Source organism: Amycolatopsis sp. NPDC047767, assembly GCF_040704195.1.
Classification (GTDB): Bacteria; Actinomycetota; Actinomycetes; order Mycobacteriales; family Pseudonocardiaceae; genus Amycolatopsis.
Map to the genome: position 1 here is coordinate 1 of NZ_JBEYSJ010000034.1, position 57,671 is coordinate 57,671.

General features: G+C 71.7%; 47 protein-coding genes (1 of these 47 running past the window's edge). 9 read left to right on the plus strand and 38 right to left on the minus strand.

Going from position 1 to position 57,671, the window contains the following annotated elements:
* Positions 1-114 precede the first annotated feature (114 nt).
* Together AB0878_RS39545 and AB0878_RS39550 are read right to left on the minus strand one after the other, a co-directional pair.
* Positions 115-1,593 (minus strand): aldehyde dehydrogenase family protein, encoded by a 1,479-nt coding sequence (locus tag AB0878_RS39545; protein WP_366586305.1) that lies wholly within the window; start codon positions 1,591-1,593, stop codon positions 115-117.
* A gap of 135 nt (positions 1,594-1,728) precedes the next feature.
* Positions 1,729-2,703, minus strand: coding sequence for an AraC family transcriptional regulator (locus AB0878_RS39550; RefSeq protein ID WP_366586307.1), 975 nt, complete (start codon positions 2,701-2,703; stop codon positions 1,729-1,731).
* 99 nt (positions 2,704-2,802) lie between these two features.
* On the opposite strand from AB0878_RS39550, the gene AB0878_RS39555 reads away from it, so the two are divergent.
* Complete coding sequence (locus AB0878_RS39555; RefSeq protein WP_366586310.1) at positions 2,803-4,437, plus strand: AMP-binding protein; 1,635 nt, start codon at positions 2,803-2,805, stop codon at positions 4,435-4,437.
* A gap of 4 nt (positions 4,438-4,441) precedes the next feature.
* On the opposite strand, the gene AB0878_RS39560 is transcribed toward AB0878_RS39555, so the two are convergent.
* The 10 genes from AB0878_RS39560 to AB0878_RS39605 form a co-directional block, all read right to left on the minus strand.
* Complete coding sequence (locus tag AB0878_RS39560) at positions 4,442-4,894, minus strand: ATP-binding protein (protein WP_366586312.1); 453 nt, start codon at positions 4,892-4,894, stop codon at positions 4,442-4,444.
* 2 nt (positions 4,895-4,896) lie between these two features.
* Positions 4,897-5,271: an STAS domain-containing protein gene (locus AB0878_RS39565; RefSeq protein WP_366586314.1), complete on the minus strand. Its 375-nt coding sequence runs from the start codon at positions 5,269-5,271 to the stop codon at positions 4,897-4,899.
* Positions 5,272-5,318: 47 nt separating this feature from the next.
* On the minus strand, positions 5,319-5,756 hold the full coding sequence (locus tag AB0878_RS39570) for a response regulator (protein WP_285968600.1): 438 nt from the start codon (positions 5,754-5,756) through the stop codon (positions 5,319-5,321).
* The gene (locus AB0878_RS39575; RefSeq protein WP_366586317.1) at positions 5,753-7,348 is read right to left on the minus strand and encodes an ATP-binding protein; all 1,596 of its coding nucleotides are present in this window, start codon (positions 7,346-7,348) and stop codon (positions 5,753-5,755) included. Before AB0878_RS39575 ends, AB0878_RS39570 begins: the two co-directional genes overlap by 4 nt.
* Positions 7,345-8,565, minus strand: coding sequence for a SpoIIE family protein phosphatase (locus AB0878_RS39580; RefSeq protein ID WP_366586319.1), 1,221 nt, complete (start codon positions 8,563-8,565; stop codon positions 7,345-7,347). The genes AB0878_RS39575 and AB0878_RS39580 overlap by 4 nt, the downstream gene beginning before the upstream one ends.
* A 197-nt stretch (positions 8,566-8,762) precedes the next feature.
* Positions 8,763-10,325, minus strand: a complete 1,563-nt coding sequence (locus tag AB0878_RS39585; RefSeq protein ID WP_366586322.1) for an FMN-binding glutamate synthase family protein — start codon at positions 10,323-10,325, stop codon at positions 8,763-8,765.
* Between the two features lie 185 nt (positions 10,326-10,510).
* Complete coding sequence (metH, locus tag AB0878_RS39590) at positions 10,511-14,110, minus strand: methionine synthase (protein WP_366586325.1); 3,600 nt, start codon at positions 14,108-14,110, stop codon at positions 10,511-10,513.
* 158 nt (positions 14,111-14,268) lie between these two features.
* Complete coding sequence (locus tag AB0878_RS39595; protein ID WP_366586327.1) at positions 14,269-14,853, minus strand: hypothetical protein; 585 nt, start codon at positions 14,851-14,853, stop codon at positions 14,269-14,271.
* A 14-nt stretch (positions 14,854-14,867) separates the two neighbouring features.
* Entirely contained in the window at positions 14,868-15,431 is a 564-nt protein-coding gene (locus AB0878_RS39600; protein WP_366586329.1) for a sigma factor-like helix-turn-helix DNA-binding protein, read from the minus strand.
* Between the two features lie 117 nt (positions 15,432-15,548).
* On the minus strand, positions 15,549-17,072 hold the full coding sequence (locus tag AB0878_RS39605) for a carboxylesterase family protein (protein ID WP_366586331.1): 1,524 nt from the start codon (positions 17,070-17,072) through the stop codon (positions 15,549-15,551).
* Between the two features lie 178 nt (positions 17,073-17,250).
* Here AB0878_RS39605 and AB0878_RS39610 point away from each other — a divergent pair, with 178 nt between their 5' ends.
* Together AB0878_RS39610 and AB0878_RS39615 are read left to right on the plus strand one after the other, a co-directional pair.
* Complete coding sequence (locus AB0878_RS39610; RefSeq protein WP_366586334.1) at positions 17,251-17,748, plus strand: MarR family transcriptional regulator; 498 nt, start codon at positions 17,251-17,253, stop codon at positions 17,746-17,748.
* A gap of 15 nt (positions 17,749-17,763) precedes the next feature.
* Positions 17,764-18,204, plus strand: a complete 441-nt coding sequence (locus tag AB0878_RS39615) for a hypothetical protein (RefSeq protein ID WP_366586337.1) — start codon at positions 17,764-17,766, stop codon at positions 18,202-18,204.
* 3 nt (positions 18,205-18,207) lie between these two features.
* On the opposite strand, the gene AB0878_RS39620 is transcribed toward AB0878_RS39615, so the two are convergent.
* Positions 18,208-18,687, minus strand: coding sequence for a DinB family protein (locus AB0878_RS39620; protein ID WP_366586508.1), 480 nt, complete (start codon positions 18,685-18,687; stop codon positions 18,208-18,210).
* Between the two features lie 148 nt (positions 18,688-18,835).
* Between AB0878_RS39620 and AB0878_RS39625 the strand changes: the two genes are divergently transcribed.
* Together AB0878_RS39625 and AB0878_RS39630 are read left to right on the plus strand one after the other, a co-directional pair.
* Positions 18,836-19,789, plus strand: a complete 954-nt coding sequence (locus AB0878_RS39625; protein WP_366586340.1) for a YafY family protein — start codon at positions 18,836-18,838, stop codon at positions 19,787-19,789.
* A gap of 27 nt (positions 19,790-19,816) precedes the next feature.
* Positions 19,817-20,221 carry a VOC family protein gene (locus AB0878_RS39630; RefSeq protein WP_366586343.1) on the plus strand — a complete coding sequence of 135 codons (405 nt, stop codon included), beginning with the start codon at positions 19,817-19,819 and terminating at the stop codon, positions 20,219-20,221.
* Between the two features lie 6 nt (positions 20,222-20,227).
* Here AB0878_RS39630 and AB0878_RS39635 read toward each other — a convergent pair whose 3' ends face one another.
* The 6 genes from AB0878_RS39635 to AB0878_RS39660 are packed head-to-tail and all read right to left on the minus strand — an operon-like array spanning position 20,228 to position 27,059.
* On the minus strand, positions 20,228-21,418 hold the full coding sequence (locus AB0878_RS39635) for an amidohydrolase family protein (RefSeq protein WP_366586345.1): 1,191 nt from the start codon (positions 21,416-21,418) through the stop codon (positions 20,228-20,230).
* On the minus strand, positions 21,415-23,544 hold the full coding sequence (locus tag AB0878_RS39640; RefSeq protein ID WP_366586348.1) for an acetate--CoA ligase family protein: 2,130 nt from the start codon (positions 23,542-23,544) through the stop codon (positions 21,415-21,417). The genes AB0878_RS39635 and AB0878_RS39640 overlap by 4 nt, the downstream gene beginning before the upstream one ends.
* Positions 23,541-24,362 carry an enoyl-CoA hydratase-related protein gene (locus tag AB0878_RS39645; RefSeq protein WP_366586350.1) on the minus strand — a complete coding sequence of 274 codons (822 nt, stop codon included), beginning with the start codon at positions 24,360-24,362 and terminating at the stop codon, positions 23,541-23,543. The genes AB0878_RS39640 and AB0878_RS39645 overlap by 4 nt, the downstream gene beginning before the upstream one ends.
* Positions 24,363-24,386: 24 nt before the next feature.
* Positions 24,387-25,193, minus strand: a complete 807-nt coding sequence (locus tag AB0878_RS39650) for an amino acid ABC transporter ATP-binding protein (RefSeq protein WP_366586353.1) — start codon at positions 25,191-25,193, stop codon at positions 24,387-24,389.
* Positions 25,177-26,109: an amino acid ABC transporter permease gene (locus AB0878_RS39655; RefSeq protein ID WP_366586356.1), complete on the minus strand. Its 933-nt coding sequence runs from the start codon at positions 26,107-26,109 to the stop codon at positions 25,177-25,179. Before AB0878_RS39655 ends, AB0878_RS39650 begins: the two co-directional genes overlap by 17 nt.
* Positions 26,106-27,059: a transporter substrate-binding domain-containing protein gene (locus tag AB0878_RS39660; protein WP_366586359.1), complete on the minus strand. Its 954-nt coding sequence runs from the start codon at positions 27,057-27,059 to the stop codon at positions 26,106-26,108. The genes AB0878_RS39655 and AB0878_RS39660 overlap by 4 nt, the downstream gene beginning before the upstream one ends.
* A 309-nt stretch (positions 27,060-27,368) precedes the next feature.
* On the opposite strand from AB0878_RS39660, the gene AB0878_RS39665 reads away from it, so the two are divergent.
* Positions 27,369-28,010, plus strand: coding sequence for a GntR family transcriptional regulator (locus tag AB0878_RS39665; protein ID WP_366586362.1), 642 nt, complete (start codon positions 27,369-27,371; stop codon positions 28,008-28,010).
* Between the two features lie 371 nt (positions 28,011-28,381).
* Here AB0878_RS39665 and AB0878_RS39670 read toward each other — a convergent pair whose 3' ends face one another.
* The 9 genes from AB0878_RS39670 to AB0878_RS39710 all read right to left on the minus strand — a co-directional run bounded on the left by AB0878_RS39670 (position 28,382) and on the right by AB0878_RS39710 (position 37,568).
* On the minus strand, positions 28,382-29,209 hold the full coding sequence (locus tag AB0878_RS39670; RefSeq protein WP_366586365.1) for a TIM barrel protein: 828 nt from the start codon (positions 29,207-29,209) through the stop codon (positions 28,382-28,384).
* Entirely contained in the window at positions 29,206-30,087 is an 882-nt protein-coding gene (locus AB0878_RS39675; protein ID WP_366586367.1) for an NAD(P)-dependent oxidoreductase, read from the minus strand. Before AB0878_RS39675 ends, AB0878_RS39670 begins: the two co-directional genes overlap by 4 nt.
* A 165-nt stretch (positions 30,088-30,252) precedes the next feature.
* The gene (locus tag AB0878_RS39680) at positions 30,253-31,290 is read right to left on the minus strand and encodes a lysylphosphatidylglycerol synthase transmembrane domain-containing protein (protein ID WP_366586370.1); all 1,038 of its coding nucleotides are present in this window, start codon (positions 31,288-31,290) and stop codon (positions 30,253-30,255) included.
* A complete protein-coding gene (locus AB0878_RS39685) occupies positions 31,290-32,399 on the minus strand; it encodes a glycosyltransferase family 4 protein (protein WP_366586372.1) in 1,110 nt (369 codons plus the stop codon). Before AB0878_RS39685 ends, AB0878_RS39680 begins: the two co-directional genes overlap by 1 nt.
* 329 nt (positions 32,400-32,728) lie before the next feature.
* Positions 32,729-34,243 (minus strand): CYTH and CHAD domain-containing protein, encoded by a 1,515-nt coding sequence (locus AB0878_RS39690; protein ID WP_366586375.1) that lies wholly within the window; start codon positions 34,241-34,243, stop codon positions 32,729-32,731.
* Positions 34,244-34,292: 49 nt separating this feature from the next.
* Positions 34,293-34,748, minus strand: a complete 456-nt coding sequence (locus tag AB0878_RS39695; RefSeq protein ID WP_366586378.1) for a hypothetical protein — start codon at positions 34,746-34,748, stop codon at positions 34,293-34,295.
* Between the two features lie 74 nt (positions 34,749-34,822).
* Positions 34,823-35,662 (minus strand): aldo/keto reductase, encoded by an 840-nt coding sequence (locus tag AB0878_RS39700; RefSeq protein WP_366586380.1) that lies wholly within the window; start codon positions 35,660-35,662, stop codon positions 34,823-34,825.
* 39 nt (positions 35,663-35,701) lie between these two features.
* The gene (locus AB0878_RS39705; protein WP_366586382.1) at positions 35,702-36,070 is read right to left on the minus strand and encodes an STAS domain-containing protein; all 369 of its coding nucleotides are present in this window, start codon (positions 36,068-36,070) and stop codon (positions 35,702-35,704) included.
* Between the two features lie 97 nt (positions 36,071-36,167).
* On the minus strand, positions 36,168-37,568 hold the full coding sequence (locus AB0878_RS39710) for a PLP-dependent aminotransferase family protein (RefSeq protein WP_366586385.1): 1,401 nt from the start codon (positions 37,566-37,568) through the stop codon (positions 36,168-36,170).
* 82 nt (positions 37,569-37,650) lie between these two features.
* Here AB0878_RS39710 and AB0878_RS39715 point away from each other — a divergent pair, with 82 nt between their 5' ends.
* Positions 37,651-38,862, plus strand: coding sequence for an MFS transporter (locus AB0878_RS39715; RefSeq protein WP_366586387.1), 1,212 nt, complete (start codon positions 37,651-37,653; stop codon positions 38,860-38,862).
* 431 nt (positions 38,863-39,293) lie between these two features.
* Here AB0878_RS39715 and AB0878_RS39720 read toward each other — a convergent pair whose 3' ends face one another.
* The 6 genes from AB0878_RS39720 to AB0878_RS39745 all read right to left on the minus strand — a co-directional run bounded on the left by AB0878_RS39720 (position 39,294) and on the right by AB0878_RS39745 (position 46,053).
* Positions 39,294-39,707 (minus strand): SsgA family sporulation/cell division regulator, encoded by a 414-nt coding sequence (locus tag AB0878_RS39720; protein ID WP_220238926.1) that lies wholly within the window; start codon positions 39,705-39,707, stop codon positions 39,294-39,296.
* 560 nt (positions 39,708-40,267) lie between these two features.
* Positions 40,268-41,674, minus strand: a complete 1,407-nt coding sequence (locus tag AB0878_RS39725) for an L-fucose/L-arabinose isomerase family protein (RefSeq protein ID WP_366586389.1) — start codon at positions 41,672-41,674, stop codon at positions 40,268-40,270.
* Positions 41,671-42,684, minus strand: coding sequence for a substrate-binding domain-containing protein (locus AB0878_RS39730; protein WP_366586391.1), 1,014 nt, complete (start codon positions 42,682-42,684; stop codon positions 41,671-41,673). The genes AB0878_RS39725 and AB0878_RS39730 overlap by 4 nt, the downstream gene beginning before the upstream one ends.
* 28 nt (positions 42,685-42,712) lie before the next feature.
* A complete protein-coding gene (locus AB0878_RS39735; protein WP_366586393.1) occupies positions 42,713-43,714 on the minus strand; it encodes an ABC transporter permease in 1,002 nt (333 codons plus the stop codon).
* On the minus strand, positions 43,711-45,237 hold the full coding sequence (locus AB0878_RS39740; RefSeq protein ID WP_366586395.1) for a sugar ABC transporter ATP-binding protein: 1,527 nt from the start codon (positions 45,235-45,237) through the stop codon (positions 43,711-43,713). Before AB0878_RS39740 ends, AB0878_RS39735 begins: the two co-directional genes overlap by 4 nt.
* 291 nt (positions 45,238-45,528) lie before the next feature.
* A complete protein-coding gene (locus AB0878_RS39745) occupies positions 45,529-46,053 on the minus strand; it encodes a cupin domain-containing protein (protein WP_366586398.1) in 525 nt (174 codons plus the stop codon).
* A 385-nt stretch (positions 46,054-46,438) separates the two neighbouring features.
* On the opposite strand from AB0878_RS39745, the gene AB0878_RS39750 reads away from it, so the two are divergent.
* A complete protein-coding gene (locus AB0878_RS39750; protein WP_366586401.1) occupies positions 46,439-51,910 on the plus strand; it encodes a biotin carboxylase N-terminal domain-containing protein in 5,472 nt (1,823 codons plus the stop codon).
* Positions 51,911-52,283: 373 nt separating this feature from the next.
* Here AB0878_RS39750 and AB0878_RS39755 read toward each other — a convergent pair whose 3' ends face one another.
* The 3 genes from AB0878_RS39755 to AB0878_RS39765 are packed head-to-tail and all read right to left on the minus strand — an operon-like array spanning position 52,284 to position 56,013.
* The gene (locus tag AB0878_RS39755; protein WP_366586403.1) at positions 52,284-53,378 is read right to left on the minus strand and encodes an iron-containing alcohol dehydrogenase; all 1,095 of its coding nucleotides are present in this window, start codon (positions 53,376-53,378) and stop codon (positions 52,284-52,286) included.
* Positions 53,379-53,416: 38 nt separating this feature from the next.
* The gene (locus AB0878_RS39760) at positions 53,417-54,916 is read right to left on the minus strand and encodes an aldehyde dehydrogenase (RefSeq protein WP_366586406.1); all 1,500 of its coding nucleotides are present in this window, start codon (positions 54,914-54,916) and stop codon (positions 53,417-53,419) included.
* Complete coding sequence (locus tag AB0878_RS39765; RefSeq protein ID WP_366586408.1) at positions 54,904-56,013, minus strand: mandelate racemase/muconate lactonizing enzyme family protein; 1,110 nt, start codon at positions 56,011-56,013, stop codon at positions 54,904-54,906. The genes AB0878_RS39760 and AB0878_RS39765 overlap by 13 nt, the downstream gene beginning before the upstream one ends.
* Positions 56,014-56,111: 98 nt before the next feature.
* On the opposite strand from AB0878_RS39765, the gene AB0878_RS39770 reads away from it, so the two are divergent.
* Positions 56,112-56,870, plus strand: coding sequence for an IclR family transcriptional regulator (locus tag AB0878_RS39770; protein WP_366586411.1), 759 nt, complete (start codon positions 56,112-56,114; stop codon positions 56,868-56,870).
* A gap of 244 nt (positions 56,871-57,114) precedes the next feature.
* Here the strand turns inward: AB0878_RS39770 and AB0878_RS39775 are convergent, their stop codons facing one another.
* Positions 57,115-57,671: the 3' portion of a PadR family transcriptional regulator gene (locus tag AB0878_RS39775; protein ID WP_366586413.1), read on the minus strand. Its footprint extends 286 nt past the window's final position; the window shows 557 of its 843 coding nt (coding positions 287-843); the start codon falls outside the window, past its right edge; the stop codon is at positions 57,115-57,117.

The window sequence follows — 57,671 nt, forward strand, 5'->3', positions numbered from 1 at the left end:
AGTAGATCTACGCGTCCGTGACCTGCGGCGTTGAACCCGGCGTGATCACTGTCGTACGGTGACCATGCGGTGATTGAACGCACCGAACGCCGCATCGGGTGCGGTGGACGGGAGTCAGCCGAAGAGCGGCGGCGGCAGTTCCTCCGCCAGCACGATCGACTTCAGCTGCGTGTACATGTCCAGCGTTTCCTTGCAGTACTCCCGGCCGAGGCCGCTGCCCTTGTAGCCGCCGAAGGGCGAGCCGTCGACGAGGTTGAAATACTGGTTGACCCACACCGAGCCGGCGTGGAGGCGGTCGGCCGTGCGCATCGCGTTCTTCAGGTTGGTCGTGTAGACGCCGGCGGCGAGGCCGTACTCGACGTCGTTGGCCTGGTCGATGAGCGCGTCGTAGTCCTTCCAGCGGATGACCGACAGCACCGGGCCGAAGATCTCCTCCTGCGCGATGCGGCTGGAGTTCTCCGTCTCGAACACGGTCGGCTCGATGAACCAGCCGTGCTCGCTGCCGGACACCGTCGCGCGGCCGCCGCCGGTGACGAGCGACGAGTCGGAGCGGCCGGAGTCGATGTAGTCCAGCACGCGCCGGCCCTGTTTCTCCGACACGAGACAGCCCAGCCGCGTGGCCGGGTCGAGCGGGGAGCCGAGGCGGACGCCCTGGAAGCTCGCGGAGAGCTTGCCCAGGAAGTCGTCGTACAGGTCGTCGTGCACGAACAGGCGGGTGCCGGCGAGGCAGGACTGGCCGTTGCAGTAGGTGGCGGCGAACGTCGCGTTGTCGATCACGCGGTCGAGGTCCTCGATGTCGGGGAACACGATGTTCGGGCTCTTGCCGCCCAGCTCCAGCGACACCGGCACGAGCCGCTCGGCGCCGGCGTGGGCGACGAGCCGGCCGACCTCCGCGGAGCCGGTGAAAGCGAGCTTGTCCACGTCCGGGTGCGCCGTGAGCGCCGCGCCGGCCTCGTCGCCGAAGCCCGGCACGACGTTCACCACGCCGGGCGGGAAGAGCTCGGCGAGCTTCGTGCACAGTTCCAAAGTGGACAGTGAAGCGTTCTCGTCCGGCTTGAGCACCACCGTGTTGCCCGCCGCGAGCGCCGGGGCGAGCTTGAACGCCGTCATGATCGCGGGCACGTTCCACGGGATGATCTGCCCGACGACGCCGATCGGCTCGCGCTTCGCGATGGCCCAGCCGCCGGCGACGGGGTGGTTCCAGCCGTCGTGCGTGACGGCGGCCGAGGCGAAGAACCGGTACTGCCCCACAGCGATCCGGTGGTCCAGCGGCGTTTCGAAGATCGTGCGGCCGATGTCCATCGTGTCGATGGCGGCCAGGCGCTCGGCGTTGGCCTCGATCCAGTCGGCGAGGCGGTGCAGCAGCAGCGACCGCTCCTCGGGCCGTGTGGCGGCCCACTTCGGGAACGCGGCGCGGGCGGCGGCCACGGCGGCGTCGACGTCGGCCGCGCCGCCTCGGGTGATCGTCGCGAGCTGTGCGCCGGTCGCGGCGTCCACCGCCGGGAACGTCTCGGTGGAGATCGAGCGGAACTCACCGTTGATCAACGGTTCGTAGTGGGAAGCGAGCGCCGGTTCGAGCTGGTCGACGGTCACGGGGGTCCTCCTCCGGCAGTGACGTGGCTTACATCTCCTGCGGAGTATTCGGGAACGCGACGGGCAGTCAACGCGCCGTGCGTTCTCCGGCCCCCGCCGTGCGCGAACCGGCTTTTCCCGGACAGCGCGGCGCGGTTATCCGTTGCCGCGCAAGGTGTCCGACGGCCCACAGCCGTAGAGGCGCCGGTGCTCGGCACTGAACCGCCCCGCGTTGCCGAAGCCCCATCGCGCCGCGACGGACGCCACCGTCGTCTCCTCCGGCGACCGCTCGCGCAGCTCGGCGTGCGCCCGGCGCAGCCGCGTCTCCCGCAGGTACGCCACGGGCGACGGCCGGCCCGCGCGGCTGAACGCGGCCTGCAACCCGCGCACGCTCAGCCGCGCGGCGGCCGCGATCTCGAGCAACCCGATGTCCTCGCCGGCATTCAGCTCGATGAACGCCTCGGCCCGCCGCACGGCCGCCGGCGCCACCGGGCCGACCGGCTCGGCCTGCGGTTCGCCGAACGTGCTCGGGTACGCCTCCAGCAGCGCGGTCGCCGCGAGCCGGAACAGCTGCGCGGCGAGCAGCGGGCTGTTCGCCATCCCGTCGTCCGACCGCGTTTCCTCCAGCAGCAGCCGGGTCACGGTGTCCCAGCGGCGCGCGGCGGCGGCCGACGCGGGCGCGCCGAGCGCGAACCGGACCGGCCGCGGTTCGTCCCACCCGCGCAGCTCGGCCGCGATCCGTTCGAGCCCGTCGCGGTCCAGCACGGTGTTGAGCACCTCGGCGCTGTCGTACCACCGCAGCTGGTACGAGCCGTACGCGTCCATCACGAGCGCGCCCGGCCCGGCGCCGACCAGCCCCTCCGCGGTCGAGCGGACGGCGAAGCGGCCTTTGAGCGGACGCGTGACGAGCACGAAGTCGTCGAAGGGCACCGGGTCCACGCGCACCTCGGGCCCGCCGTACACGAGGTCGAACAGCCGCACCTTGGCGAACCCGCGCGAGCTCTGCCGGCAGACGAACCCGCGTGCGCCGCCGACGAGGTCGAGCCGGTGCGGGCAGTAGACGTCGCTGAGCCGCGACCGAGCCTCGTCCGGATCGCGCGTGTCGACCTCGGGTTTCACGACCGCACCCATGGCCCGGCCCCCTTCGGCCGCTCTAGCGTCTTCCTGACGATCGTAAATTGTATTACAGTGGCGTTCTCTTGACGGCCGCCACGGGAAATGAGGTCAGCCGTGCAGCTCACGCCCAGTGCCCACTCGGATACGTTCTGCCGGGACAACTTGCCTCCCTTCGACCAGTGGCCGCACCTGCTCTTCGAGCTTCCCGAACTGCACTACCCCGATCGGCTCAACGCCGCAACCCGCCTGCTCGACGGAGCGGTCGCGCAGTGGGGCCCCGACCGGCCCGCGGTGCTCTCGCCGACGAGCAGCTGGACCTACGGCGAACTCCTCGCGCGCGCCAACCAGATCGCGGGCACCCTGGTGAGCCTCGGCGTGGTGCCGGGCAACCGCGTGCTGCTGCGCGGACCGAACACACCGTGGCTCGCCGCATGCTGGCTCGGCGTGCTCAAGGCCGGCGCGGTCGCCGTGACCACGATGCCGATGCTGCGCACGCACGAGCTGACCAAGATCGTCGACGCGTCCTCCCCTGCGCTCGCGCTGGCCGACCACCGCTACACCGAGGACCTGCTGCCGTTCGCCCTGCCGCTGCTCGCCTTCGGCGGCGACTCCCCCGACGACCTGGCGGCCCGCTGCGCGACGCGGCCCCCGACGTTCGCCGACGTCGAGACGGCCGCCGACGACGTCGCGATCCTGGCCTTCACCTCCGGCACCACCGGGCGGCCCAAGGCCACCATGCACTTCCACCGCGACCTCATCGCCATCGCGGACACGTTCTCGCGCCACCTCGTGAAGCCCGAGCCGACCGACCTGTTCACGGGCACGCCGCCGCTCGCGTTCACGTTCGGCCTCGGCGGGCTGCTCGTTTTCCCGCTGCACGCGGGCGCGGCCACGCTGCTGGTCGAACGCGCGACCCCGGCGGAGCTGGCCGGCCTCGCGACGGCCCACGGCGTCACGGTGCTGTTCACCGCGCCCACGGCCTACCGCGCGATCCTCGCCTCCGACCGAAGAGCCTCGCTGTCGGCGCTGCGCCGCGCGGTCTCGGCGGGCGAGGCGCTGCCGGAGAGCGTGGCCGTCGACTTCCACGAGGCCACCGGCCGCTGGCTCATCGACGGCATCGGCAGCACGGAGATGCTGCACGTGTTCATCTCCGCCGCCGACGAGGAAACCCGCCCGGGCTCCACCGGCCGGGTCGTGCCGGGGTTCCGCGCGCGCATCGTGGACGGCGAGGGCCGCCCGGTGCCCGACGGCACGCCCGGCCGGCTCGCCGTGCAGGGCCCCACGGGCTGCCGCTACCTCGCCGACGACCGCCAGACCGTGTTCGTGGAGGACGGCTGGAACCTCACCGGCGACACGTATGTGCGCGACGCCGACGGCTACTTCCACTACCGCGCCCGCAGCGACGACATGATCGTGTCGTCGGGGTACAACATCGCGGGCCCCGAGGTCGAGGAAGTCCTCATGGCCCACCCCGACGTGCTGGAGTGCGCCGTGGTCGCCGCGCCGGACGAGGCGCGCGGGTCGATCGTGGCGGCGTACGTGGTGTTGCGCGAAGGCGCGGACAGCGGCGCCGCGATGGTCAAGCAGCTGCAGGACTTCGCGAAATCCGTTGCGGCGCCGTACAAGTACCCGCGCCGGGTGGAGTTCGTGAGCGAACTGCCGCGCAACCCCAGCGGCAAGGTGCAACGGTTCCTCCTGCGCCGGCGGGCGGCCGGGCAGCCCGCCGAACCGCAGCCGGTCAACCCCTGAGCCGTCAGGCCGACCGAGCCGGGGCGAGGTTCCACGCGAGGGTGACCACGGTGCCGTCGACACCGGGCGTGATGTCGGCGTGGTCGGCGCTCGCGCGCAGCAGCAGAAGCCCGCGGCCGCGCAGCGACACGGGATTCGGGTCGTCGACCGGCGCGCGCCAGTGCCCGTGGTCGGTGATCACGACCTCGACCCGGTCCGCCCGCACCACGGCTTCGAGGTCGAGCAGCCCCCGCCCGTCGCCGCCGTACGCGTGGTCGGCGACGTTGGCCAGCGCTTCGTAACTGGCGAGCACGATGTCCTGCGCCCGTTCCTCGGGCACGCCCGCCGCACGCACCCACGCCGTGAGCCGGTGGCGCAGCGCGCGCAGCGCACCCGGCTCGGCCATGACGTCGCGGCAGCTGAGCGGGGTCTGACCCGGCCGCGTGTCCACGGGCGGGCTGTCTTCGGGCAGGGCCACGCTCACGCCTCCGTTCCCGAAGCGAGCGCCTCGTCGACGGTGGTGAACAGGCCGATCCACGTGTCGAGCCCGGTGCTGGTGAGCGGCCGCGTCGTGACGTGCGACGTCGAGACCACGCGCAGCCCCCGCTCCTCCAGCCGCTGGTGCGCCGCGGCCAGCACCTGCAGGCCGGCCGAGCTGAGGAAGGTGACCTGGCGCAGGTCGACCACGAGCGCCTCGGGACGCTCGTCGACCACCCCGGTCACGATCTCGTCGAGCTCGGGCGCGGTGACGAGGTCGATCTCGCCCGCGACGGTCACCACGGCGGCCCGCCCGTGCCACCGCACCGTGACCAGCAGGTCGCCGGATTCGGGCACATCCCGGGGAGAAGACGTCACGAGATCCCATCGTGCAGGATCGCCGCCGAGCGCGCCACTGCCGGTGCTCAGCGCGGCAGCTTCACGACGGTGACGAAGAAATCGTCGATCTGGCGCACGACCTCCACGAACCGGTCGAAGTCCACGGGCTTGGTCACGTACGCGTTGGCGTGCAGGTCGTAGCTGCGCAGGATGTCCTCCTCCGCCTCCGATGTCGTCAGCACCACGACCGGGATGCTGCGCAGCTCCGGCGTCGCCTTCACCTCGGCGAGCACCTCGCGCCCGTCTTTCCGGGGCAGGTTGAGGTCCAGCAGGATCAGGCCCGGGCGCGGCGCGTCGGCGTACTGGTCCTCGCGGCGCAGGAACTGCAGCGCCTCGACCCCGTCGGCCACCACGTAGAGCGCGTTGCGGATCTTGTGGTGCTCGAACGCCTCCTGCGTCATCAGCACGTCGCCGGGGTCGTCCTCGACGAGCAGGATGTCGATGGGGGCCATGGTTTCGGTCATGCGTCCTCGTTCCCGGTCCGGGTCTCGATCAGGGGCTCGGTGTGCCCGGTGTCCGCCGCGGGCTGGGGCGCGGCTTCGAGCACGGGCAGGGTGAAGCGGAAGCGGCTGCCTTCGGTCACGTCGGTGTCGAGCCAGATGCGCCCGCCGTGGAACTCCACGATCTTGCGGCACATCGCGAGCCCGATCCCGGTCCCACCGTAGGCCGACTTGCTGTGCAGCCGCTGGAAGATCACGAAGATCCGCTCGGCGTACTGCGCCTCGATGCCGATCCCGTTGTCCGACACGGAGAACAGCCACTCCTCGCCCTCGCGTTCCGCGCTCACGCGGACGACGGGCGGGGCTTCGCCGTGGAACTTCAGCGCGTTGTTGACCAGGTTCTGCAGCACAGCGGTGAGCAACGGCCCCTCGCCCCGCACCTCGGGCAGCTCGCCGCGCTCGATCCGCGCGCCGGTCTCCTCGATCACGGGCTCGAGGTTGCCGAGCGCGTCGTCGAGCAGCTTCCCGGTGTCCACCACGGTCATCTCCCCCGCGCGGCGGCCCACGCGGGAGAAGGACAGCAGGTCGTTGATGAGGTTCTGCATGCGCTTCGCGCCGTCGACGGCGAAGGCGATGTACTGCTCGCCGCGTTCGTCGAGCTGGCCCTTGTAGCGGCGTTCGAGCAGCTGGCAGAAGCTCGCCACCTTGCGCAGCGGCTCCTGCAGGTCGTGCGAGGCGACGTAGGCGAACTGCTCGAGGTCCGAATTGGACCGTTCGAGCTCCTGCGTGCGGGTGTCGAGCAGCTCGTGCGCGTGCTCCAGCTCGCTGACCTCGCCGACGATCCGCAGGCGCATCGCGTCGACGTCGGCGCCGAGCTCCACGAGCTCCCGCGGGCCGCTGCCGCGCACGGGCCGGTGGATGTCGTCGGCGTCGGACACCGCGCGGACCTCGGCGGCCAGCCGCATGATCGGCACCGTGATCACCCGGCGCAGCCAGATCCACAGCAGCACGAACAGGATCACCACGAGCCCGGCGATCACGAGCAGCAGCACGGTGAGCTGCGTGGCGGCACCGTTGAGGTCGGCCCGGCCGACGTCGCGCGCGGCGGACACGTGCGCGGAGAGCGTGTCGAGGGTGGCCCGGACCCGGTCGAACAACGCCTTGCCGGTGTCGGCCGCGCCGACACCGGGCGGCGGCGCGCCGGGAGCCGTCGGTGTGGTGACCGCCGCCTGCCACGCGCGAGCGGCACGCAGCACGGATTCGAGGTCGTCGCCGACCTGGGTACCGGGCAGGGCGCCGAGGCGGCGCAGCTCGCTCACGGCGGCGTCCTGCTGCGAGCGGCCGGCCAGGTAGGGGTCGAGGAACGAGCGCTGGCCGGTGAGCAGGAACCCGCGGACGCCGGTCTCCTGGTTGAGCAGTGCCTGCGAAAGCGCGTTGGCCTGCAGCAGCTGCGGGCCGCTCTGGTCGAGCAGGCGGCTGCGCGCGTCGTTGAGGTTGCCCACCGCGAGGACTCCGCCCGCGACGGCCGCCAGCAGGAGCACCGCCTCGACGACCCCGACCACCGAGACCCACCGGCGGATCGGCCAGTGCGGTTGCGCCCGCCCGGAGCCGCTCATCGCTGCTCCTCGGCCAGGTGCGTGAGCATGGTGAGGGCGACGTCGTCGTCGAGCGGTCCGGCGTTGAGCTCCTCGACGCGGGTGATGAGCCGGTCGAGCACCACGCCGTGATCGGTGTCCGGGCCGGCCTCGCGCAGGAGCGCGACGAGCAGGCGCGCCATCTCCTCGTGGCCGAGGCGCTCCGCGCCACCGCCGACGCGGCCTTCGAAGATGCCGTCGGTGTAGAGCACGAGCGACCAGCCGGGCTCGAGGGCGACGTCCAGCGGGTCCCAGCGCGCGTCCGGGACGACGCCGAGCGGCACGCCCAGCTTGTCGCCGGGCAGCAGGCGGCCGGTGCCGTCGCGGCTGATCAGCAGCGGGGGCGGGTGGCCGGCGAGGCTCATCCGCGCCGACCGGCGGTCGGGGGCGACGACGACCGTGCACAGCGTCGCGAACAGCGGGCGGATCCGCTCGTGCACGAGGACGCGCTCGACCGTCGCGAGCACGTCGGCCATCGGCATGCCGGCGAGCACCAGGGCGCGCCACGCGATGCGCAGCGCGACGCCGAGGGCGGCCTCGTCCGGGCCGTGGCCGCAGACGTCGCCGATCACCAGGTGCACCGTGCCGTCGGTGAGCTCCACGGCGTCGTAGAAGTCGCCGCCCAGCAGGGAGCCGTTGCGGCCCGGGCGGTACTTCGACGCCAGCTCCAGGTGCGGGTCGGCGAGCAGCGGGGTGGGCAGCAGGCCGCGTTCCAGGCGCGAGTTCTCGCTGGCCAGCAGCTGTTGCTGCAGCAGCTGCTGCTCCACCTGCTCGGTGCGCTTGCGTTCCCACGCGTAGCGCAGCGCCTTGCCCAGCAGCGGGCCGTCGACCTGGTTCTTGCCGAGGTAGTCCTGGGCGCCCGCCGCGACGGCGGCGACCCCGGTGGTCTCGTCGTTCTGCCCGGTCAGCACCACCACGGCGGTGCCGGGCGCGTGCTGGCGCAGCCGCGTGAGCCCGGTGAGGCCCATGGCGTCGGGGAGCTGGAGGTCGAGCAGGATGCAGTCGGCCACGACCGGGCCCTTGAGCGCCTCGGCGAGCGTGCGCGCCCGGGCGAGGGTGGCCGGCACCGACGCGTCGGCCAGCATCTCCTCGACGATCAGGGCGTCGCCGTCGTCGTCTTCGATCAGGAGCACACGCAACCGCGAACCCGGCGCGGCCGGATCGGCTCTGGGGACGACCGGCGAGGCGTCCCGCTCCACTGTGTCAGACAGAACACTCAGCCTTTCGGGAAACGCGCCGACTCCGACCCCGCCCCGCCCACGGGGTCACGGCGACACGAAGGAGAGCCCTGGCGCGGACGAATCCACACCGGGGCTCGAAGGCTGTCTTTTCAACCTCCGCCCACCCTAGCCCGGCGGCATCGTGCGGCCTATGCCGGACATGCCGGAGTGTCCCGCTACACGGTGAACCGGTCGGGGTCCGCGGCCTTCCAGTCGACGGCCCACTCCTCGGGCGGCTCGGCGAGCAGCTGCCCCGGCTCCAGCCACTCGTACAGCTCGGCGTAGGAGCGCACCACGTGCGGGTCGAGGCGGCGGCGCAGCTGGTGCGGCGCGAGGTCGGCCGGGTCGGACACGCCCATCGCGGCCATGATCTGCAGCGCCCCGGCGACGGTCGAGTGCTGGTAGCGCTGCACCCGCTGCGACTTGTCCCCGACGTCGAGCGCGCGCCCGCGCCGCGGGTCCTGCGTGGCGACGCCGACCGGGCACTTGTTGGTGTGGCAGCGCTGCGACTGGATGCACCCGACGGCGAACATCATCGCCCGCGCGGCGTTGGTGTAGTCGGCGCCTTGGATCAACCGCTTCACGAGGTCGGCGCCCGTGGCGACCTTTCCGCTGGCGCCCAAGCGGATGCGGTCGCGCAGGCCGGCACCGACGAGTGCGTTGTGGACGGTGATGAGGCCTTCGGTCAGCGGCGTGCCGAGGTGGTCGGCGAACTCCAGCGGCGCGGCGCCGGTGCCACCTTCGGAACCGTCGACGACGATGAAGTCGGGCGTGACGTTCTCGTCCGCCATCGCCTTGCACAGCGCCAGCACCTGCCGCCGCGAGCCCACGCACAGCTTGAAACCGGTGGGCTTGCCGCCCGAGAGCTCACGCATGCGCGCGACGAAGTGCACCAGCTCGCGCGGCGTGGAGAAAACGCGGTGGTACGGCGGGGAAATCACGGTCTGCCCGATCGGCACCTCACGCACCCGGGCGATCTCGGCGTTGACCTTCGACCCCGGCAGCACGCCGCCGATCCCGGGCTTCGCACCCTGGGAAAGCTTGAGCGACACGCACTTCACGTTGTCGTGCTGCGCTTTGTCGGCGAACACGGCCGGGTCGAAGTCGCCGTCGGAGGTGCGGCAGCCGAAGTAGCCGGTGCCGACCTCCCAGATCAGGTCTCCCCCGCCGCGCAGGTGGTACTCCGACAGGCCGCCCTCGCCCGTGTCGTGCGCGAACCCGCCGAGCGCGGCGCCCTTGCTGAGCGCGAGGATCGCGTTGGCGGAAAGGCTGCCGAAACTCATCGCCGACACGTTCAGCAACGCCATGTCGTACGGCTTCGTGCAGTCCGGCCCGCCGATCCGCACGCGCGGCGGCGTCTCCACCTGCTTGACCGGCGCCATGGAGGGCACGAGGAACTCGTAGCCGTCGGCGTACACGTCGCGCTCGGTGCCGAACGGTTCCTCCGCGACGGTGCCCTTCGCCCGCTGGTAGACGATGTTGCGCACGTCGCGGTCGTACGGGCGCCCGTCGAAGTTGCGCTCGATGAAGTACTGCTGCAGCTCCGGACGGATCGCCTCCAGCAGGAACCGCGCGTGGCCGAGCACGGGGTAGTTGCGCAGCACCGAATGCTTGCGCTGCACCAAGTCGTACACCCCGACCACCGCCGGCACCAGCAGCGGCCCGGCGAGGAACCACCACCACGCGTTGCCGGCCGCCGACACCACCGCGCCCGCCGCGACCACCACGAGGAGCGCCACCGCCCCGAACCTCACCGCACTCAATCCACGCACGGGGAAAAGGTAACCGCAGCACCGCCTTTGCGCAGGTCCGGGCTGCCTTTCCGGGCGCTGCGCCAGGTTGTTTCGTCCCGTTCGCGCCCGTTCGGACTACCGGAACCGGACACGGCCGACGCGGGGCACCCCGCGCCGGCCGTGGTTCCGGGTCAGTACGCGAGGTTCGGCCGCAGCCACCGCTCGACCTCGTCGAGGTCCAGGCCGCGCCGGCGCGCGTAGTCCTCGACCTGGTCGCGGCCGAGGCGCCCGACGGTGAAGTAGCGGGACTCGGGGTGCGCGAAGATCAGGCCGCTGACGGCGGCGGCCGGGGTCATCGCGTAGGACTCGGTGAGGCCGATGCCGAGCTCGCGGGCGCCGAGCAGGTCGAAGAGGTCCTTCTTCTCGCTGTGGTCGGGGCTCGCGGGGTAGCCCAGGGCCGGGCGGATGCCGCGGAAGCGTTCGGCGTGCAGGTCTTCCAGCTTCGGCTGCGCGTCGGGCTCGAACCAGCGGCGGCGGGCCTCCAGGTGGATGTACTCGGCGAACGCCTCGGCCAGGCGATCGGCCAGGGCCTTGACCATGATGGCGCGGTAATCGTCGTGCTCGGCTTCGTAGTGGTGGGCCAGCTCCTCGGCGCCGTGGATGGCCACGGCGAAGCCGCCGAGGTGGTCGCCGGAAGGCGCGAGGTAGTCGGCCAGGCAGCGGTTGGCGCGGCCTTCGGGCTTCTTCGTCTGCTGGCGCAGCATGGGGAAACCGCGGCCGGCGTACTCGCCGTCCAGCAGGATGTCGTCGCCCTCGGCGTGGGCGGGCCAGTAGCCGTACGCGCCGCGGGCGGTGAAAGAGCCGTTGGCGATGATCTCGTCGAGCAGCGCGGTCGCGTCGTCGAAGAGCTCGCGCGCGACGGGCTGCTCCAGGATCGCCGGGTACTTGCCCTTGAGCTCCCAGGCCAGGAACAGGAACTGCCAGTCGACCATCTCGCGCAGCTCGGCGATCGTCGGCTCGACCACGCGCACGCCGGTGAACTCCGGCACGGGCACGTCGTCGAACGACACCTCCTCGCGGTTCGCGCGGGCCTGCTCGACGGTGAGCAACGGCGTCGCGTGGCGGTTCTCGTGCTGCTCGCGCAGGCGCTGCTGCTCGGCGCGGTTGGCGGCGTCGAGCACGTCGGAACGGTCGGTGTCGAGCAGGTCGGACACCACGCCCACCACGCGCGACGCGTCGAGCACGTGCACGGTGGTGTGGTCGTAGACCGGCGCGATCTTCACCGCCGTGTGCTGCTTCGAGGTGGTGGCGCCGCCGATGAGCAGCGGCAGCTTCAGCCCGCGGCGCTGCATCTCCGTGGCCACGCTGACCATCTCGTCGAGCGAGGGCGTGATCAGCCCGGAAAGCCCGATCACGTCGGCGCTCTCGGCCACCGCCGTGTCCAGGATCTGCGCGGCCGGGACCATCACGCCGAGGTCGATCACCTCGTAGTTGTTGCAGCCCAGCACCACGCCGACGATGTTCTTGCCGATGTCGTGCACGTCGCCCTTCACCGTGGCGAGCACGACCTTACCCTGGCCGCGGGAGGTGTCGATGCGGCCTTCGAGGCGCATCTTCTCCTTCTCCGCCTCCATGTACGGCTCGAGGTAGGCCACGGACCGCTTCATCACGCGGGCGCTCTTCACGACCTGCGGCAGGAACATCTTGCCGGAGCCGAACAGGTCGCCGACGATCTTCATGCCGTCCATCAGCGGGCCCTCGATCACCTCGAGCGGCCGGTCGAACTGCTGACGCGCCTCTTCGGTGTCGGCCTCGATGAAGTCGACGATGCCGTGCACGAGCGCGTGCGAGAGCCGTTCGGTGACCGGGCCTTCGCGCCACGACAGGTCCACGACACGCTTGGTGCCGCTGCCCTTCACCGTGTCGGCGAACTCGACGAGCCGGTCGGTCGCGTCCTCGCGCCGGTCGAAGAGCACGTCCTCGACGAGCTCCAGCAGGTCCTTCGGGATGTCCTCGTAGACGGCGAGCTGGCCTGCGTTGACGATGCCCATGTCGAGCCCCGCGCGCACGGCGTGGAACAGGAACGCCGAGTGCATCGCCTCACGCACCACGTCGTTGCCGCGGAAGGAGAACGACAGGTTCGAGATGCCGCCGGACGTGTGCGCGCCGGGGCAGCGTTCCTTGATCTGCGGCAGGGCCTCGATGAAGGCCTTGGCGTAGCCGTTGTGCTCACTGATGCCGGTGGCGACGGCCAGCACGTTGGGGTCGAAGATGATGTCCTCGCCCGCGAATCCGGCCTGCTGCGTGAGCAGGTCGTAGGCGCGGGCGCAGATGTCCACCTTGCGCTGCGCGGTGTCGGCCTGGCCCTTCTCGTCGAAGGCCATCACCACGACCCCGGCGCCGTAGTCGCGGATGCGGCGGGCCTGCTCCAGGAACGGGCCCTCGCCCTCCTTGAGGCTGATGGAGTTGACCACGCCCTTGCCCTGCACGCACCGCAGGCCGGCTTCGAGCACGCTCCAGCGCGAGCTGTCGATCATCACCGGGATGCGCGCGACCTCGGGCTCGGTGGCGATGAGGTTGAGGAACGTGGTCATCGCCTGCTCGGACTCGAGCAGGTCGGCGTCCATGTTCACGTCGAGCAGGTTGGCGCCGCCGCGCACCTGCTCCAGCGCGACGTCGACCGCGGCCTGGTGGTTGTCGCCCTCGATGAGGCGGCGGAACTTCGCGGACCCGGTGACGTTGGTGCGCTCGCCGATCATCACGAAACCGGTGTCCTCGCCGATCGTGAACGGCTCCAGCCCGCTGAAGCGCGAGCGGTGCGCCGGCTCGGGCACCTCGCGCGGTGCCAGGCCCTGCACGGCTTCGGCGATCTTCGCGATGTGCGCGGGCGTGGTGCCGCAGCAGCCGCCGACGATGTTGACCATGCCCTCGCCCGCGAACTCGCCGAGCATGCCGCCGGTCTCGTCGGGCGTCTGGTCGTAGCCGCCGAACGCGTTGGGCAGGCCGGCGTTGGGGTGGCACGCGGTGTAGGTGCCCGCGATCTTCGCCAGCTCTTCGACGTGCGGGCGCATCTCGGCGGCACCGAGCGAACAGTTCACGCCGACGACCAGCGGTTCCGCGTGGGCGATGGAGCTCCAGAACGCCTCGACGGTCTGGCCCGAGAGCGTGCGGCCCGACAGGTCCACGATCGTCACGGAGATCCACAGCGGCAGGTGCGGCGCGACCTCGCGCGCGGCCGTGATGGCGGCCTTGGCGTTGAGGGTGTCGAAGATCGTCTCGATGAGCAGCAGGTCGACGCCGCCGTCGGCGAGCGCCTGGATCTGCTCGGCGTAGGAGGCCTTGACCTCCTCGAACGTCACCGCGCGGAACGCCGGGTCCTCGACGCGCGGCGAGAGGGACAGCGTGACGTTGAGCGGGCCGATCGAGCCGGCCACGAAGCGGCCGCCGAACTCGTCGGCCGCCTGGCGCGCCAGGGCGGCCGCGCGCAGGTTCATCTCGCGGACGTGGTCCTGGAGGCCGTAGTCGGCCTGGCCGATGCTGGTGGCCGTGAAGGTGTTGGTGGTCGTGATGTCCGCGCCCGCGGCCAGGTACTGGCGGTGGACGTCGAGGATTACGTCGGGCCGGGTGAGGTTCAGCAGGTCCGGGTCGCCGGTGACGTCCTTGGGGTGTCCCTCGAGCCACTCGTCGCGGTAGTCCTCGGGCGTCAGACCGGCGCCCTGCAGCATCGTGCCCCATGCGCCGTCCAGCACGGCAATGCGCTGGTCGAGCAAGTCTCGCAGCTGCTGGGTCATGCCACCTCCGTCGTAGTCACGGAGGCGCCCTTCGGTTCACGGTGGAGCCGGCCGAGCGTGGCGGACTCACGTGGTCCGTTGCAGCGCCTCTCGACCTCGGTACTCGAGACTACCGGATCCCCTTGTTACAGGCAGCCACCGTTCACACTCCGGGACGGTCATTCCCCCGGCGGCGCACCCCGCCACTTCCACTCCGCCCGCCGTGACCTGCCCGGCAAGGCGATGCGGCCCGCGCACCACCGGAGACCGTCCCACGGATCGGACGCCGGCGCCTCGCCGGGGAACAGCCGCGCGACGACGTTCGCGCAGACCTCACGCGGCGGGTCGAGCCGGGTGCCCAGGCCGGTCGCCAGGTCCTCGCCGTGCAGCAGCAGCTCGGCGCAGCCCATGGCGGCGAAGCCGGCGGGATCGGCGTTCCCGGTCGGGTGGTAGGCGCGGGCGTCCTCCTTGCTCGCGCTCACGGCCGCTTGGAGCAGGCGGCCGCCGGTGAGGGCGAACTCCAGGAGTTCTTGTGGCGTGGCCCCTTTGTCGGCCTTGGCGAGGAACCGCACGTAGTGGTCCTGCGGCAGGCTGACCACCTGGGCCGCGTAGGACATCAGGACGTCCCCAACGTGCTCCGCGGTCTGGCGGCAGTCCCAGTCGAGCTCACCGGCTCTGGCGGTCCAGTCCCGGGTGACGGTGGGCCGGAGGGTGCTCTCGACGCTTTCCAGCGCCCGGCCGAGCTCGGCGGCGGTGACGGTCATGGGGCCATGGTGCCTCAGCCGGCGTTGAGCGCCTTGCGCAACCGGCCGAGCGCCCGGTGCTGCTGCACCCGGACCGCGCCGGCGGTGAGGCCCAGCGCCTCGGCGGTCTCTTCGGCGGACAGCCCGATGATGACGCGAAGGACGAGGATCTCACGCTGCCGGTCGGGCAGGACCCGCATGGGGTCGAGCGCCTCCTGCCGGGTTTCGCGCCCGACGTGGTCGACTTCTCCCCGCGCGAGGGCACACACCAAACCGAGCAACGAGCGCTCGGCACCGATCTGCGACGGCAACGCCCGCAGCACCGCCGCGCAGACTTCGTTCGCGGCACTGTCGGCGGTCGCGAAGGTGCCGTCCTGCCGCCCGATCCGCGCCCGGCAATACCGCACCGCGACGTGTCGTGCGGCCGACAGAACTTGTCGAACCGCCTCCCGGTCCCCCTTCGCCGCCGCCGCGACGATGTCCGCGCTCCCCGCGCGGAGGATGTTCGCCGACGTGGGGCCGGCCGGCTGCCGCAGTGCATCGCCGAACTCGCCGCCGGTGGCCCCGAGCCGGTCCGGCACGGGCGTCTGCTCCGTCATCCTGCTGTCGCTCCCCCTCCCCTGCGCAAGCCGTTCGACAGTAGGAGCGCGGCAGGGGGCCGAACGTGCAACGACACCGAAAACACCCGCGCGTCGCAGAGCAGATGCGTCAGGGAGTCACGGGGTGTTCGCGTGCCAGAACGGGCAGTGGTGGTCGGTGGCGAAGGCGGGATCGGGGTGGAGGCCGTCGGCGGCGAGGGTGACGACCGAGCCGGCCGGCCACGTCGGCAGGGGGCTGCCGTGGACGAAGGCCGCCCAGGCGTCGACCATCTGGTCGGACAGGGACTTCTGCGCGGGGGTGAGGGCGGCGGGGTGGCCGTCGAGGTCGAAGAGGTACGGGAGTTCGAACGTGTGGGCCGCGCCGAGGGGGAAGGGGGCCGGGACGCCGGTGGCGGCCGGGGACGTGGCGTCGGTGAAGTCGTAGCGCCAGACCGACGGCAGGGAGTGCGACAGCTGGTCGGCGACGCAGGCGAAGGACGAGTCCGTGACGGCCGCCGCGTAGGCGCGGGAGGCGTTGCCGCCGAAGGAGGACGGTGGGTATTCGGCCGCGACGGCCGTCGCGTCGGGGAAGTAGCGGGCCAGGGCGGCGGGGTAGCCGGCCGGCGTGATGGGCGGGGCGCCGGCCGCGAGCTGCTGGGCGAGGAAGTAGGTGAACTCGTCGTGGGTGGTGCCCATGAGCACCGGGACGGGAGCGGCGGAGCCGTGCTGGACGGCCGTGACCGGGTCGGCCGGCAGGACCGTGCCACCGGTGGCCGGGCCGGGGATCCCGATGCCGGCCAGCGAGTAGTAGACGGGGGCGGTGGCCAGCTTCGCCACCGGAAGCGCACGCAGGCAGGCGGCGGCCGTCGCGCGGTCGGCGCAACCGCGGGCCGTCGAATAGTCCACACTGGACTTTTCCGCCGCGGCAAGGCCGGCCTGGGCCTGGCACGGAGCACTTTGGACGATCGCCGCGCGGAAGAGACCGCGGGAACCCGGGGCCACGAGGTGGTCGCACACCGACATGCCACCCGCGGACTCGCCGGCGATGGTCACGGCGTCGGGGTCGCCGCCGAAGGCCGCGATGTTGTCGTGGACCCAGTGCAGGGCCTGTTGCTGGTCGAGGAAACCGTAGTTGCCCGGCTGCGCGCCCAGGGCCGGGTCGGCGAGGAAACCCAGCGCTCCCAGGCGGTAGTTGATCGTCACGACGACCACCCCGCCGCGCACGGCCAGCCGGGTGGCGTCGTAGCGGTCGCCGCCGCCGTCGAGGAAGGCGCCGCCGTGGATCCAGACGAGCACCGGGCGTTTCACCGTGGAAACCGGCGGCGTCCAGACGTTGAGGTACAGGCAGTCTTCACTCGTGCCGGCCGTGGTGCCCTGAGGACAACGCGGGCCGGGGGCCGTGGCGTCGCGCTCGGCGGTCCACGACGCGGGCGGGGCCGGCGGCTGCCAGCGGCGCTCGCCGACCGGCGGCGCCGCGTACGGAATCCCTTGGAACACGCGGTGATCCGGTGTCACCGTGCCGCGGACCGGGCCCGACGCCGTGCGCACGACCTCGCCCAGCCGCCCGATCGCCGCGTCCGAAGCCGCGCACGCCGTCGCGGCCACCGCGAGCACGAGCAGCACCACCGCCAGCCCGCGCCGCCGCGCCCCTGCCTCCGCCACCGCGCGGACGATACCGGCCACCAAGATTTTTTCACGGCCCGGGATCCCCGCGGCAGAGCCGCGAACCGTGTCGGTGCTGGTCCGGGAGTCGGCCACCTGGCCAAAGTAGCTCACCACTAAACAACTTCGACGGATCGCTGACGTACCTCACGGCTAAGCCACCCATTAGGCTGACGGCATGGCCGACCACGTGGATTCCGTGCTCGCGCAGTGGGCTGCGCAGCGCCCGGACCTCGACGTGTCCCCGATGGCCGTGATCGGCCGGCTGAAGCGGGTGTCGCGCCTGATCGACACCGAGCTGGCCCGCACGTTCGCCAAGCACGGCCTCGACGCGGCGTCGTTCGACGTGCTCGCCACGCTGCGCCGCAGCGACCCGCCCCACCGCCTCACTCCGACCGAGCTGATGCGCACGGCCATGGTCACCTCCGGCGCCGTGACGCAACGGCTCGACCGCCTCGAGGACCGCGGCCTGATCGCCCGCAGCCGCAGCGAAACCGACGGCCGCGGCATCGTCGTCGCCCTCACCGTCGAAGGCCGGGCGCTGATCGACCGCGCGCTGCCCGACCACCTCGACACGGAGCACCGGGTGCTCGACGCCCTCGACCCGCACGCGCAGGCCGCCCTCGCCGACGCCCTGCGCGTGCTCCTGGAATCCTTCGGTGACCGCACCGGCTGACCCTGGAGGCACCGCGTGAGCATCGACGACCTGGCCCCGTTCCTCGGCGAGTGGACAGTCGGCGTCCTGTTCCCGCACGCACCCGCCGACCAGCCCCCGCCCGTCGCCCGGTGCGTCTTCGAGCCGATCCTGGACGGCCGCTACCTCACGCAGCGCACCGAAGTCCCGGTGCCCGAGGCCCCGGACAGCTTCTCCGTCATCGCCGCCCACGACGACGGCACGTTCACCCAGCACTACCACGACGCCCGCGGCGTGAGCCGCCTCTACGCGATGACCTTCCGCGACGGCGTCTGGACACTGCTGCGCGAAACCGCCGACTTCTCACCCCTGAACTTCCGCCAGCGCTTCACCGGCACCTTCAGCGCAGACCGCACCCGCATCGACGGCGCGTGGGAAATGGCGATGCCGGGCGAAGACTGGAAGCACGACTTCGAAATGCGCTACCGGCGCGCCTGAGGTTCAGCCCATGCTCTTCGCGCCGTCCAGGGACTCGCGGATGATGTCGGCGTGGCCGGAGTGCTGGGCGGTCTCGGCGATGATGTGCATGAACACCCGCCGCGCCGACCAGCTCGCGTTCGCCTCGAACCAGGGGGCCTTCGGCAGCGGCTGGGTCGCGCCCAGGTCGGGCAGCGTGGCGACGAGCTCGTCGGTCTTGGCGGCTACATCGGCGTAGGCGGCCAGCACGCCGGCCAGCGTCTCGCCCGGCAGCAGGGTGAAGTCGTTGGCGCGCTCGGCGAAGTCGGCTTCGGTCATCTCCGAGAAGTCCGGCATGGCCGACGGGCCCTGCACGATGAACTCCGCCCAGCCGCGTTCCACCGAGGCCACGTGCTTGATGAGGCCGCCGAGGGTGAGCTCGCTGGCCGTGGTCCGCCGGCGGGCCTGGTCGTCGGTGAGGTCGCGCGTGGTGAACCGCAGGAAGTGGCGGTGCTTGCCCAGCATCGCCAGCAGGTCGGCGCGCTCGCCCGTGGTCACGGCGGTCGTCAGGGTCTCGTTCACGGCTTCGTCCTCTCATCGGTGTCTGTGGCCAAACCTAAGGTAAAACCCATTCCGGCCACTTTGTGACCTCAATAGGAGAGAATCTGGATTCATGGCCAACACGAGCTCGCGAACCCTGCGGTTGCTGTCGTTGCTGCAGACGCACCGGTACTGGCCCGGCCACGAGCTGGCCGGTCGCCTGGAGGTGTCGATCCGCACGCTGCGCCGTGACGTCGACCGGCTGCGTGAGCTGGGGTATCCCGTCGAGGCGCAGCGCGGCGTCGACGGCGGCTACCAGCTCGCGCCGGGCGCGACGCTGCCGCCGCTGGTCGTCGACGACGAGGAGGCCGTGGCGCTCGCGGTGGGCCTGCAGGCGGCCGCGCAGGGTTCGGTCGAGGGCATCGCGGAGTCGTCGCTGCGCGTGCTGGCGAAGGTGGTGCAGGTGATGCCGGCCCGCCTGCGCCGGCGCGTCGACGCGTTGCGCGCGATGACCGTGCCGCTCGGCTGGAACGGCACGCCCGGCCCCAGCGTCGACCCCGGTGTGCTCACGGCCATCGCCCTGGCGTGCCGCGACAACGAACGGCTGCGGTTCGCCTACACCGCTGCGGGTGGCCGGCAGACCGACCGGCACGTCGAGCCGCTTCGCCTCGTCCCGGTGGGCCGCCGCTGGTACCTCGTCGCCTACGACCTCACCCGCCACGACTGGCGCAGCTTCCGGGTCGACCGCCTCAGCGACCCCCGCGGCACCGGCGCCCCGTTCCGCCCGCGCGAGCTGCCCGCGGCCGACGCCGCCGAGTTCGTCCGCGCCGGCCTCGACAACGTCGCGCGGCCGTACCGGGTGGAGGTCGTCGTGGCCGCGCCGGCCACCACCGTGCGCGAACGCATCGGCCAGTGGACCACGGTCGAGGAGCTGGACGGTGGGCAATGCCGGGTCCTGATGACCGCCGACTCCCTGGACTGGCCCATGCTCGCCCTCGGCGTCACCGGCGCCGACTTCCGCGTGGTGACACCACCGGAACTGCAGGAACGCGTACACGAATGGGGCGCGCGCTTCAGCCGGGCGTAGGTATCGTGAGTCCTTCGGGAGGCTGCCATGGGCACAGTCAGCGTCCGCTACTTCGTGGACGACGTCGACGCCGCGATCGGGTTCTACCGCGACCACCTCGGGTTCACCGAGGTGATGCACCCCGCTCCGGCCTTCGCGATGCTCGACCGCGGTGAGCTGCGGCTGCTGCTCAGCGCGCCGGGAGGCGGGCCCGGCGGCGGCCAGGCCCTGCCGGACGGGCGGGTGCCCGAGCCGGGCGGCTGGAACCGGTTCGCGCTGCAGGTCGAGGACCTCGACGCCGAGGTCGCACGGCTGCGCGCGGCCGGGGTGGCGTTCCGCGGCCCGGTCGTCGACGGGGTCGGCGGACGGCAGGTGCTGATCGAGGATCCGTCCGCCAACCCGGTCGAGCTCTTCCAGCCCACCCGCGCCGAAGCGCGCCTCCACGCGGGCTGAGCCGGGTCAGCGCACCTTCGCCGGCTCCGTCGGCGTCGGCGCCCAGCCCCACGCGTGCGGCGCCTCCCCCGGCTCCACCACCTCGCCGCCGCGCACGGTCAGCACGGGCACGAACGCGCGGTCCAGCCGCAGCGAAGCGCCCACCGAGTCGGAGACCGACCAGTCGCCGGAGACGAGGTCGAGCACCGACAGGTCGGCCGGGCGCCCGACCTCGAGACGGCCCGCGCGGTCGGCGATGCCGGCGGCCGCGGCCGGGCCCGCCGTGGCCAGGGCGAGCACCTCGGGCACGCTGAAGCCCAGCGCGAGGTAGCGGCTGAGCACCTCGGTGAGGCTGAAGACGATCTCGCCGTGGCCGGTGAGCGTCATGTCCGTGCTCACCGCGTGCAGCGGAATCCCCTGGTCGAGCACCCGGCGGGCGACGTCGAACGACAGGTTCTTGCAGCCGTGCGCCGAGTCGAACAGCACCCCACGCGAAGCGGCGGCCAGCGCTTCGGGCAGCACGACGCCCTCGGCGTCCAGCACCCCGCCGGGGTTGGCGGTGTAGACGTGCGTGACGATGTCGCCGGCGTCGAGCAGGTCGAGCGTCTCCGGGCCGACGCGCGGGCCGGCAAGGCCGCCGATGTCGCCCACGTGCACCATCAGCGGCACCCCCGCCTCCCGCGCCACCGCGCGGGCGGTCCGGAGCATGTCCAGGCCCGGCCCCTGCAACGCGGGCGACACCATGCGCACCTTGATCCCCCGCACCAGGCCGGGGTTCTCGGCCAGCACGCGGCGCACGCCGTCGGGGTCGAGGTCCGCGGCGGTGGTCACGTCGGGTTTCACCGCGAGCCCGCGTCGTCCGATGTGGACGAACGGCACCACTCGCGTGCGGCACGACGGCAGCAGCGCCTTGAACTCCGCGAAGTTCTCCGCGCCGGAGCTGCCCGCGTCGATGACCGTCGTGACACCCGAGAGCACGCCGGCGACGTCCGGGTCCACGCTGAGCGCCGAGCCGGGCGCGAACACGTGCGTGTGCAGGTCGACGAGCCCCGCCGTGACGAGGCTCCCGGTCACGTCCACCACGCGCGCGGCGCCGGAGCGATCGAGGTCGGGCCCGATCGCCGTGATGACCGAGCCGGTCACGGCCACGTCGAGCCGTCCGGAAAGCCCGGCCCCGGCGTCGACCACTTCACCACCGGCCAGCAGCAGATCCGTCACTGTCCCGCCTCGCTCACGACCAGCAGCCCGTCGAGCGCCACCGCGCGGTCGGCGGTCACCGACACCGGGTTCAGCTCCAGCACGAAACCCGGCCACGGCAGGGTTTCGACGAACCGGGAGAACCGCACGAGGAACGCCACCGCCCGCGCGCCCGCGTCCTGCAGGGAAAGCCCTTTCGACTTCCCCGTGGTCCGCAGCCGCCGCAGCAACGCCAGCGCCGCGGCTTCGTCCAACGGCGCCAGGGCGAAGCTGACGTCGTCGATCAGCTCAGTCGCCACTCCCCCGGCGCCGCACGACACGACCGGCCCGAACACCGGGTCTCGGAATCCCGACACGAGCAGCTCCGTGCCGCCGACGGCGGACTGCTGCACGAGCACACCCAGCAGATCCGCGCCCAACGCCTCCGTGCGCGCCGCAAGCTCGCGGTACGTCTGTTCCGCCGTGGCCCGATCGCCGACACTCAGGCGCACCAGGCCGACCGCCGCACGATGCGTGATCTGCGGAGAGAGCGCTTTCAGTACCACGGGGAAGCCGAGTTTCTCCGCCAGCGCCCCGGCTTCCTCGGCCGAGTGGGCGGTTTCACCGCGCAGCACGTCGAAGCCCGCCTCCGCCAGCAGCCGGTGCACCTCGTGCTCCGCCACCACGTCGCCACTCGACACGGCGGGCAGCGTCGCGTCGACGACCGGCGTCACCAGCCCCGGCGCGGCGGCCAGGATCGTCCGCGAAACCTCGTCGTCCGTCCGAATCGGACCCGTGAGCAGGCCCAGCGTCTCGACCGCCACGCGCTGGTCGTCGAACACGTGCAGCCCCGCGTCCGTGTACAGCTTCACGGCCTCGGCCGTCGCGCCGCGCGAGTAGACGGCGACCGCCAGCTCGCCCTTGCGGTGCAGGTCGATCACCGGCCCGGCGATGTCCTCGGGGTACACGATCTCGCCCACACTGAACTGCGTCAGCAGCACATCGGCTTCCCCGGAAGCGGCCACCGCGGCCAACGTGGACGACAGCTGCGAGCGCCACTTCTCCTGCACGTACGCCTCGGGCGTGAGGTCGACCGGGTTCTTCGTCGACGCGATCTCCGGCATCGTCGGCGCCAAGGCGGCCCGCGTTTCCGCCGACAGCGCGGGAACTTCCAGCCCGGCCAACGCGCACTGGTCGGACGCCAGCACCCCGGCACCCCCGCCATGGCCCATGATCACGACCCGGCGGCCCCGCAGCGGCGGCAGCCCCGCGCGGCCGTGGAGGTACCCGGCGGTCTCGAGCAGCTGCTCCACGGAATGCACCTGCACGGCACCTTCCGCCTCCAGCAACGCGTCCCACACCCGCGTCTCGCCGGCCAACGCTCCGGTGTGCGCGGCGATGGCCGCCGCGCTCGCGGCCGAGTGGCCCACCTTCAGCACCAGCACCGGCTTGCCGAGCTCGCGCGCCCGGCGCAGCATCTTCGCGAACCGCCGGCCGTCGCGCACGCCTTCCAGGTACGCCAGCACGATCTCGGTGCCCGGGTCCTCGACCACGGTCTCGAGCAGGTCGACGACCCCGAGGTCGACTTCGTTGCCCGTGCTGATCATGTACCGGAAACCGATGCCGGACTCCTGCGACCACGCGTGCGCGTTGGCCGCGAGCCCGCCGCTCTGGCTGACCATGGCGATGCCGCTGGTCAGCAGCTTGTCGGCGCCACGCAGCCAGGTCGCGAACGTGCCCGTGAACCCGATCGCCGTGTTGACCACGCCGAGGCAGTTGGGCCCGATCAGCCGCACACCGGTCTCCCGGACCGTGGCGGCCAGCTCGGCCTGCAGCCGCTCGCCCTCGGGACCGTTCTCGCTGAACCCGCCGGCCCACGCGATCGCACCGGGGATCCCGGCCTCGTGCAGCTCGCGCACGACCCCGGACACGTTGGCGGCGCCGAGGCCGATGATCGCCACGTCGACGCCGGACGGCAGCTCGCCGATCGAGCGGACGGCCGGGTAGCCGGCGACGGTCTCCGCGGCGGGGTGCACCGGGTACACGTCGCCGGCGAAGCCGAACTTCCGCATGAGGGCCGCCGCCGTGCCACCGCGGTTGCCCTGCCGGTCGCTCGCCCCGACCACCGCGACCGAACGCGGGGCCAGGATGCGTTGCAGCGGCGTCACTTGTTCTGCCAGACGGGGGCGCGGCGCTCGACGAACGCGCGGCTGCCTTCCTTCGAGTCGTCGGTGGCGGCGACGTCGCGGTCGAGCTGGCGGGTGTACTCGTCGAGCGCCGGGTTGAGCGACGAGATCCGGTACACGCGGGTGGCGGCCTGCACGGCGTGCGGCGAACCCGCCACCACCATGGCCGCGAGCTCCTCGGCTTTCGCCATGATCTCGCTCTGCGGGGCGACCTTGTTGACGATGCCCTGGCTGTAGCAGTCCTGCGCGGTCAGCCGGCCGTTGCACAGCGTCAGGAACGCCGCGGTGGCGCGGGGCAGCGCGAGGAACTTCGCCTGCGGCGAGCCGAGGCGCCCGACGTTGGTGTGCTGGTCGCCGAGCCACGCGTCGTCGGCCATCACGCGCAGCTGGCACTGCATCACGAGCGTCAGACCGACGCCGACGGCGAACCCGTTGATCGCGGCGATGAGCGGCTTGTCGAGGTTCGCGTCGTACGGCATCCCGCCGCCGCCCCAGTAGTACGCGGGGTTCGCCGGGTCCTCGTGCGGCGTCTGCTCGCCGCGCGCCTGGTACTCGGCGAGGAACTTGATGTCGCGCCCGGCGCAGAACGCCTTGCCCTCGCCGGTCAGGATGCCGACCCGCACCTCGGGGTCGCGCTGCATGTCGAGCCACACGCGGCGCAGCTCGCGATAGGTGTAGGTGTGCAGCGCGTTGCGCACCTCGGGCCGGTTGATCGTGATGTACGCGACGTGGCCCTTCTTCTCGTACTTCACGAACTCCAGGTCGTTCGGCATGGTCGACGGGTCGTAGGTGCCGGGCATCGGCGTGGCTCCTCTTCTTCGGGACTACAGCTGGCTCAGGAAGGCACGGGCTCGGTCCGTGCGGGGGTTGTCGAAGAACTCGGCGGGCGGCCCGGCCTCGACGACCTTGCCGTCGGCCAGGAACACCACCTGATCGCCCACTTCACGGGCGAAGCGCATTTCGTGCGTGACCACGACCATCGTCATGCCGTCGGCGGCCAGCTCGCGCATCACGCGCAGCACCTCGCCGACGAGCTCGGGGTCGAGCGCCGACGTCGGCTCGTCGAACAGCATCACGTCCGGCCGCTGCATCAGCGCCCGCGCGATCGCCACGCGCTGCTGCTGCCCGCCGGACAGCTGCACCGGGTGGGCGTGGGCGCGGTGCTTGAGGCCGACGCGGTCGAGGATCGCCAGCGCGCGTTCCTCGGCTTCCTCGCGTTCGAGCTCGCCGTGCAGCAGCGGCGCGAGCGTGAGGTTGCCGAGCGCGGTGAGGTGCGGGAACAGCTCGAAGTGCTGGAACACCACGCCGAAGCGGCGGCGCTGTTCGAGCAGCTTCTTGCGCGGCATGTCGTGCAGCTTCCCGCCGCGCACCACGCGCCCGATGATCTCGCCGTCGAGCAGCACGTGGCCTTCGTCGGGGGTGAGCAACCCGTTGACACACCGCAAAAGCGTGCTCTTGCCGGAGCCGGACGGGCCGATCAGGCACGCGACCTGGCCCTCGCCGAGCGTCACGTCGACGCCGTCGAGGATCTTCGCCTCGCCGTAGCTCTTGCCGACGCCGACGATCTCCAGCAGGTCCGCGCGGGTCTGCTTCGCGTTCTCCTGCGCTTTGTTCTCATGCGCTGCGAGCACCGGCGTCTCCTTCCGTGGCGATGACCGCGTCGGGCGTGCGGACGCGCCGTCGGTAGGCGCCGGCCCGGCGCTCGAGGTAGCGCTGGCCGACGCTGGCAAGGCTCGTCAGCACGAGGTACCAGATCGAGGCGACGAACAGCATTTCCATCGTCGCGAGGTTCTGCGACGCGATCTGCTCGGCGACGCCCAGCACCTCCGTGCCGGCGATCGCGTAGACCAGCGACGTCGACTTCAGCAGCATCACGAACGTGCTCCCGGCGGGCGGGATCATCACCGGGATCGCCTGCGGCAGCACGACTTTGCGTTCGATCTGCCACGTGCTCAGCCCCATCGCCGCGGCCGCCTCGCGCTGCGACTCGGACACCGACTGGGTTCCGGCCCGCACGATCTCGGCCAGGTAGGCGCCCTGTTCGAGCGAGAGCGCGACGCCGCCGGCGACCATCGGCACGAGCACCGAGTTCGTCGAGACGGACCAGAGGCTCAGGTCGGTGAACGGCAGCCCGATCCCGAGCCGCGGCAGGAAGAGCGCGAAGTTGCCGAAGATCAGGATGAACACGATCAGCGGCACGCTGCGGAAGAACCACACGTACAGCCAGCTCGCCGTGCGCGCCACCGGGTTGCGGCTGACCCGCATGTACCCGACGACGACGCCGATGATCGAGGCCACCACGAACGACACCAGGGCGAGCGCGATCGCGCCGAGCACGCCTTCGAGGATCCGCCAGTCGAACAGGTAGCGGCCGATCACCGAGAGGTGGATGTTGTCGTTGTGCAGCAACGTGTTCAGGATGATCAGCAGCACGACCGCCAGCGCCAGCCAGGAGACGATCCGGCCGACGGGCGAGCGCACGGCGTGCTGCTGCGGGATCGGGTCGGCGCGGGTGAACCGCGGCCCGGGGTGGATTTCGGTGGTCATTTGGTGGCCTGGTTCAGGGTCGCGGTGGACACCAGCTGGTTCTGCGGCAGACCGAAGCCGGTGAGGATCTTGGCGTAGCTGCCGTCCTTGATCATCGCGTTGACGGCGGCCTGGAACGCGGCGGCGAGCTTCGGCTGGTTCTGGGCGATGGTGAAGCCCTCGTCGCCCTCGTCGATCTGCTCGGCGATGGCGTCGTTGGCCTTGGTGGCCACGAGCTTGCCCTGCGACTGCTGCGCCGTGTAGACGACGGTCGGCGTGGGGATCATGCCGCCGTCGACCCGCCCGGACTGCACGGCGAGCACGATGTCCGCGGTCGCCGAGAGGCCGATCATCTGCGGGGCCGGTTTGCCGCCCTGCGTGCAGTGCTTGACGATGTCGTTGAAGATCGCGACGGTCGCGGCCGCGGCCTTGCCGAGCCCGATCTTCTTGCCGCACACGGCGTCGAGCGTCTCGAACTGCGAGGCCTTGTCGGCCGTGGCCAGGATGCCCTGGAGGTTCTTGAACGCGCCGACGACGTTGGCCTTGGCGATGATGTCGGCGTTGGCCGCGCTGGCCGAGCCGCTCACCACGATCTTGCCCGCCTGCATGGCCGGCAGCTGGTCGGGGTAGAGCACCTGCTGCCAGGCGACCTTCAGGCCCATCATCCCGGCGGCGTGCTCCACGAGCTTCACCACCGCGCCGGTGGGCGTTTTGGTGCCGGTTTCGTACATGGCCATGGGGGCGGCCTGGAAGTTCGCGCCGCCGTTGATCGTGCCGGCCGCCGCGATGTCGGCGGGGACGAGCGCCTTGATCGCGGGGTCGACCGCCGCGGGGGCCACGGCCGCCGCGGCCGGCTGGCTCGCGGCGGCGGATCCGGCCGGAGCGCCGACCGGGGTGTCTGTGTTCGAGCAGCCGCTCAGTGCGGTCGCCACGGCGACGCCTGCGGCCAGCGAGAGCACCAGCTTCTTCATGGGGACTCCTCAGTCCAACGGCACTGTTGAGCTGCCTGTCGATCAGCGCTCACAGTGCCCCACCGGTTCGGTATGCGTCAAGTACTTGACTGACCAATTTTGTCTGACAAGTATTTCTGCAGAGCCGGACTTGTCGTACCTCGTCCGGGTGGATCAGTGCGCACTCGCCTACACTGGGGACGCTGTCGTTTCCCGGCCCGACCTTGGCCGGGGCGTGGCGCTGCGGCGCCGGTGCAGGGGGGCGGCGGACACACGAGGGATCAACCACAGGAGGTGCCAGCGGTGTCGTCGGTACTCGGATCACCGTCATTGACCGAGTCGCTCAGCGACGCACTTCGCCAGCAGATCATCCGCGGCGAGGTCGCTCCCGGTCTCCGGCTCACGGAGGCGTGGGTGGCGAACCGATTCGACGTCGCGCGCCCCACCGCCAAGGCCGGCCTCGACCGGCTCGTCGCCGAAGGCCTGCTCCGCCGTGGCCCGCGGCGCAGCTCGATCGTGCCGCAGCTGTCCACTGAGGACATCCGCGACATCTACTTCAGCCGCGAGCCCGTGGAAACCCTCGCGGTGCGCACGCTCGCCGAAACCAGGACCGTGCCCGCCGAAGCCCAGCAGGCGCTCAACATGATGCGCGTCGCCGCCGAACAGGCGCTGCATTCCGACCACACCGAGGCCGACGTCGCGTTCCACCGCGCCCTCGTCGCGGCCGCCGGCAGCCCCCGCCTGCAGCGCATGCACGGCACCGTGATGGGCGAGGCGCAGCTCTGCATCGCCCAGGTCCGCCGCACCGCCTCCACCGACCTCGTCGAGCTCACGGCCCGCCACGCGGCCATCGTCGAGGCCATCCGCGAAGGCGACGGGACCATCGCGGAAGCAGCCATGCGCGCCGACCTGCACGGCTGCCGCGACATGCTCCTCGCCGACGCGGCCAAACGCGCGGGAGTCGCAGTCTGACTGTCGCCGGGCGGGATTCAGTGCTCGGTGTGGTCTGGACCGCCGGTTCTCGTGGAGTGGCCGCCGGGACGGGAACGCCACCACTGCGCCCGAATCTGCGGCCGGCGACCGCGCTTGAAGAACGCCTACTGGCCACGAGTTCGCCCACCACGGCCGGAAAGCCGGTCCGCATCGGCGGCCCGACGAAACACGGTCTACCGAGCCGACGGCCACTGAAACGACCCGCCTGCCACCGCGGTCCGGCCGCACGCGCCTTCGCGTGCGCGTCGCCCGCTCACGGCAGCCTGGCATGCCTCGCACGCGGCCGCCCGAAGCCAGGCGACCGCGCCGGCCGGCTACCCAAGCCGGCCCGCGCGGCAGCCCGACCGCGATCACCAGCCCAGGTGGGGAACTCCCTCAACCCATGCCAGGGATTCCTCCGTCGGCACCGTCGGTTTGTACTCGCACGCCACGTTGCCGCGGTAGCCCGACTGCCAGAGGTGTTCCAGGACGCCCGCGAAGTCGACGTCGCCGGTGCCCGGTTGGCCGCGGCCGGGGGCGTCGGCGAGCTGGACGTGGGCGATGAGCGAGCCGTGGGTGTCGATGACGCGCTTGAGGTCGTCGCCGCTGGTGGTGAGGTGGAAGGTGTCGAAGAGGAGGCCGATGGTGTCCGCGCCGGTGTCGGCGCGGGCCTGTTCGACGACGCGGGCGCCGTCTGCGGCGGTGGTGAGGGGGTAGGCGCCGTTGAGGCCGCGGCCGAGGGGTTCGACCAGGACGGTGCCGCCGGCCTGGCCGAGGCGCCGGGTCGCGGTGGCGAGCTGTTCGCGGGCGACGGCGTCCTCCTCGGCGGGGTCGCCGCCGGGGGTGCGCTGGCCGTAGAGAGCGTTGAACGCCGGGCAGCCGGTGCGCTCGGCGATGGCCACGACGAGGTCGAGGTTCGCCGCGAACTCCTCGCGCCGCGCGGGGTTGGAGACGATGCCGCGTTCGCCGCCGGACATGTCGCCGGCGAAGAGGTTGAGGCCGGTCAGAGAGACGCCTGCCTCGGAAATCGCGGCCACGAAATCGTCCACTTCGGACGAAGAAGGCACCGCCGACGGCCACGGCCACCACGTCTCGACCGCGGTGAACCCGGCACTCGCCGCGCGCGCAAAGCGTTGCAGGTAAGGGACTTCCGCGAACAGCAGCGAGACGTTCGCGACGAGCCGCAGCTCCCCCGTCATCGCGCGCTCCACTTCTCGACGCCGGACAGCGCGGCCACCTGGGTCAGCAGCGCCGAGTGGTCCAGTCCACCGGAACCGGTGGCGCGCAACGACGCCATCAGCTCCCCCACCAGCGCGCCGGCCGGGGAGAACACGCCGTTGGACTTCGCGGCCGCGCGGTAGATCTCGAGGTCCTTGTGGTGCAGGTCCACGCGGAAGCCGGGCTCGAACCTCCCGGCCAGCATCGCCTCGCCCTTGCGCGCCAGCACGGTGCTGCCCGCGAGGCCGCCGCCGAGAACGTCGACGGCCGGCGCGAGGTCCACGCCGTGCGTCTCCAGGAACACGAGCGCCTCGGACACGAGCTGCAGCGTGCCCGCGACGAGCAGCTGGTTGGCCGCCTTCACCGTCTGGCCGCTGCCGGGGCCGCCGACGAGCACGATCGTCGTGCCCATCGCCTCGAGCACCGGCCGCGCGCGCTCCAGCGTCTCGGGCGAGCCGCCGACCATGATCGACAGCTTGCCCTCCTTCGCACCGGCCTCGCCGCCGCTCACGGGCGCGTCGAGCATCGGCATCGACACTTCCGCGGCGCGTTCGTGCAGCTCACGGGCGACGTCGGGGCGGATCGTGCTCATGTCGACCAGCAGCGTGCCGGCGGCGGCCGCCGTGAAGACGTCGGCGTACACGGCCTGCACGTCAGGACTGTCGGGCAGCACCGTGACCACCACGTCGGCGCCGGCAACGGCTTCGGCCAGCGACGGCGCGAGCGAGCCACCACCCTCGGCCAGCGGACGGCCTCTGTCCGCGGTACGGGTGAAGCCCACGACGTCGAAGCCCGCCTTGACCAGGTTCAGCGACATCGGGAGGCCCATGACTCCCAGGCCGATGACCGCGATCCGCACTCTGTCTCCCTCCGATGGGCGCCCTGGAACGGACGCCGGTTGGACGGGTGACACCTTTCCTCGTGTCCGACGCGTCGGTCAAGTACTTTTGTCAGGTGAATTTTGTCTAGCAAGATTACCCTGCGAGGCGACAGAGCGGTACCGCACGAGGAGACGCGGTGATCGTCAGGCAGCCGACCGGGCGGGCACCCGAGCCGGCGCACGCTCCGGCAACGTGGCCGACGCGGGAGCCGCGGTACGGGTCGGCAACGCGGTCGGCGCCACCGGCCGGCGACGCAGCGAGCCGAGCCACTGCACCAGCAGCACCGCCCCGCCCGGAGCCGTGGACACCAGGCCCAGCAGCCCGTACACGACGGCGACGGTCACCCCCTGCTGCGCGCCCAGTCCCACGGCGGCGAACGCCAGCGCCGCGACGCCTTCGCGCGGCCCGAACCCGCCGACGTTGATCGGCAGCCCCATCGCCAGCAGCGCGAGCACGAGCAGCGGCAGCAGCGTAGTCAGCGAAGCGGTGGCACCGGCCGCATGCGCCGCGACCACGAACAGCGTGAGGTGCCCGGCCAGCGCGACCAGCGACAGCGCCGTGACCCGCGGCCAGGTGCGCAGCCCCAGCAGCCCGGCGCGAACGTCCGCCATCGATTCCGCGAACCCCCGCCGCCACTTCGACGCACTGTGCAGCCAGCGATCGCCCGTGCTGCACGCGACCGTCAGCACCACGATCGCGACCAGAAGAACACCAGCGCCTGCGAAAGTCAGCACATCGTGTGCGAACCCGGGCAACACCGCAGGTCGGAAAATCAACACGGCGAGTCCGGCCGCCACCACCACGACCTGTCCGGCTGTGCGTTCCAGAACAACAGCTCGCACACCCCGCGCGACGTCACCGGCCTTCCGCCCGTGTTCCACCGCGCGGTGCACGTCGCCGAGGATCCCGGCCGGCAGCACCCCGTTGAGGAACTGGGCGCGGTAGTAATCCCCCACGGCCTGGCGCAGCGGCAACCGCAGGCCCAGCCGTGATGCGACCACGCGCCAGCGCCAAGCGCTCACGACGGTGGTCAGCAGCCCGATCGCCAGCGCGGCCAGCACCGGCCACAGGCCGATCCCGCGCAGGCCGTCGAGGAACGCGTCGGTGCCGAGGCGCCACGCCAGCACCCCGATGATCGCGAACCCGGCGAGGATTCGGAACCACGACCAGAACGTACGCATCAGGCCACCTTGATCGGGATGGAACGCCAGCGGGAAAGGACTTCGGTGAGGCGGCGGGCCGCGCGGTCCCACTCTTCGAGTGCGCTGCCGCGGCCGAGCGCCGCCGTGCGCAGGTCGCGCCGCAGCTCGGCGTCGGTGACCCAGCCGCGCAGCGCGGAAGCGAGGGCGCCCGGGTCGCCGGGCGGGACGAGCAGGCCGGGCACGGCGCCGTCCGACGAGCGGCCGAGCGCGTCGGGAACCCCGCCGACGTCGCTGGCCACCACGGGGATGCCGCGCGCCAGGGCTTCGGTGATGACCATGCCGTAGGTCTCCGCGTGCGAGGGCAGCAGCACCAGGTCGGCGCGGTCGTACGCCGCGTCGAGCTCGGCGCCGGCCTTCGGCCCGCTGAACGTGACGCGGTCGCCGAGGCCCAGGCGGTCGACGGACCAGCGCAGCTCGTCGACGTACTCCGGCGCGCGCGTCAGCGAGCCGACGAAGTCCACGGTGAGGTCGAGGTCGGGCAGCTGGGCCAGCGCTTCGACGAGCACGTCCTGGCCCTTGCGCGGGGTCACCGCCGCCACGCACAGCAGCCGCGACACGCCGTCGGTCCCCGACGCCAGCGGCGCCAGGTCCACGCCCGGCTCCACGACGGCGACCGTCGACGGCCCGAGGCCATGGCGGCGGATCAGTGTGCGCGCGGCCGTCGGGCTGGTCGCCACGACCTGGCGCACCACCCGCAGCGTCTCGCGCTCGCACGCGTCGAGCTCCGCGGCGTGCACGGGGTCGAGGCCGGTCTCGTCGGACAGCGGCAGGTGCACGAGCACACCCAGGCGCAGCCGCCGCGCGTGCGGCACCACGACCTCGGGGACCCCGCACGCGACCAACCCGTCGATCAGCACGGTCGTGTGGTCCGGCAGCGCCGCGAGCGCCCGCGCCAGCCGCGCGCGCCCCGTCGGCCCCGGCTCGGGCCACGACCCGGGCACGGCGACCTGCAGCACGGGCATCCCCGCGCCCGGCAGGCTTTCGCACATCCGCCGGTCGTAGGTGTTGCCCCCGCTGGGCTCCGTGACGTCGTCCACGTTGCCCGGGAGCACGAACGCGACCACGTCCCCCGCCCGCTGACTCCGCACGTTGCCTCCTCACGCCGCTCTACCCAGCAACACGGAAGCCACGGTCCGGCGGTTCAATCCCGCCGGAAATTCCCACCACGGCGCAGCGCCGGGATCCCCATTGCACGAACCGCCACCCGACCACCCGGCCGTGGATCCGCCCAGCCCCCTCCCGCCACCCCGATCCGAAGCCGAAACACGGGCGGCGGCGGGTTGTCAAGATACTCTTTCCAGCCTTGACGACCCGCCACCGCCCGTAGGCACACTCGACCTTCGGGGTGGCGTCCCGCCGCCCCTCCCGGCCCCACGTTCCCCGGCTCCACCGCGTTCCCCGGCTTCGGATCCGCGGCCTACAGCCACTTCGGCGCGTCCCCCTTTTCGAGCCGCTTCCACCGGCTCACGAACTCCCGCCGCATGCCCGCGCGCACTCCCCCGGCGGTCCCGTAGAGCACGCCGAACGTGAACCCCACGCCTTCGTCGTGGCCGTCGACCCCGAGCCGGTACACGACCGGGCCCGCCACCACCCAGTCCTGGTGCTCGCCCAGCAGCTCCTGCACGTTCTTCACGTTCTTGCGCCACCCGCGCACCTTGCCGCCGAACACGGGCCGCACCACGTCGGCCGCGTAGCGGGCGCGCTTGGCCTTCTTGCGCACGTCGTGCAGCGCGTGTTCCAGCTCCCGCCCGGACAGCCCGTGTGCCGCCTGCTCCGCCTTCCTCAGGTTCCCCGCGGCCTTGCGCACCGGCTTGCGCAGCACGCTCCGGGCGGGACCGGTGTCGGTCGGCACACCCGACACGACGGCGTCGAGCTCCTGCACCAGAACCAGGTACCGCTTGCTGCGCAACGCCTCCAGCACCTTCTTGCGCGCGTCCACGGCCTCGCGGGCGAACCGCCGCGTCAGGAACTGGTCCACCGGCCCGACCACGAGCTCGGCCGGCGCGCCGTCCACCCACCCGCGCACGAGCGCCTCGACGACCTCGCCGTCGCGCGCCGGGCTGAGCTCGCCGCCCAGCCACTTCAGCTCGCGCGTCACGTTCGGGATCCGGTCGTCGTCCACAATGGACGAGAAGGTCCGCAGGGCGCTGCGCAGCTTCCTCGACGCCACGCGCAGCTGGTGCACGGAGTCCTCGACGTCGCGCCGCACTCCGACGTCGGCACGCTGCAGCGCCGCGAGCTGCTCCCGCAGGTAGGCGCCGACGATTTCGCCCGCGTCGGGACGCTTGCCGGTCACCTGCCCGTCGGGCACGCGGTCGCCGATCAGGCGCCGCAGCTTCGACGGCCACCGCGACGTCCGGGCGCCGGCGTCGACCAGCGTGCTCTCCAGCTCGTCGAGCAGTTCCGGTGCGGCGTCGCCCGCGAGCTCGACCTCGATCTCACGCCAGCGGTCCAGCCGCGCCGTCTTCCCGCCGACCTCACCGGTCACGTGGTCGTCGGTGACCGTCGCGACGACCTGGCCCGCCGAGTCGGTGAGCCGGTGGGAGAACCGGTCGGTCTTCAGGTGCGCGATGGGCAGCAGCTTGCGGCCCAGCGTGTGGGCGCGCAGCAGCCGGTTGAGCTCACCCGGCACCTTGCCGGCGTCGGCGTCGGCGTCGGCGTCGAGCGGAACCTGCAGCTCCTCGCGCTCGTCGGGCCCGACCGGCAGCTTCAAGTGCCACCCGGCGTCGTGCCCGCCCACGCGCCGGCGAAGGGTGATCCCGGCGCGCACGAGGGAGAACTCGGTTGTGTCGTAGTACGTCGCGTCGAGCTTCTCCTCGGCCGGGGCGTCCTGGCCCTGCACCGTCCCGCCGCCGACGAACTCGGGGACCACCGTGTCCTGCGCGACCTCGTACTTGCGCTCGCGTTCGATTTCGACCACGGGTCTGTTCATTCGTTCACTCCTCAGGTTCGTTCACGAAAGTCTGAGGCATGAGGTGCGCTCACGGCGCGCGATGCTCCAGCGGCGGGCTCACGTCCGGGTAACTCGCCTCCTGGCTCGGCACCGCCGTGGTGACCGCCGTGCCCCGCTGCTCGGCTTCCCGGCGCGAGATCCTGCGGTTCACCACGGCCTCGCCCACCTGCTCGCCGCGGATGCGGCCCAGGACGGCGAGCGTGATGGCGTGCACGATCGCCAGCACCAGCAGCAGCACGCCGACGCGGCCCACCACACCGGGCAGATCGCTGTCGCCGAGCGGGATCGTGGACAGCAACGCCAGGAGTCCCAGCGTCACGAGGTGGAACAGCACTGTCACCAAGCGGGTCATCGACGCACCCGCGGTCGGGTCGCCGTAGGAACTCTCCAGGTACCCGCGGCCGCTGCGGTAGATGATCTGCCCGTCGATCAACACGAGCACCACACCGATGGCGAGGAACGAGACGTACGCTTCTGTGCTCATCCCGGCACACTCCTTCCGGCCTCTCCCGGAGAACTACCCCTGGACCAGCGGGAGAAAACCCGTTCGGTGGCGGTTCAGCCGCGGAAGGTGTCGGGGTGCGGGCCCGTGCGGTGGTCGGCGTCGAGCTTGCCGATCGCCTCCAGGGCCTCGTCGGCGAGTTCGAAATCGAACACGTCGATGTTCTCCCGGATGCGCGAGGGCGTGGCCGACTTCGGGAACACGATGTTGCCCAGCTGCAGGTGCCAGCGCAGCACCACCTGGGCCGTCGTCTTGCCGTGCTTGTCCGCCAGCCCGGTCAGCACGGGGTCGGAGAGCACGGCCGCCTGCGCGAGCGGGCTCCACGCCTCGGTCGCGATGCCGTGCGCGCGGTGGTAGGCGCGCAGTTCGGTCTGCTGCAACGCGGGGTGCAGCTCGATCTGGTTCACCGCCGGGACGGTGCCGGTCTGGCGGGCGAGCTCTTCGAGGTGTTCCACCTGGAAATTCGACACGCCGATCGAGCGCGTCTTTCCGGCGCGCAGCAGCTCTTCGAAGCCTTCCCAGGTGCGCACGTACTTGTCCTGGTGCGGCAACGGCCAGTGGATCAGGTAGAGGTCCACGTACTCCAGCCCGAGCCGGCGCAGGCTGCCTTCGAGCGCGTTGATCGCGTTGTCGTGCCCCTGGGCGTCGTTGGCGAGCTTCGTGGTGACGAAGACTTCCTCCCGGGGCACACCCGACTTCTCGATGCCCTCGCCGACCCCGGCTTCGTTGCGGTACATCTGCGCGGTGTCGATGTGGCGGTAGCCCGCCTCGAGCGCGGTCCGGACGGCGTCGGCGGTGTCTTCCTCCGGAATCTGGAAAACGCCGAACCCGAACTGCGGGATGCGCACCCCGTTGTTCAGCTCGAGGTCCGGGACGTTCGTCGTGTGAGCAGTCATGATCCCGGCCTACCCGAGGCTCCGGACCCCGAAACTCGATCAGGACGCGAGTGCGGCCGCCAGCGCCTGGGCCAGCGTCCTGTGCACGGCCAACGTGCCGGACGCGCCGGTCACGTCGAGGCAGCGGCGCACGCCGCGCGCACCGTCACACACCACGGTGAACGAAACAGCCCGATCGTGCGCGGTGAACAACGCGCGGATGCCGGCGCAGCCGAGGAACTCGACGCGGGAGAGATCCGCCACCACGGGCTTGCCGAGCTCGACGGCTTCGGTGAGTGCTTCGGCGAAGACGTGGCCGGTGGCGGCGTCGAGGTCACCCACCGGGGTGAGTACGCGGGTGCCTTCGTGGTCGGTGGTCGTGATGGTGAGCTCCGCCGGTATCGAGACCGCGGAAAACGGGGTGTTCATGGAGCGCTCCTCTCGCAGGAACCTGCCGGGGCGCTGACCGGAGCACGTGTCTGAACAACAGCCAACACCTCCGACCGTACGCCGGTGCGCGGTGAGGTCAACCCTCGTCGAACACGCGTCTCAGCACCGCGAGGCCGGCCTCGATCTTCTCCGGGGCCACGGCACCGTAGCCCAGCGCCAGCCCGGACGGCGCCGGTTCCCCGCACAGTCCCACCAGGGACTGCACCCCCACGCCGGCCTGGTTCGCCCGTGCCGCAACGGGTTCCGCGTCCACATCGGACAGTGCACAGAGGTGGAGCCCGGCGGCCGAGGGCACCGGCGTGAGCAGTCCCGCGAACCGTTCGTGCAGCAGCGACGTGATGTGCTCGTGGCGCGCGGAGTATTCACGCGTCGCCTTGCGGATGTGGCGAGCGAACAGGCCCTCGTCGAGGAACCGGGCGAGCGCGGCCTGCGTGTGGTGGTCGCCGTGCCAGTCGGCCAGCTCCCGGGCGTGGAGCAATGCCTCGCGCAACGAGCCCGGAGCGATCAGGAAACCCTGGCGCAGCACGGGAAGCAGGGTCTTGGAGAACGAGCCGACGTACGCGACGCAGCCGGCGCGGTCGAGGCTCTGCAACGGTTCGAGCGGCCGGTCGGAGAAGCGGAACTCGCTGTCGTAGTCGTCCTCGATCACGATCGCGCCGGTGCGCTCGGCCCAGTCGAGCAGCGCGGCGCGGCGCGCGAGCGACATCGGCGTGCCGAGCGGGAACTGGTGCGACGGCGTGACGTACACCAGGCGCGTGCGCGCGGGGAGGGCCGCGACCTGCAACCCCTCGCTGTCCACGGGCACGCCGACGATTTCGGCGCCGTGCGAACGGAACAGCAGCCGCGCCATGCGGTAACCGGGTTCTTCCATCGCGACGCGGTCGCCGGGTTCGAGCAGCACGCGGCACAGCAGGTCGAGGGCCTGTTGCGCGCCCTGGGTCACGAGGACGTCGTCGGCGTCGGCGCGCACGGACCGGGAAACGCCGACGTGGCGCGCGATCGCCGCCCGCAGCCCGGCGTGGCCCGCGGGGTCGCCGTAGTGCGCGGAACCGATGCCGCGCAGCTCCGCCGACAGCAGCCGGCGCCAGGTTTGCATCGGGAAGAGCCGTGCGTCGGGGACGCCGACGCGGAAGTCGTACTCCGGGTCGGCCCCCTCCGGGTCCGGCTGGGGCAGTGTCCGCCACACCTCACGCGGCCGGGCCGAACCGGCGGGTGCGTGCCTGGTCCGGCCGGTGGGCAGCTCGGCGGACACGTAGGTGCCGGAGCCGACGCGGCCGGTGAGGAACCCGTCGGCGGTGAGCCGGTCGTAGGCCACGGCGACGGTGTTGCGGGACACCGAGAGGCGTTTCGCCAGCTCACGGGTGGGTGGGAGGCGTTCGCCGGAGCGCAGCCGGCCGTCGAGGATCGCGTCGCGCAGTTCGCGGTAGATGCGCGTGCCGAGGTCGCCGCGCCCGGCGAGCGTCACGTGGAAGTCCACCTCCGGCAGCCTACATTGGCCCGGTCCTTGTGCGCGGAATTGGATCTGGTGCAGGGCCAAAGGCGGCTCTAGCGTCGACGGCATGACGACGATCGAGCGCCCCGCCTCCGTGACCGGCTCGCGGCCCGGCCGCCTGCTCGCGGGCGCGCAGCTCGCCGCCTCACTGGGCGATGGTGCTTTTCTCACGTGCTCGGTGCTGTATTTCACGCGCGTTGTCGGATTGACACCAGGCCAGGTGGGGCTCGGTCTCACGCTGGGCTGGGCGGTGGGCACGGTCGCCGGCGTGCCGCTCGGGCACGCGGCCGACCGCCGGGGTGCGCGGGGCGCGGCGGTGCTGCTGTCGCTGGCGACCGGGCTGGCGATCACGGCGTTCCTGTTGGCGGGTTCGGCGTGGACGTTCACGCTCGCCGCTTGTTGTTACGCCACCGGGCAGTGTGGAGTCAGCGCGGTGCGCCAGGCCCTGCTGGCCGCGGTGGCCGAGCCGCAGCAGCGCACGCGGATCCGCGCGCACTTGCAGTCGGCGGGCAACGCGGGGCTGGCCGTCGGCGCGGGCCTCGGCGGCCTCGCCCTGGTGGCCGACACGCCCGGCGCGTACGTCGCCGCGTTCTCCCTCGACGCGGCCGCGTTCGTGGTGTCCGCCGTGCTGCTGCGCCTGCTGCCGGCCGTCGCACCGGTGCCGCGGGCCAAGGGCGAGCCGGCGCTGGCCGTGCTGCGCGATCGGCCGTACGCGCTCGTCACGCTGCTGAACGCGATTCTGTTGCTGCGCATGCCGTTGCTGAGCGTTGCGATTCCACTGTGGATCGTCTCACGGACCGCCGCTCCCGAGTGGACGGTGTCGGCCCTGTTCGTGCTGAACACGATCGTGGTGGTGCTGGGCCAGGTGCGCGTCGCGACCCGCGTGACCGGCCTGCGCTCGGCGACGCGGCTGGTGCGGCACTCCGGGCTGCTGCTGGCCGCGTCGTGCGTCGCCTTCGCGCTGTCGGCAGCGGGGTCGTCGGCGACGGTGGCCGTCGCGGTGCTCGTCGTCGGCGCGCTGCTGCAGGTGCTCGGGGAGATGCTGCAGTCGGCCGGCACCTGGGAAATCGGCTTCGACCTGGCGCCCGCCTCGCGGCAGGGCCAGTACCAGGGCTTCTTCGGCAGCGGGACGTCCGTGGCCCGCATGGCGGGCCCGGCCCTGCTCAGCAGCGTGGTGGTCCAGTGGGGCACCCCGGGCTGGCTGCTGGTGGGCGCGGTCTTCGTGGCCGCCGGGTGGGCGATGGGTCCCGCCGTCCGCTGGGCCGGCCGTCGGCGCTGAGCCCGAGAGCGACGTGGGGCTTCGGCGAGCCTCGGTGATCCGGCCGTTCGCTGAGGCAAGCCGCTCAGCGAGTCAAGCCGACCGGTAGCGCCCAGGTACCAAGGCGCCCATGCTCTCGTGACACGGCCGGCCGGTGACGCAAGCCCCCGGTAGCGCTTGGGTACCAAGGCGCCCATGCCCTCGTGATGTGGCGCGGCCGGTGGCGCAAGCCGCTCAGTGGCGCAAACCACCTGGCCTCGAGGTGTCCCTGATGGCACTGACCTCGGCCGGCCTTGAAGCCCCGGTGATGCGGCCAACCGGCGGCTCAGGCACCTCAGCGGTGCGAGCCACCCGGCGGCGCTGAACCCCCAGCGACACCACCAGCCTGTGACACAAGCGGCTCAGTGGTGCAATCCACCCACTCGCGCGGAGTCCCCGACAGTGCCGGGGACTCAGTCGCGCAGCGCGAGCTTCGCGAGTTCCTGGTCGAAGTCGAACCAGAGGGCCTCGTCGCCGGCCGGGACCTCGTCGTAGGTGCGGTCGAGGAAGTCGGCCAGTTCGTCGGCCGGGGCTTCCAGCACGGCGGAGCCGTCGGGGGCGTTGAGCTCGACGACCACGCGGGCGTCATCGGCGGCGGGGCGCACTCGCACGTCGCCGTCGCCGGCGGGCGCGATGAGGCCGTCGGCGAGCAGGTCGCGGCCGAAGAGCCAGCGGACGACACCGGGGCCGGCGTGGTAGCCGACGGAAATGGCGTACGGGTCCGACGGGTCGTACTCGAGGTCAGCGCGCACCGGCAGCGGAACGCTCCCGAACGTGCGCAGCCCGAAGACGATCGTCGCGTGGACGACGGGGGGCTCGGTGCCCATGGCGGTACCTCCTTCATCTCGTTCTCGGGTGGAATCAACTCACGGCTCAACGTGAATGTTCCTCTATGAGTAACGCCCCGTAAGAGTACGAGCTGCCCGACAACCGATCTTTCACCCCTTTGGTGGAGACGGACGTCTCATGCGCTCACTCATCGGAATGAAGGGCGTCCCCGATCGATGACCGCAAGCTGCCGAGGGCCCCCGCGGGCCGCGCTCGCCGACGAGCCGGGCACGACGGCGGCTGGATCCTGCGCCGCCCCGACGGCAGCGCGTGGCAAAGGCGAGCACCCTCGGCGCCCGGCGCGTGCGCGACGGTGAGGTGCTTCACCTTGTGCCACGGGGCACAGACCGGCCGGAACTCGAGTACGACGACCTCGCGGCAACGGTCGCGGCCGCCGCCGCGCGCACCGGCCGGCCGCGGGCTCCCCGGCACTCGCGGAGGCTGGGCCTAGCGGGCGCCGGCGTCAACGCGAATCCCACGGCCGGCGCCACACGCAGAAGTCTCACCGGGGCATGGTCGCTCCCGGCGCATGACGGTGGCGGCCGCCGGCCGGAAGCGGTCAGCGCGTCCACTCCTCCACGCGCACCCCGAGCAGCTCCGCCGCCACGCGCAGCTCCCGGCGCCGGTCGCCCGGGACGGCGTGGATGTGGTTGGCGCCGAACCCCCGCAGGAACACCGGCGCCTCGACGTCCAGCCGGGCGAACGCGTGCGGCCATTCCGGTGTGGACCGAGCGGCCAGCGCCGTGTTGGTGGCGTCGTCGTAGCACTCGAACTCGCCCAGGACCAGCTGCAGCCGATAGGCGCCGTCGAACCGGGTCAGCCGCGCGAGGGTCATCCGCCCCGGCGCCGCGAAGTGCGCCACGGAAGCTCCACCGGCCGGGAAGAAGAACACCGACGGATACAGGTGCACGCGGCTGAGGTTCTCCACCGGATCGTCGCTGCGGGCGGCGAACCACGTGGCATGTTGTCCGGAATTGCACAAATCCCACACGTCACGATCGGGATGGTGGTGCCGGACGTCCGCGAACAGCACCGGGGTGCCCGTGATGCGGTGCATCAGCTGCATCGTCAGCGCACCGTCCATATCGGACTCCGTGGCGGTGACGTGGACGGCCTTGGGCCCGTTCCAGTCGTACGGGTCGTTGAGCAGCGCCTCCGCCACGTCCATCGTCGCGAAGTTCTCCGTCAGCTCGGGCTGGGCCTTGATGCCGGAGAAGTCCAGGTGCCGCTCGGCCGCGAGGTCCCGCACGGCCAGGTACGTCCGGATCTGCCGCTCCAGCAACGCCGGCGTGAGCTTCTCACCGTCATAGTGGACGGTCGCGAACCGCTCCAGCCACTCGCGTCCGCGCGCGGCCTCGGCGGCGTCGGCCTTCTCCGCGCGCAGCACGAGCTCGTACTGGTCGATCTCCTCGACGTCCACCCCGAACTGCCGCATCCACTCGTCGGTGTTGGCGACGGCCGTGTTCATCCCCATCGGCCGCCCGCCGAACCGCCCGAACGTCGAGCCGCGCAGCGACGCCACGGCACCGGCCGCCCGCGCGTGCACGCCGACGTCGTCGATCAGCGCCGGGTCGTCCGGCGCGCCCCACAGCCGGGTGTGCCGCCGGCCGATCTGGTCCAGCGCCCCGCCCGCGGCGAGCATCCCGACGAGCCCCGGCTCCGCCGGATCGGCCGACGCGACGAGCAGCAACGGCGTCGTTGTCGCGTCGGCTGCCAGCATCGTGAAGTGCGGAAAACTCCACACGGCGTAGTAGAACACCGTCACGTCCACCGAAGCCGCGGCGACGGACCGGGCGGCCGCGGTCGCCGTGGTGTTGGTGGCCACGAGCCCGCCGCTGATCACGTCGTGGCCGGCGGCCGTGAGGGCGGCGCTGAACGCGTCCACTTTGGACCTGATGAACCCGGTGTTGCGCCGGTGCACGTGATCGCGACCGTCGGAGATCGCGATGATCCCGATGCGCGTCATGAGCCGTGGTTGAGCTCTGCGTAGACCTGCGCGGCGTTGTCCTTCGTGATCTGCCGCGTCTGCAGGGTCTGCGTCTTCTGGACCTGCCCGCAGTCGACGAGCAGTTTCTTCGCCGCGGCCACGGCTTCCGCCCCGCCGGTCGGGTAGATGAACGTGGCCGACAGCCGCCCGGCCTCCACCGCCTTGATGCCGCCCTCCGGCACGGGCAGCCCGTCGATGCCGACGATCGGCAACGTCGCCTTGCCCGCGTTCTGCGCCGCGAGCCGGGCACCTTCGGCCATGGGGTCGTTCTCGGAGAAGATCGCCTGCGCGTCGGGGTGGGCCTTGAGCAGCGCGTCGGCCTGCTGCTGGCCCTTGTCGCGCAGCCAGTCGGCGTCGGCCGTCCCGACGATCGTGATGCCCGCGCCCGCGATGCCCTCGGCGAAGCCGTCGGCGCGTTCCTTCGCCGGCGTCGAACCCGCGAGGCCTTTCAGCTCCACGATCTTCCCGCCCTGCGGCAGCAGGTGCTGTTTGAAGTACTGGCCGGCCCGGCGCCCGATGTCCACATTGTCTGCTCCGATGAACGACGTGTACGCGTCACCGTCCACTTTGCGGTCGAGCACCAGCACCGGAATGCCGTGGTCGTAGACCTTCTTGACGACACTGGTGAGCGGCGTCGCCTCGTTGGGACTGATGATCAGCAGGTCGATCTTCTGCGTGAGGAACGTGCTGACCTGCTCCACCTGCTTCGAGTTGTCCTGCGCGGCGTCGGCGAAGTTGACCGTGAACTGCGGGATCGACGCCGCGGCCTTGCGGATGTCGTCGTCCATCCGCACGCGGTAGGGCTCGCCGAGGTTCGCCTGGCTCATGCCGATGGTGAACTTCCCGCCCGGCCCCTTGCACGCCTGCGTGGCGGGCCCGGCGCCGGACGACGCCCCCGGCGCGTTCTCGTGCGTGGTGCCGCAGGCCGCGGCCACGAACGCGACCCCGGCGACCGCGAGCGCCGGCCCGCGGCGAGTGGTGGTGGACATGTGAGCTCCCCTTCCCTGGCCAACGTGGCTACGGCCCGGCCTGCGCGCGGCCCGGACGCAGCCGTTGCAGCCCGGCGGCGAACACGATCACCACGCCGACCACGATCAGCTGCACGTTGGAGTCGATGTTGTTGAGCTGGAGGATGTTGTCGAGCACGCCGACGAGCAGCGCGCCCGCCACGGTGCCGAGCACGGTCCCGCGCCCGCCCGAGAGGCTGGTGCCGCCGATGACGACGGCGGCGATGGCGTTGAGCTCGTAGCCGCTGCCGTCGTTGGGGCCGCCGAAGTTGAGCTGTCCCGCGTGGACGATGCCGGCCAGCGCGGCGAGCAGCCCGCAGATGCCGAACACGAGCACCTTGACCCGCACCACGGGCACGCCGGAGAGCCGCGCGGCCTTTTCGTTGCCGCCGATCGCGTAGATGTGCCGGGAGAACGCGCTGAACCGCAGCAGCACCATGGCGAGGGCGGCGACCACGACGAAGATGAGGGCGGGGATCGGGACGGTGCCGTTGAACGTCCGCTCCCCCAGCAGCGAGAACGGCACCGGGGCCTGGCCGGGGCCGTCGCCGTAGGTGATGGACACGCCTTCGCCGCCGGACCACATGCGGGCGAGGCCTCGGGCGATCTGCATGCCGGCCAGGGTGACGATGAACGACTGGATGCGGAACCGGGCGCTCGCGACCCCTTGCACCAGGCCGAAACCCAGGCCGAGGGCGAGGATCGCGAGCACGGCGGGGACGAGGGCCCAGTCGTTCGTGGTGAGCAGTTCGGCGACGCCGACGGACGCGAGGCCCAGCACCGAGCCCACGGACAGGTCGATACCGCCGACGAGGATCACCAGCGTCATGCCGACGGCGAGGATGCCGATCTCGGAGATGGCGCGGACGACGTTGAGCAGGTTGTCCGCGCCGAGGAACACGAGTTCGCCGTCGTTCGAGGGCGAGAACACGATCGCGGCGGCGAACACCACGACGAGCCCGAAGACGCTCTGGAACCGGAACAGCGTGGCGAGCACCGTGCGGCCGGTCACCGGACGTCTCCCATGGAGGCGGCGAGCAGCTCGCCTTCGCCGGCGAGGGCGGTGTCGAGCTCGTGCACGGTCTTGCCGCCGCGCAGCACCACCACGCGGTCGCAGACGCCCACGAGCTCGGCGGGTTCGGACGACGCGAGGAGGATTCCCACCCCGGTTTGTGCGACTTCTCCCAGGATCCGGTAGATCTCGGCCTTCGCGCCGACGTCGACGCCTCGGGTGGGTTCGTCGAGCAACAGCAGATGTGGTTTTGTGAGCAGAGCGCGTCCGAGAACCACCTTCTGCTGGTTGCCGCCGGACAGCGAGCCGACCGGGTCGGCCAGTGTGCGAAGTTTGACACCGAGCTGTTCGGCCGAGGCCTCCGCGGTTTCGCGCTCCCGGCCGGCGGAGACGATGCCGAAGCGGGCCAGTGCGTCGACGATGGAGAGGACGGTGTTGGCGAGGGTCGAGTGGTCGAGCGAGAGGCCGGAGATCCGGCGGTCCTCGGGGACGAAAGCCACGCCGTTGCGGAGCGCGTCTCGTGGGGATCTCGGACGGTATTCCTTGCCGTTGAGCCGGATTTCGCCGCCGGTGATGGTTCCGGGGGACGCGCCGTAGAGGGTTTCGAGGAGTTCGGTGCGTCCTGAGCCGAGCAGGCCGGCGACCCCGACGATCTCGCCGGCACCGACGCTCAGGCTGACCCCGGCCGGTTCGCGGCGGCCGGCCTTCGGGGTGACGACGAGTTCGTCGATTACCAGAACGTGTTCACCTTCGGACGGTTTGGTTTCAGTGGTGAACATCTGCTGCACCGGCCGGCCCACCATCGCTTCGGCGACCTGCGAGGCCGTCAGCTCGCGCGCGGCGAACTCGGCGACGACTTCGCCATTGCGCAGCACCGTCGCCCGGTCCGCGACGCGTCCGATTTCTTCCATGCGGTGGGAGATGTACACCAGGGCCACACCGGCTGTGCGCAACCGGTCGATCACTGCGAACAATCGCTCGACTTCGCGGGGGGAAAGCGCCGAGGTGGGTTCGTCCATGATCAGGATCTGTGCGTTCAGCGACAGCGCTTTCGCGATGGTCACCAATTGTTGTTCGCCCGTGCGCAACCGCTCGACCGGCGTGGTGGCGTCGAGGTCCACACCGGACTGTTCGAGCAGGGCTTTCGTCTGGCGCACCATGCGCTTGCGGTCGAGCACGCCGTAGCGGGTGTGCGGCTCGCGGCCGAGGAACACGTTCTCCGCGACGGACAGCGCCGGCACGAGGTCGAGCTCCTGGTGGATCATCGCGACGCCGGCGCGCTGCGCGTCGGCCGGGCGGGCGAACCGGACCGGCACCCCGCCGATCCGGATCGCCCCCTCCTCGGCGGCCACCTCTCCGGAGAGAACCTTCATCAGGGTGGACTTGCCCGCCCCGTTCTCCCCGAGGAGCGCGTGCACCTCCCCCGCCCACACGGTGAAATCCACCGAACGAACTGCACGCACTCCGCCGTAGGCCTTGCTGACGCCGGCCAGCTCGACCAGCGCGACGCCGTCGTCGCCCATCCCCCTCGATCCCACCGTTCGAGAAATCGATTACCAGCGAAGGTAAGGGGGCCGCCGGAGTGTGTCAAGGGTCACTGGACAACCGGTTGAAAACGAGGGAAACCGGACCAGGTGGAGCGCGGATGTGCGGAAATCTTCGACTGAGTGGGGCAATCCGCTGCGCCGCTCAGTCCACGACCTGGCCGGTCAGGCACCGGCGACGGAGCGACATCCGCGGGTCGGAAAACGCAGCCCGCGACCACGTCGACACAGACCCGTCGGCCGGCTGCGCCGTTCGACAGCAGACGCCGATCAATCCCCCGCCCCACCCGGAAAATCCACCACCGCGGCACGCTCCGGCTCCCCCGCCAGCAGTCGCGTCCACACCGGACTCGTCGTGAAGTGGTTGTCGAACTGCTCCTGCGTGGCGAGCACCTCGGAGGGGTCCGCCGCACCCCGCCGGATGCGGTCGCCCAGGCGGAAGTAGTCGAAGCGGTTCTCGCCCGGGGCCTTGACGATCAACACGTCGGCGCCGGACTCGGGCAGGGTGCCCCAGGCGTGCACCACGCCCGGAGGGACCAGCAGGTAGTCGCCGGTGGTCAGGACCACGATGTCGGCTCCGACGAGCACGCGGAGGCGGCCGTCGAGCAGGTAGAACATCTCCGGCGCGAGCCGGTGGTAGTGCGGTGGCGGACCGTCCACGCCCGGACCCAGCGTCGTCCGCACGACGTTCATCACGCCGCCGGTGTCGGTGGCGTCCGCGAGCAGCCACGTGCGGTTCGACTCGGCGCCCAGCACCTCGGCGGCAGCACCCCGGACCAGTACCGGCTCATTCATCCCGATCGACCTCCTCGAAAGCCTGCCAAGATAATACGGCGCCGAACTATTCGAAGTCAAAGCAAACCGGCAGGGTTGAACAACCGGTGACGATCACGCACCGTCCCGGCGACAACCTCGGCCACGCTCCGCACTCTCGCCGTTTCCCCAGTGCGCACACCGTAGGTTTGCCGGGTGGTTTGTGGCAGACCTCGCGCGAAACGTGTCCCCGGCGGTGTGGCCTGGGCAACTTTTTGGCGGGTTCCCACAATGCAGCGGCTCCGGCATGCGCCATGCACGACATTGGTGTACCCGCCGGTAAGGGAGCAGGGTGTAAGCGAAGACAGGCGACGATCCGGACACGGACGTCGCCTGCTGCGCGTGGGTACTTGGGAGGCTCAGTCCGGTGTTCAGTCGTGTCGCCATCGTGAACCGCGGGGAAGCCGCAATGCGGTTGATCCACGCTGTCCGAGATCTTTCCGCGGAGACCGGTACACGGATCGAGACGGTCGCCCTTTACACGGACGCGGACCGGTCCGCGACGTTCGTGCGGGAGGCCGACGTGGCCTACTCGCTGGGGCCGGCCTCGGCGCGCCCGTACCTCGATCTCGCCAAGCTGGAAAAGGCGCTGGTCGAGACGAAGGCCGACGCCGCGTGGGTGGGCTGGGGCTTCGTCGCCGAGGACCCGGCGTTCGCGGAGCTGTGCGAGAAGGTGGGGGTCACCTTCATCGGGCCGAGCGCCGACGCCATGCGCCAGCTCGGTGACAAGATCGGCGCGAAGCTGATCGCCGAGGAGGTCGGCGTCCCGGTGGCGCCGTGGAGCCGCGGCGAGGTCGCGACGCTCGAAGACGCGCTGGCGGCCGGTGACAAGATCGGCTACCCGCTGATGCTCAAGGCCACCGCGGGCGGCGGCGGGCGCGGCATCCGCAAGGTGTCCTCGGCCGACGAGCTCACCGACGCCTACGAGCGCACCAGCCAGGAGGCACTGCGCGCGTTCGGCAGCGGCATCGTGTTCCTGGAGCGCCTGGTCACGGGCGCCCGCCACGTCGAGGTCCAGGTGATCTCCGACGGCGAGACCGCGTGGGCGCTGGGCGTGCGCGACTGCTCGGTGCAGCGGCGCAACCAGAAGATCATCGAGGAGTCGGCGTCGCCGGTCCTCTCGCCGGCGCAGACGGCCGAGCTGAAGTCCTCGGCCGAGCGGCTCGCGGTCAAGGTCGGCTACCGCGGCGCGTGCACCGTCGAGTTCCTCTACCACCCGGGCGAGAAGCTGTTCGCGTTCCTCGAGGTGAACACCCGCCTGCAGGTGGAACACCCGATCACGGAGATCACCACCGGCACGGACCTCGTGCGGCTGCAGCTGCACGTCGCGTCGGGCGGCAAGCTCGAGGGCGAGCAGCCCGCCGAGCTCGGCCACGCCGTGGAGGCGCGGCTCAACGCCGAGGACCCCGACCGCGATTTCGCCCCGTCGCCCGGCCACATCGCGCGGCTGCTGCTGCCGGCCGGCCCGGGCATCCGCGTCGACACCGGCGTGAGCGAAGGCGACACGATCCCCGCCGACTTCGATTCGATGATCGCCAAGATCATCGCCTACGGCCGCGACCGCGACCAGGCGCTCGCCCGCCTGCGCCGCGCGATGTCCGAGACCACCGTGATCATCGAGGGCGGCGCCACCAACAAGAGCTTCGTGCTCGACCTGCTCGACCAGCCCGAGGTGATCGACGCCAGCGCCGACACCGGCTGGATCGACCGCGTCCGCGCCGAAGGCCGCCTGGTCACCAGCAAGCACTCCGCGATCGCGCTCGCCGCCGCGGCCATCGAGGCCTACGAGGACGAGGAAGAGATCGCCCGCGTCCGGCTCCTGTCGACCGCGCACGGCGGGCGTCCGCAGGTGCAGTTCGAAAGCGGCCGTCCGCTCGACCTGAAGCTGCGCGGCGTCGCGTACCGGGTGAGCGTCGCGCGCATCGGGCCGAAGCGTTTCCGCGTCGGCATCAGCGGTGGCGGCGACGTGTACCCGGCCGACGTCGAGATCGAGCGCTTCGACTCCCACAGCGGCCAGATCACCGTGAACGGCACGCGCTTCCGCCTCGTCGCCGCCACCCACGGCCCCATCCACCTGGTCGAGGTCGACGGCATCACCCACCGCGTGAGCCGCGACGAGGGAGGGGTCGTCCGCTCCCCCGCGCCCGCGCTGGTGGTCGCGACGCCGCTGTCGGTCGGCGACGAGGTGGACGCGAACGCGCCGATCCTCGTGCTGGAAAGCATGAAGATGGAGACGGTGCTGCGCGCGCCGTTCCGCGCCCGGGTGCGAGAGCTGCCCGTGTCGATCGGCAGCCAGGTCGAGACCGGCGCCGCGCTGATGCGCCTCGAGCCGCTGGCCGACGACGAGGACGCGGCGGAAACCGCCGACGCCGGCGAGACCGTGGAGATCGAGCTGCCCGCCGAGCCCGCGGCCGCCTCCGCCGCCGACCGCGCGGCCCGCGGGCTGCAGGACCTGCGCGGCCTGCTGCTCGGGTTCGACGTCGACCCGCACGACCAGCGCCGCGCGCTCGCGGGCTACCTCGCCGCGCGCGCCGAGCAGGGAGCTTCGCGGCCGCTGGCCGCCGAGGTGGAGCTGCTGGGCGTGTTCGCCGACCTGTCGGAGCTCACGCGCAACAAGCCGGCCGGCGAAGACGTCAGCCCGGCGAGCCCGGTGCACAGCGCCCGTGAGTACTTCCACACGTACCTGCAGAGCCTCGACGTGGAGCGCGCCGGGCTGCCCGAGACGTTCCAGGCCCGCCTGCGCCGCGTGCTCGGCCACTACGGCGTGGCCGACCTGGAGCGCACGCCGGAGCTGGAGGAGGCGGTCTTCCGCATCTTCCTTGCCCAGCAACGGTCTTCGTCGGACGTCGCGATCGTCACGGCGCTGCTGCGGCAGTGGCTCACGGAGGCACCGCCGACCGGCGACCTGCGCGAGGAGGCCGGCCTGGCGCTGGAGCACCTCGTGGCCGCCACGCAGGTGCGCCACCCGGCGGTGAGCGACTTCGCCCGCGGTGTGGTGTTCCGCTGGTTCGCCCAGCCGCTGCTGCGCCGCGCCCGCGCGGAGGTCTACGCCGAGGTCCGCCGGAGCCTGAAGTACCTCGACCACAACCCGGACGCGCCGGACCGCGCGAAGCTCATCGCCGGCATGGTGTCGAGCTCCGAGCCGCTGGTGCGGCTGCTCGGCCAGCGCATCGACCGGCCCGGCACGGATCCCGCGCCGTTGCTGGAAGTTCTCACCCGGCGTTACTACGGCAACAAGAGCCTGTCCGAAATCGAACGGCGCGAGGTCGCCGAGTGTGTGTTCGTCACCGCGGAGCACGCCGAGCCCGCGCGGGTGGTCACGACGGCCGTCGACTTCGCGCGGCTGCCCGCCGCCGTCCGCGCCGCGGGTGAGCTGGCGAGCGACGCCGGCAGCTACGCCGTGGCCGACATCTACGTGACATGGGCCGACCAGCCCGACTCCGACACGATGGCCGCGCGGCTCGGCGAGGTCCTCGCCGCGCAGCCGCTGCCGGAGGCGATCACTCGCGTCACCACCACCGTCGCCGGGGGCGGCGGGGCCGTGATGCATCACCACTTCACCTTCCGCCGCGGTGGCGACGGGTTCGCGGAGGACCGGCTGATCCGCGGCCTGCACCCGCGCGTCGCCGAGCGCATGCAGCTGGAGCGGCTGCAGGAGTTCGACCTCACGCGCCTGCCTTCGGCCGACGAAGAGGTGTACCTGTTCAAGTGCGTCGCGCAGGCCAACCCCGCCGACGAGCGGCTGGTCGCGTTGGCGCAGGTGCGTGACCTCACGCCGCTGCGCGAGGCCGACGGCCGGCTCGTGTCGCTGCCCGCGGCCGAGGACACGCTGGCCGCGTGCCTCGACGCGATCCGCAACGTGCAGGCGCAGCGCCCGGCCCGGAAACGCTTCGACACCAACCGGATCGTCGTCTACGTGTGGCCGCCGAGCGACCTGACCATGGACGAGCTGAACCTGCTCGCCCAGCGCGTGCTGCCGTCGACGGCGGGCGCGGGTGTGGAGGAGATCCAGTTCCTGGCACGGCGGCGCAACCCGGAGACGGGCGAGCTGACCGAGCTGGCCGTGACGATCCGCAGCGAGGCCGGCTCGGGCGTGCGCCTGTCGGTCGGCGAGCCGTCGCAGGAGCCGGTGCAGCCGCTGGACGACTACCGCCAGAAGGTGCTGCGCGCGGCGCGGCGCGACACCGTGTACCCGTACGAGCTCACCGACCTGCTCGCCGGCGGGGGCACGTTCACCGAGCACGACCTCGACGACTCCGGCGCCCTGGTGCCGGTCGAGCGGCCGAAGGGGCGCAACAAGGCCGGGATCGTCGCGGGGGTCGTCTCGACGCCGACCGAGCGGGTGCCCGAGGGTGTCACGCGGGTGGTGCTGCTGGGCGACCCGACGAAGTCCCTCGGCGCGCTCGCGGAGCCGGAGTGCGCGCGGGTGATCGGCGCGCTCGACCTGGCCGAGCGGATGCAGGTGCCCGTCGAGTGGTTCGCGCTGTCGTCCGGCGCCAAGATCTCCATGGACTCCGGCGTGGAGAACATGGACTGGATCGCGGCGGCGCTCAAGCGGATCGTCGAGTTCACGCAGGACGGCGGCGAGATCAACATCGTCGTCTCCGGCATCACCGTCGGCGGCCAGCCGTACTGGAACGCCGAAGCCACGATGCTCATGCACACCAAGGGAATCCTGGTCATGACGCCGGATTCGGCGATGGTGCTCACGGGCAAGCAGTCGCTCGACTTCTCCGGTGGCGTGTCGGCCGAGGACAACTTCGGCATCGGCGGCTACGACCGCGTGATGGGCCCGAACGGCCAGGCGCAGTACTGGGCGCCGAACCTGGCGGGCGCGCGCGACGTGCTGATGTCGCACTACGACCACACATACGTCGTGCCGGGCGAACCCGGCCCGCGCACCGCGGTGACGGCGGACCCGGTCAGCCGCGACATGTCGGACTTCCCGCACGCGATCGTCGGCAGCGACTTCACCACGGTGGGCCAGATCTTCTCGGCCGAGCACAACCCGGACCGGAAGAAGCCGTTCGACATCCGCACGGTGATGCGCGCACTGTCCGATCAGGACCACCCGGTGCTGGAACGCTGGGCCGGCATGGCCGACGCGGACACCGCGGCCGTGCAGGACGTCCACATCGGCGGGCACCCCGTGTGCCTGCTCGGCATCGAGTCGCGCTCGGTGCCGCGCCGCGGCTTCCCGCCCACCGACGGCCCGGACACCTACACCGCGGGCACCCTGTTCCCGCGTTCGTCCAAAAAGGCCGCCCGCGCGATCAACTCGGCCAGCGGCAACCGTCCGCTGGTGGTGCTGGCGAACCTGTCGGGCTTCGACGGCTCCCCCGAGTCCATGCGCAAGCTGCAGCTGGAGTACGGCGCCGAGATCGGCCGCGCGATCGTCAACTTCGACGGCCCGATCGTGTTCACCGTGATCTCCCGCTACCACGGCGGGGCGTTCGTGGTGTTCTCCAAGGCCCTCAACCCGAACATGACGGTGCTCGCCCTGGAGGGCTCCTTCGCCTCCGTGCTGGGCGGCGCGCCGGCCGCCGCGGTCGTGTTCTCGGGCGAGGTCAACACCCGCACGGCGAACGACCCGCGGGTCTCCGCGCTACAGGCCCGCCTGGGCGAACTCAGCGGCGCCGAGCGCGCGGCCTGCGCGGCCGACCTGGCGGAGGTGCAGTCGTCCGTGCGCGCCGAGAAGCTGGGCGAAGTGGCCGCCGAGTTCGACCGCGTGCACAGCATCCAGCGCGCCGTCGAGGTCGGCTCGGTCGACGCGATCGTCAGCGTGGCGGACCTGCGGCCGCGGATCGTGGAGGCGATCGAGCACGGGTTGAAGCGCTGAGGTTTGTGGGAAACGCCGGGCTCCGGGTGGGGTCCGGCGTTTTTCTTTGTCCTCAGTAGACGGAGGTGCGGCAGCCGGACGCGAGGACGGCACTTCAGGCTCGCCGAGACGCGGCGACCTGCGAGTGCGGCCTCGACCGGACGCCGGCCTTCACCTCTCGGCGGCGCGGCGGTTGGATGCGCGACCGGCACGTCCTCAGTAGACAGAGGTGCGGCAGCCGGACGCGAGGACGGCACTTCAGGCTCGCCGAGACGCGGTGCCTTGCGGGTGCGGCCTCGACCGGGCGCGGGCCTTCGCCCCTCAGTGGTGCCGCAAGCCGTGCGCACCACCAAGGCGGATCGGTGCGGCCGTTCGAGGTCCGGCCGGGTTGTGCTCAGTAGACGGAGGCGAGTAGCTCCTCGACCTCGGCTTGGTGTGGTGGGCGGGGAGCGTTTTTCGTCACCGCGTCGGCCAGGGCGGTTGCGGCCAGCGTGGGCAGGTCGGCGCGGGTGAGGCCGAGGTCGCGGAGGGGGCGTTTGAGGTGGACGGCCGTGGAGATCGCGTGGACGGCGTCGAGGGCGGTGGGGGCGCCGAGGGAGGCGGCGACCTGGGCGTAGGCGGTGGCCGCGAACGGGGCGGTGTAGGTCATGACCTCCTCGAGGACCGCGGCCAGCGCGACGCCGTGCGGGGTGCCGGTGCGGGCGGTGATGGCGTGGCCGAGGCCGTGGACCAGGCCGAGGCCCGAGCGGGTCAGGGCGTGGCCCGCGAGGTGAGCGCCGAGCATGAGGTGGGAGCGGGCCTCCAGGTTGGCGCCGTCGCGGTAGGCGGTGGGGAGCCAGGTGCCGACGAGGGTGAGGGCGCGGGCGGCGTCGGCGCGTGACGTGGCGTCGGCGCCGAGGGAGGCGAGGGATTCGACGCCGTGGACGAGGGCGTCGAAGCCGGTGGCGGCCGTGATCGGGGCGGGGAGGCCGAGTGTGAGCTCCGGGTCGAGCACGGCGATGCGCGGGCGGACCGAATCGTGTCCGATGTAGACCTTGCGGCGGGCGCACACGTCTTCCACCACGCCGAAGCCGTTGGTCTCCGCGCCGGTCCCGGACGTCGTGGGCACGGCGATGATCGGCAGACCGTCCGAAGCGGACCACAGCGTGTCGGCGTCGGCGGCGAGCGAGCCGGGGTTGCCGGCCAGCAGTGAGATGCCCTTGGCCGCGTCCAGCGCGGACCCGCCGCCGAGGGCGATCACGACGGGCACGCCGTGCTCGCGCAGGCGGGCGGCGCCGCGGTCGAGCTCCGTCGTCGCGGGGTTGGGGCCGATGTCCTCGTGCACCACGCATTCCACGCCGGCGGCGGAGAAGATCTTCTCCACGCGCCCGACGATGCCCGTCGCGCGCAGGCCGCGGTCGGTCACCACGAAGACCCGCGATCCGCCCAGCTCGGCGGCGAACTCCGGCAGCCGTTCGACGAAGCCGGGCCCGAACTCGGTCCGCACCACCGTGCCCCCTTCCCGTTCGAGGTGGACAAGTCGACAACTCAGGCGAGATCGAGCCAAGTGGTCTTCAGCGCCGTGTACGCGTCGAGCGCGTGCAGCGATTTGTCGCGCCCCGCACCGGTCGCCTTGAACCCGCCGAACGGGGTGATGACGTCGCTCGCGTCGAACGTGTTCACCCACACGGTGCCCGCGCGAAGCCGCTTGGCGACGCGGTGGGCCGTGGTGACGTCGCGCGTCCAGACGGAGGCGACGAGGCCGTAGTCGGTGTCGTTGGCGAGCCGGACTCCTTCGTCGACATCACCGTCGTACGTGAGCACCGCCAGCACCGGCCCGAAAATCTCCTCGCGCGCGACGACCGCGTCGGGGCGGACGCCGTCGAGCACCGTCGGCTCGAGGTAGCTGCCGCCGGTCTCGGCGAGCACGCGATTTCCGCCCAGCACGAAGGAAGCGCCCTGCTCGCGGCCCGTGTCGAGGTAGCCGACGACGCGGTCGAGCTGCACCTCGTCCACGAGCGGGCCGAGCACCGTCGCGGGGTCCAGCGGGTCACCGACGCGGAACGTCTCGCGGGTGATCTTCGCGACCTCGGCCAGCAGCCGGTCCTTCAGCTCCGCCGGCACGATCACGCGCGAGCCGGCGTTGCAGGTCTGCCCGGCGTTGTAGAAGATGCCCCACGTGACGGCCGAAGCGGCGGCCGGCAGGTCCGCGTCACGCAGGATCAGCTGCGGCGACTTGCCGCCGGCCTCCACGGCGACCTGCTTGCCGTTGGACTCCCCCGCGTAGACCTGGAACAGCCGCGCCACCTCGGGCGAGCCGGTGAACGCGATCTTGTCGACGTCCGGGTGCCGGCCGAGCGCCTGGCCGGTGACCTCGCCGCGGCCGGGCACGACGTTGAGCACCCCGTCGGGCAGGCCGGCCTCGCTGGCGAGCCGCGCGAGCACGAGCGTGGCCAGCGACGTCTGCTCCGCAGGCTTGAGTACCACGGAGTTTCCGGTCGCCAGTGCCGGGCCGAGCTTCCACGACGCGATGAGCAGCGCGTAGTTCCACGGCACCACCGCGCCCACGACACCGAGCGGCTCGCGGGTGATCAGGGCGAGGGCGTTGCCGGGAGTGGGCGCGACCTCGTCGTAGGTCTTGTCGACGGTTTCCGCGTACCAGGCCAGGGTTTCCGCCGTCTTGGCGACGTCGACGCGCAGGGCCTCGGCGATCGGTTTGCCCATTTCGAGGGTGTCGAGGAGAGCGAGCTCGCCGGCGTGGTCCTGGACGAGCTCGGCCCAGCGCAGAAGGATCCGCTTGCGGTCGCGCGGCGGGAGTTCGCGCCAGCGGCCGTCTTCGAAGGCCTCGCGGGCGGCGCGCACGGCGCGGTTGACGTCGTCAGCACCGCAGTCGGCCACGTGGGCCAGCACGCGGCCGTCGCGGGGCGAGGTGGACGGGAAAGTGTTTCCGGACAACGGGTCCACGAACCCGCCGGCGATGAAGGGCCGGGTCTCAGGGGTCAGGTTGCGCGCTGCGGCGAGCCAGTCTTCGTAGGTCAGATCCGCCATAGGTCCACCGCCTCCTCGTCGAGTTCGACGCCGAGCCCGGGCCGCGGCGGCACGGTGAGCTCGCCGCCCGGGGTGATCGTCAGGGGTTCGGCCAGCATGAAGTCGCGACGCTGCGGGGTCCAGCCCGGCGGGTCGTACGGGAACTCCAGGTACGGGCCGGCGCCGACACCCGCGGCCAGCGCGAGGTTCGCGAGCAGGCCGATGCCGTTGGTCCAGCTGTGCGGGGTGAACGCGCGGTGCTTCAGCTGTGCCACCTCGGCGAGGGTGCGGGCGCGGTGCATTCCCACCGCGAGCACGGCGTCCATTTGGTAGACATCGAGCACGTCCTGTTCGAGATAGCGCAGCAGGTCGGGCACGGAGTGGTGCATTTCTCCCGCGGCGATGCGAAGTCCGGGGTTTTCCGAACGCAGCGTGCGAAAACCTTGAACATCGGCGTAGGGCAAGGGTTCCTCGACCCAGAACACGTCGAGCTCGGCCAGGCGGCGCACGAGCCGGCGGGTCGCGGCGAGATCGGTGGCGGGCGCGGTGTCGCCGGCCATGCGCCAGGACTGGTTGAGATCCACCATGATGTGAAAATTCGAACCGAGAGCATCACGCACGGCGGCGACGGTCTCCACGCCCTCGTCGGCGCGGTCGCGGTCGATGCGGATCTTGAGCGCGCGGAACCCTGCTTCCCTGGCCTGTTGCGCTGACTCGACACGTTCGGCCGGCGGTTTGAGCTCCGCCGAGGAAGCGTAGACGGGCAGCGACCGGGCGGAGTTCCCGAAGAGCGTGGCGACGGGCAGGCCCGCGACCTGGCCGATGACGTCCCACAGCGCGGCTTCGAGCGGCCAGTAGCGGCCGCCGTGGAAGTTGGCCGTCTCGATGGCCTTGACGTGGCGGACGATGTCGAGCGGATCGGTGCCGACGAACAGGTGCTCGACGGCTTCGAAGCCCGCCATCGTGTCGCCGGAGCCGATGCCGGTGATGCCTTCGTCGGTGCGGACGCGCACGATCGTGGCGTCGAAGTGCCGCCGGGGCTCGGGGTCCCACGCCGCGTGCAGCGGGGGGTCGAGCGGCAGGCGCAGGCGGTCGAGGGTGATCGCGGTGATCTTCATCGGCTTCGACGCTACGAGTGCGCCGGGCGGGCCGACAAGGGTGCGCGGGACATCGCAACGTGTGTTGCGCTCAGGCCAACTCGGTTTAGGGTTCGGCCATGACTGCGTCGGGGTACGGCCTGCGCCGCGACCTCGACCTGCTCGAGGCGCTGGCGTCGGCCGAGGCCCAGCGCGCGGGCGGCCTCGGCGTGGTGCGGCTGGCCGCGGTGACCGGGCGCGAGAAGAGCCAGGTTTCGCGCGCGCTCAAGGCACTGGCCCTGGAAGGCGTGGTCGAGCGCGACCCCGACACTCTCCGCTATCGCATGGGCCGGCGTCTGTTTTCGCTGGTCGCGCGCAGTGCCGAGGACCGTCTCGTGCGGGCCGCCGAGCCCGTGATGCACTCGCTGTCGGCGGATCTGGAGGAGACGAGCCACCTGTGTGTGCTGCGCGACCGCGAGGTGCTGACGCTGCTTTCGGTGTCGGGGCACTCGTTCCGCGTCCACGAATGGGAGGGCCGCGGCGTCCCGGCCGCTCGCACCTCCGCCGGGCGCGTGCTGCTGTTCGACGCGACGCCGGACGAGCTCTACGTGCGCTTCCCGGACCACCCGGCGCTGCCCACGTTGTGGACCACGATCCGGGCCGCCCGTGACAAGGGGTTCGCCCGGGTGGTGGAGGAGTTCGAGCCCGGGCTGTCCGGCGTCTCGGCTCCGGTGCGGGACTTCCGGGGTCGGGTGGTGGCGGCGTTGAACATCTCGGCGCCGCACGCGCGAATCGGTTCACGGCTGGACGAGGCCGGGGCCCGGACCGTGGCGGCGGCGGATGTGGTTTCGGCGCACCTGGGCTGGGAACCGGAACCCCCGCCGGGCCGGATGACCTGAGGTGCACCGGAGTCTCGGCGGTGGCATCGAACCCCAGGTGGTTCAGGAGGGTGCTTCGATGCCGGGCAGTTGTTTCGGGGCAACGGAACGAACCGGGACTGGTGCGCCGGGCAGGCCGGTGGCGGGTGTCGATGCGTCACCACGAGCGGCAGGCGACCAGGACCGGGTCGAGCGTGACCCGGTCCTGGTGCCGGCGTGGCGGACGGGCGCCGAGTCCAGTGTGGACTCGACGCCCGTCCGGCGGTCAGTCTTCGGAGTCGTCCTGGTCTTCGGCGAGGAGGGCGTAGAGGCGGCGGCGCGCGTCGGCGAGGATCTTGCGCATCTCGGTGGCCTGAGAGTCGGTGCCGGTGTACGCGACCTGGCCCGCGGCGGCCCAGAGGTCGCCGAGCTGCTTGTGCAGGGCGGCGAAGCGGTCGGCGGCCGGGTCGTCCTCGGGAGCGTGGGACGCCCAGAGCGCCGCGAACTCCTCCTCGCGGCCCGCGACGTGCTCGCGCCCCGTCTCGGTCAGCTGCGCGACGCGGCGGCCGCCTTCCTCGGTCGAGCGGACGAGACCCTCGTCCTCCAGCTGCTGCAGGATCGGGTAGATCGAGCCCGGGCTGGGGCGCCACTCTTCGTTCGAGCGGCGGCGGATTTCCTGCATGAGCTGGTAGCCGTGCATCGGACCTTCGGCGAGCAGGGCCAGCACCGCCGGGCGCACAGGCCGCGCCGGTCCCCGTGACCCGCGGCCGCCCCACTGACGGCCGTCGAACCAGGCGCGCGGACCGCCGGGGCCGCCCGGGAAACCTGGTCCACCGGGAAACC

Excerpts from the sequence above, each read along its gene's own strand:
- AB0878_RS39770 (WP_366586411.1), top strand. The coding sequence starts at position 56,112 with ATGACTGCGTCGGGGTACGGCCTGCGCCGCGACCTCGACCTGCTCGAG.
- AB0878_RS39760 (WP_366586406.1), bottom strand. The coding sequence starts at position 54,916 with ATGGCGGATCTGACCTACGAAGACTGGCTCGCCGCAGCGCGCAACCTG.
- AB0878_RS39670 (WP_366586365.1), bottom strand. The coding sequence starts at position 29,209 with ATGACGGGGGAGCTGCGGCTCGTCGCGAACGTCTCGCTGCTGTTCGCG.
- AB0878_RS39715 (WP_366586387.1), top strand. The coding sequence starts at position 37,651 with ATGACGACGATCGAGCGCCCCGCCTCCGTGACCGGCTCGCGGCCCGGC.
- AB0878_RS39600 (WP_366586329.1), bottom strand. The coding sequence starts at position 15,431 with ATGACGGAGCAGACGCCCGTGCCGGACCGGCTCGGGGCCACCGGCGGC.
- AB0878_RS39680 (WP_366586370.1), bottom strand. The coding sequence starts at position 31,290 with ATGCGTACGTTCTGGTCGTGGTTCCGAATCCTCGCCGGGTTCGCGATC.
- AB0878_RS39725 (WP_366586389.1), bottom strand. The coding sequence starts at position 41,674 with ATGACGCGCATCGGGATCATCGCGATCTCCGACGGTCGCGATCACGTG.
- AB0878_RS39745 (WP_366586398.1), bottom strand. The coding sequence starts at position 46,053 with ATGAATGAGCCGGTACTGGTCCGGGGTGCTGCCGCCGAGGTGCTGGGC.
- AB0878_RS39575 (WP_366586317.1), bottom strand. The coding sequence starts at position 7,348 with ATGAGCGGCTCCGGGCGGGCGCAACCGCACTGGCCGATCCGCCGGTGG.
- AB0878_RS39655 (WP_366586356.1), bottom strand. The coding sequence starts at position 26,109 with ATGACCACCGAAATCCACCCCGGGCCGCGGTTCACCCGCGCCGACCCG.
- AB0878_RS39595 (WP_366586327.1), bottom strand. The coding sequence starts at position 14,853 with ATGACCGTCACCGCCGCCGAGCTCGGCCGGGCGCTGGAAAGCGTCGAG.
- AB0878_RS39765 (WP_366586408.1), bottom strand. The coding sequence starts at position 56,013 with ATGAAGATCACCGCGATCACCCTCGACCGCCTGCGCCTGCCGCTCGAC.
- AB0878_RS39660 (WP_366586359.1), bottom strand. The coding sequence starts at position 27,059 with ATGAAGAAGCTGGTGCTCTCGCTGGCCGCAGGCGTCGCCGTGGCGACC.
- AB0878_RS39705 (WP_366586382.1), bottom strand. The coding sequence starts at position 36,070 with ATGAACACCCCGTTTTCCGCGGTCTCGATACCGGCGGAGCTCACCATC.
- AB0878_RS39570 (WP_285968600.1), bottom strand. The coding sequence starts at position 5,756 with ATGACCGAAACCATGGCCCCCATCGACATCCTGCTCGTCGAGGACGAC.
- AB0878_RS39690 (WP_366586375.1), bottom strand. The coding sequence starts at position 34,243 with ATGAACAGACCCGTGGTCGAAATCGAACGCGAGCGCAAGTACGAGGTC.
- AB0878_RS39730 (WP_366586391.1), bottom strand. The coding sequence starts at position 42,684 with ATGTCCACCACCACTCGCCGCGGGCCGGCGCTCGCGGTCGCCGGGGTC.
- AB0878_RS39645 (WP_366586350.1), bottom strand. The coding sequence starts at position 24,362 with ATGCCCGGCACCTACGACCCGTCGACCATGCCGAACGACCTGGAGTTC.
- AB0878_RS39610 (WP_366586334.1), top strand. The coding sequence starts at position 17,251 with ATGGCCGACCACGTGGATTCCGTGCTCGCGCAGTGGGCTGCGCAGCGC.
- AB0878_RS39620 (WP_366586508.1), bottom strand. The coding sequence starts at position 18,687 with ATGCTGGGCAAGCACCGCCACTTCCTGCGGTTCACCACGCGCGACCTC.
- metH (WP_366586325.1), bottom strand. The coding sequence starts at position 14,110 with ATGACCCAGCAGCTGCGAGACTTGCTCGACCAGCGCATTGCCGTGCTG.
- AB0878_RS39700 (WP_366586380.1), bottom strand. The coding sequence starts at position 35,662 with ATGACTGCTCACACGACGAACGTCCCGGACCTCGAGCTGAACAACGGG.
- AB0878_RS39720 (WP_220238926.1), bottom strand. The coding sequence starts at position 39,707 with ATGGGCACCGAGCCCCCCGTCGTCCACGCGACGATCGTCTTCGGGCTG.
- AB0878_RS39630 (WP_366586343.1), top strand. The coding sequence starts at position 19,817 with ATGGGCACAGTCAGCGTCCGCTACTTCGTGGACGACGTCGACGCCGCG.
- AB0878_RS39550 (WP_366586307.1), bottom strand. The coding sequence starts at position 2,703 with ATGGGTGCGGTCGTGAAACCCGAGGTCGACACGCGCGATCCGGACGAG.
- AB0878_RS39740 (WP_366586395.1), bottom strand. The coding sequence starts at position 45,237 with ATGGGCGACGACGGCGTCGCGCTGGTCGAGCTGGCCGGCGTCAGCAAG.
- AB0878_RS39695 (WP_366586378.1), bottom strand. The coding sequence starts at position 34,748 with ATGAGCACAGAAGCGTACGTCTCGTTCCTCGCCATCGGTGTGGTGCTC.
- AB0878_RS39625 (WP_366586340.1), top strand. The coding sequence starts at position 18,836 with ATGGCCAACACGAGCTCGCGAACCCTGCGGTTGCTGTCGTTGCTGCAG.